Below are 56,274 nucleotides of genomic sequence, written 5' to 3'. Positions count from 1 at the left end.
TGAGGCGGTGCAGAAGTTCACCGACGACGCCCTGACCGAGTGCCCCAACTGCGGTGGCCCCCTGAAGAAGGTGTTCTCCGCGGTCGGCATTGTTTTCAAGGGCTCCGGCTTCTACCGCAACGACTCCCGCGGCGCCTCGTCGAGCAGCAGCCCGGCGTCGAAGTCGTCCGGCTCGTCGTCGTCCGACTCGAAGTCGTCCTCGACCTCGTCGACGTCGTCCGCTTCGACGTCCTCGACGTCCTCGTCGAGTTCCGCCAGCAGCTCCGCGGCCTGAGTTCGCACGTCCGGGACCCTGCCGTCACGCGACGGCAGGGTCCTCGGCGTTCCCCGGCACCGGCTCCCCCGGTTTTTCGCGGCCAGCTAATGTGCTCGTCATGGCGAACGCAGACATCGGCGTGATCGGCGGCTCGGGCTTCTACTCGTTCCTCGAGGACGTGACCGAGGTCCAGGTGGACACCCCCTACGGACCGCCCAGCGACTCCCTCTTCCTCGGCGAGGTCGCCGGTCGGCGGGTCGCCTTCCTGCCCCGGCACGGCCGCGGCCACCACCTGCCCCCGCACCGCATCAACTACCGGGCCAACCTGTGGGCCCTGCGCTCGGTCGGCGTCCGGCAGGTCCTCGGTCCGTGCGCGGTGGGCGGACTGCGCCCCGAGTACGGCCCCGGCACCCTGCTCGTGCCGGACCAGTTCGTGGACCGTACGAAGTCCCGGGCACAGAGCTACTTCGACGGACTGCCGCTGCCCGACGGCACGGTGCCCAACGTGGTGCACGTGTCCATGGCCGACCCCTACTGCCCCGCCGGACGCGCCGCCGCGCTGAAGGCCGCCCACGGCCGGGACTGGGAGGCGGTGGACGGCGGCACCCTGGTCGTGGTCGAGGGACCGCGCTTCTCGACCCGCGCCGAATCGCTGTGGCACCAGGCGCAGGGCTGGTCGGTGGTGGGCATGACCGGCCACCCCGAGGCGGCGCTCGCCCGCGAACTGGAGCTCTGCTACACCTCCCTGACCCTGGTCACCGACCTCGACGCCGGCGCCGAGAGCGGCGAGGGCGTCTCGCACGACGAAGTTCTGCGGGTGTTCGCGGCCAACGTCGACCGGCTGCGCGGGGTGCTGTTCGACGCGGTCGCCGCGCTGCCGGAGACGGAGGCGCGGGACTGCCTGTGCGTGAACGCGCTCGGCGGGATGGACCCGGGGTTCGAGCTGCCGTGAGGTGAGGGCGGGGAGCGTGAGGTGAGGGCGGGGAGCGTGAGGTGAGCGCGGGGAAGGTGATCTGAGGGGCGGCGAAGCCGGCGGCCGAAGGGGGCGGGCGCGGGAGCGGCGGGCCGCGGAATTCCTCGTTCGGGTGGGCGAGTTGTCCACAACCGGCCGGTAGCCCACCGGCTCCGGCGGACTTCGGCGCGAGGCGTCATCGTGGCAGGGCAAGCCAAACCCTCGTCGCAGGTGGTGATCCCCATGCCCATGACCTCGTCGTCCCCCACCCCCCTTCCGCCCCCGGTCCGCCTCCCCCGCCCGCTGGGCACCGACGCGCCCGCGACCTGCGAGGTCCCGCACTTCCCGCCGGTGCGGGTGCGCGGCGGGCGCTATCAGCTCCAGCGGCTCGTGCGGCATCGCCGGCGGGCCCTCGCGGCCGGCCTCGCCGTCACCGCGGCCGCGCTCGTGGCGGCCGGTCCCCGGTCGGTGACCGAGCCGCACCATGCCGAGCGCCCCCGCGGGCACCCGGTCGCGGAGCCCGTACGACGGCACGGGCCGGCGGACATGGTCCGGGCGCCGGTGCGGATCTCCGACGCCGCCGCCGTCCGGCTGCTGCGCCCCGGCGACCGGGTTGACGTCATCGCTGCCGAGGATCCGTCCAGGGGAGGCGGCGCCCAAGTACTCGCGCGCGGGGTGCGGGTGGCCAGGCTGCCCGAGCCCCTGGACACCGGGGCTGACGGTGCGTCCGAGGCCGGAGCGCTGGTCGTGCTCTCGGTACCGCGTGCCACGGCGGCCCGGCTCGTCGGCGCGAGCGCGACCGCACGACTGGCGGTGACGCTGTGGTGACCCTCCTCGACCGCTTTCCAGCAGGCTTGCTGTCAAGTCCCTCGATCAAGCTACGGAATTCGACACAATGGCCGTGCGGTGCCGTAGGTTGCGGAGCGTTTCGTTCCACACCCTGCGCATGCGAGGAGAGTCCCCAAGGTGAGCGCGAAGAAGGAAGCGAGCGTCTGGCAGGGCTTCAAGGCCTTCCTGATGCGCGGCAACGTCATCGATCTGGCAGTCGCGGTGGTCATCGGTGCCGCCTTCACGAACATCGTCAACTCGGTGGTGAAGGGGATCATCAACCCGCTGGTCGGGGCGATCGGCACGCAGAACCTGGACCACTACAGCTCATGCCTGAAGGCCCCGTGTTCGGTGAGTCCGGACGGCACGGTCAAGAGCGGTGTGCCGATCCTGTGGGGCTCCGTCATCGGCGCCACGCTCACCTTCGTGATCACCGCCGCGGTCGTGTACTTCCTCATGGTCCTGCCCATGTCCAAGTACCTGGCCCGCCAGGAGACCCGGAAGAAAGCGAAGGAGGGCACGCGCGAGGTCATCGAGGTGACCGAGCTGGAGGTGCTCAAGGAGATACGCGACGCCCTGGTCGCCCAGCGCGGCGCGGGACACGACAGTTAGCGACGCCCCCGTGGGCGGCTCAGAGGTGGTGGGGCGGCTTCTCGTCGAGGAAGCGCTTGAGGTCGGCGGCGCTGTCGCCGTCCGGCCGGTCGCCCCACCCCCGGTCGGTGTCGTCCGAGGACTGCTGGTTCAACGGGTCGTCGAAGACGAGCGCGGCCTTCGGGTCGCGCGGCTCGGGTGCGGGGGCGGTGCTCATGCCTCCAGAGTACGGCCCCCACATCGCTTGTGATTCCGTTCACAAGAATTTGTCCACGATTTCTGATCTCCTGGGAAGCATGACGTCGAGTTCCGCTCCGGCGCCCGCTTCACCGGGTGCACCGCAGTCCCAGGGGCCCTTGCGGCGGCTCACCGCTCGCGCGGCGGACGAGGCGCACCGCGTCTCCTCCCCGCTGGAGCTGCTCTTCGACCTGTGTTTCGTCGTGGCCGTCGCGCAGGCGGGCGTGCAGCTGGTGCACGCCGTGGCCGGGGGGCACGCCGGCGAGGGCATCCTGTACTACGCGATGGTGTTCTTCGCCATCTGGTGGGCGTGGATGAACTTCACCTGGTTCGCCTCGGCGTACGACAACGACGACGTGCTCTACCGCGTCGTCACCCTCGTCCAGATCGCCGGCGTCCTGGTGCTGGCGGCCGGTGTCTCCCGGGCGTTCGAGCAGCACGACTTCCTGCTGGTGTGGGTCGGCTATGTGATCATGCGGCTCGCGATGGTCGTGGAGTGGCTGAGAGCGGCGAGATCCGCTTCGGGCGCCGAGCGAACCACGACCCTGCGGTACGCGGGTGGCGTCCTGTTGTGCCAGGTCGGCTGGCTGGGGCTGGTGGTCCTGCCCGAGCCGACGCGGCCCTGGGTGTACCTGGTGATGGTCGTCGCCGAACTGTGCGTGCCGCTGTACGCGGAGCGGAGCAACCCGACCCCCTGGCATCCGCACCACATCGCCGAGCGGTACGGCCTGTTCACGATCATCGTGCTCGGCGAGACGATCGCCGCGGCCACGGTCGCCGTGAAGTCGGGGGTGCAGGAGCACGGCGCGCTGGGCGAGGTGCTGCCGATCGCGGCGGGCGGCCTGCTGATCGTCTTCTCCGCGTGGTGGATCTACTTCGTGGTGCCGATCCACGGCCACCTGCGCTCCAACCGGCAGTCGTTCCTCTGGGGGTACGGGCACTACCTGATCTTCGCGTCGGCCGCCGCGGTCGGCGCCGGCCTGGAGGTGGCGGTGGAGCAGACGGTCGGCAAGGCGCACATATCGACGCTGTCCGCCTCGGCGGCCGTGACCCTGCCGACGGCCTTGTACCTGCTGACCGTCTGGCTGCTGCACGCACGGCACTTCAAGGTCGGCACCGCCCAGCAGTTGGTGCTTCCGGTCACGGCACTGCTGGTGATCTGCTGCACCTTCCTGGGCGACTGGGCGGTGTTCGCGGCGGGGATCGTGTCGGCCGCGGCGGTCGCGACCGGGGTGACGCTGACGGCGCGCATGGCGGCCCGCGAGCAGCGGGAGGCCGCCACGGCACCGGCTTCCTGAACTCCGGGGAAGCGTCGCGGAGGTGGGCCAGACTGGCCGCCATGACAGTTGACGCATTGACGGACGTCACCGGGCTGCGGGTGGGGCACGCCGCCCGCCGGGGGGACGGCTGGCTCACCGGCACCACGGTCGTGCTCGCCCCCGAGGGCGGCGCCACCGCCGCCGTGGACGTGCGCGGAGGGGGCCCGGGCACCAAGGAGACCGACGCCCTCGACCCGCGCAATCTGGTGCGGAAGGTGGACGCCGTCGTGCTGACGGGAGGCAGCGCGTACGGGCTCGACGCCGCGTCCGGGGTCATGGCCTGGCTGGAGGAACAGCGGCGCGGGGTGCCGGTCGGGAAGGATCCGGCGCAGGTCGTGCCGGTGGTCCCGGCCGCGTGCGTCTTCGACCTGGGGCGCGGCGGCGACTTCCGCGCCCGCCCGGACGCCGCGACGGGCCGCGCGGCGGTGGAGGCGGCCGCGGCGAGCGCGCCGGGGGCACGGGTGCCGGAGGGGTGCGTGGGCGCCGGCACGGGCGCCGTGGCCGGACGGCTCAAGGGCGGGGTGGGAACCGCGAGCACGGTCCTCGACTCGGGGATCACCGTGGCCGCGCTGGTGGTGGTGAACTCCGCGGGAGCGGTGGCGGATCCGGAGACGGGGGTGCTGTACGGGGAGTTGTTCCAGGGGCGCGTGGACTACCCGGACGAGCGGGTGCACGAGGCCGCGCGCCGGCGTCTCGCCGAGACGGGCGGCCCGGACACACCGCCGCCGCTCAACACGACGCTCGCGGTGGTCGCGACCGACGCCGACCTCACCAAGGCACAGGCGCAGAAGGTGGCGGGCACCGCACACGACGGCATCGCGCGCGCCGTGCGCCCGGTGCACCTGCTGCACGACGGCGACACGGTGTTCGCGCTGGCCACCGGGGCCCGCTCGCTGGACGCCGCGAACCCGCTGGCGCTCAACGACGTGCTCGCGGCCGGCGCGGACCTGGTGACGCGCGCGATCGTGCGCGCGGTGCGGGCGGCGGAGTCGGTGGCGGGGCCGGGCGGAGTGTGGCCGTCGTACGGGGAGTTGTACGGCGGGAAGTAGGACGGCCAGTGCCAGGGGCGTAAGTTGAGCGGGATCCGCCCACGTCGGCGCCCGGCGACGAGAGGCGGCGGCAGGGGAGGCCCCCACTCCCGGTCCGTTCCCTCTTTCTTCACCTGGTTCGGGCGAGGATGCCCCGGCGTTCACGCCAGGGAGGAATCACCTTCTGTTGCTACGGCTCCGAAGCGTCGCCGCCTGCGCGTTTCACCAGCGTGGAGCGCCCGCGCGGCCACGCGGCGGAGACGAAGAATGCGAACGACTGTCCCACTGGTCACCGTTCGGGGTGACCGCCGACTGAATGGCGGTCGTGTGTGCGGTTGTCGCACTACGGTCCGGTTTTGTGAGGTTGGTGGTGCAGGTGAAGCTGCTGCCGACGCTGGAACAGGCGTCGGCTCTCGAGGCGACCCTGCGCGCCTGCAACCGGGCCGCCACCTACGCCTCCCGTGTGGCCTTCGCCAACGATCTGAAGGACCGTAACGGCCTGCAGAAGGTGGTGTACACGGCCCTGAAGGCCACCTTCGGACTGTCCGCTCAGCCAGCGGTACGCGTGGTGAAGAAGGTCGCCGACGCCTACACGGCGCTGAAGGCGAACCTGCGGGCCGGGAGTCTGGGTTCGCCCACGACCAAGCGGTACCGCAAGGCCGTCGGCTCGCCAGTCGTCTTCCGTCCGGATGCGGCGCAGCCGTTCGACGACCGGTGCCTTTCGTGGCAGTACGACGCGCGGACCGTGTCGATCTGGACCGTGGACGGGCGGATGAAGGGGATCCGGTTCGCCTGCTCACCCGACCAGTTCAAGACTCTTGTGCAGTACCGCAAGGGCGAGAGCGACCTGGTGTGCCGGAGCGGGAAGTGGTTTCTGATCGCCACCTGCGACATCCCAGATCCCGACCCGTATGAGCCGGTCGACTGGATCGGCGTGGACCGGGGCATCGTGAACCTGGCCACCACCTCCGACAGCACCAACCACCAAGGGCGACGGCTCTCGCGCTACCGGCGCTGGCAGGCCCGCAAACGCGCCGAACTCCAGGCCAAACAGACCCGCTCGGCCACCCGGCGTCTCGCGCGTCGCGCGAAGAAGGAGAAGCGTCATGCCACGCAGGTGAACCATCGCATCAGCAAGGAGATCGTGTCCGTCGCGCAACGCACCGGTCGCGGGATCGCCATCGAGGCACTCGGCGGGATCCGTGAGCGGGTACGGCTACGCCGCGACCAGCGGGGCACTCTCTCCTCCTGGCCCTTTCACCAGCTCGGGCAGCACCTGGCCTACAAAGCACGCAAGGCCGGGGTGCCGTTCCTCGAGGTGGATCCGGCCTATACCTCGCAGTGCTGTCCGCGCTGCGGGCACACCGAGCGGGCCAACCGGCCCGACCGGGACCACTTCCGCTGTCGTCGGTGCGGGCTCGCTGGCCCTGCCGACGTCGTCGCCGGGGTCAATGTGCGCGACCGCGCACGCTCGGCGTGGGTGTTCGTCACCGCACCCGCACCCGCCCCCTGAAAGGGGTGGGTGGATGCGACCCGTGACCGTCCTGTCGTAGGGGGCAGTCGGGAGCGCGACGAGGTGTGAACGACCGAGTACACAAGCTCGGCCGTTCACGGCCGAGACGGTGACCTTCGACAAGTCCATCACCGAGAAGAAGGCCGTGCAGTCACACATCACGGTCAGCTCCAGCAGTAGTCAGCAGATGGTGGGGTGCCGGTTCGGCGACCGCCGGTTGGGCTTCCGGTCGCGAGACTACTGGAAGGCCGGCTCCAAGGTCACGATGAAGATCGACCTGGGAGGTACAGGGCGCGCAGGGCGCCACGTCGGCCAAGTGGTTCTACGACAACTCGCTCATCGGGGACGTCGTGATCGTGAAGAACTCCCCCGACACGACGGTGTCGCCGGACAACGGACTCAACGGCTGGAACATGGCGTGGAGCGCCTGGACCGCGGGAAGTGCCGCCTGAGCGGCGGATTCTGACACAACGTGAGGCCGCGCGGGGAACTCTTCGCGCGGCCCCGACGTTTTCCCTGCGTACGTTTTCTCGGTTCCCGGACATGATGTCCGACCGAGGGGCTACGGTATGCACCCACCAGGTGACATGCAGCAACGCCGGGAGAAACCTTGAGCGTTCCGTACGAGACGGCAGCGTACGAATCCGCCGAGTCGCCCGAGTCTCCGGAGGAGCACCTCGCGCGACTCCTCGGCCGTGCCCTGAACTCCTTCGAGCTGCCCGACGAGGTCATACGGCAGCTCGACTGCGCGCTGGCGCACGACGGCTCTCTGCACTCCGCGCACCACAGCGCGGGGCTGCACCGGGAGACGTACCGGCACACCTGGCTGCTCGCGGACGGTTCGGCGGTGACCCTGTGGGAGCTGGTCCACAACACCGCGCCGGGCGGTGAGACGCTCCACGAGGTGTATGTCGACGAGGAGGAGCTGGCCACCGCCACGGCCCGGCTCGCGCTGCCCCCGGACGAGCCGGACTTCGAACTGCCCCTGCCGGTCCAGCTGTCGGCCATCCCCGAGCCCCGGCACGTGTACACCCCCGACGACTCGGCGGACCACGCGCGCCGGCTGCTGCGCCGGGCGGAGAACCCGGACCGGCCGGGCGCGGAGACGGCAGCGCTCCTGGCGACGGCGGCCGCGCACCAGATCACCCAGGCGTTCGGGCGCCCCGGGCGGGCCGGCCGGGCGGGGCTGAGCTTCGCGCTGTACGAGCACGCGTTCCTGCTGCGGGACGGCCGGGAGGTCTCCCTGTGGGAGGTCGAGCACACGGCGACGCCCGACGGGCGGCACATGTGCGAGGTGTATCCGACGCAGGACGCGGCCCGGGACGCAATGGAGCGCCGCGCCGCCCGTCAGGGCTGACCTCGACGAGAACGGCACGAAGGACGCGGGCGCGAAGGGCGCGCCGGCCGGGCGACGATGCGGGCGCCGGGGCTTTGGCCGGCCCGGTCCGTCCCGTCAGCGGCCGCCGAGTTGCCGTACCAGGACCGCGAAGGCGTCCTGTTCGGCCGGGGTGAGTTCGACGGCCTCCAGCGAGGGGCCGAGCCGAGCCTGGGCCGGGAGGGCCGGCAGGATCCGGAGGGCGGCGGACGGACGCCATGCCGGGCGCCATCCGGCGGTCTCGACGCGGACGCGGCGCACCAGGCGCAGGAAGACGACGGTCCAGACGACGGCCGCCACGGCGAGGACGGCCACGCCGATCAGCTGGAAGGTCGAGACGTGGTCAGCCATGCCCCCCAGTACACACCACGGTCCGGGACTTTGGCCCCGGACCGTGATGTATCTCGCAGGTGGTGTGAACAACTCACAGCTCACCAAAGGGACAAGAGAGCAGCAAGGGAGGGACAGGAGGGCGACGAGGGAGGGACAGGGGGTGGCGGTCGGACATCAGGCGGCGACCGGCTGCTTCGTCTCCTTCGCGGCCGGGGCGGCGCCCGTGGCCGGGTCGGCGTCGGTGGTTCCCGGGGCCGGCGTGCGCAGGCCCTTGAGGACGACCACCAGGGCCGTGGTGACGCACACGCCTGCAGCGATGGCGAGCAGGTAGAGGAACGGGTTGCCGATCAGCGGAACCACGAAGACACCGCCGTGCGGGGCGCGCAGGGTGGCACCGAAAGCCATCGACAGGGCGCCGGTGACCGCGCCTCCGACCATCGAGGACGGGATGACCCGCAGCGGGTCCGCCGCCGCGAACGGGATCGCGCCCTCCGAGATGAAGGAGGCGCCCAGGACCCAGGCGGCCTTGCCGTTCTCGCGCTCGGTCTGTGTGAAGAGCTTGCCGCGCACGGTCGTGGCCAGGGCCATCGCGAGCGGCGGAACCATGCCGGCCGCCATCACGGCCGCCATGATCTTCATGGCCGAGTCGCTGGGGCTCGCGACCGCGATGCCCGCCGTGGCGAAGGTGTACGCGACCTTGTTGACGGGGCCGCCGAGGTCGAAGCACATCATCAGGCCGAGCAGGGCGCCCAGGAGGATGGCGTTGGCGCCGGTGAGGCCGTTCAGCCAGTCGGTCATCGCCCGCTGCGCGGAGGCGATGGGCTTGCCGATGACGACGAACATCAGGAATCCGACGATCGCCGAGGAGATCAGCGGGATCACGACCACCGGCATGATGCCGCGCAAGGCCGCCGGGATGCGCACCCGCTGGATCGCCATCACCACGCCACCGGCGATCAGACCGGCGGCCAGACCGCCGAGGAAGCCCGCGTTGATGGTCAGCGAGATCGCGCCGCCGACGAAGCCGGGCACGAGCCCCGGCCGGTCCGCCATGCCGTACGCGATGTACCCGGCCAGGACCGGGACCAGGAAGCCGAAGGCCACGACACCGATCTGGAAGGACAGCGCGCCCCAGCTGTCGGCCTGGGTCCAGATGAAGTGGTCCATGACCGACGGCGCCTTGTTGATCTTGTAGCCGCCGATCGCGAAGCCGAGGGCGATCAGCAGACCGCCCGCCGCGACGAACGGGACCATGTAACTGACGCCCGACATCAACCATTTGCGCAACCTGGTGCCGTAGCCCTCGGTGGAGTCGCCGGCGCGCTCGACCGGCGTGCCGTCCGGCCGGGCAGCCGCTGTCACCTCACCGCGGGCCGCCTTGTCGCGGACTTCGGCGATCAGTTCGCCGGGGCGGTTGATGCCCGCCTTCACGCCGACGTCCACGGTCGGCTTGCCGGCGAAGCGGTCCTTGTCGCGTACGGGGACGTCGTGGGCGAAGATCACGGCGTCCGCCGCCGCGATCACCGCCGGGTCGAGCCGGGTGAAGCCGGCCGACCCTTGTGTCTCGACGATCACCTCGACGCCGGCATCGCGGCCCGCGTTCTCCAGGGACTCGGCCGCCATGTAGGTGTGGGCTATGCCGGTCGGGCAGGAGGTGACGGCGACGACCCGGAAGGGACGCGCGTCCGGCCCGGAGCCGGAATCGGCGCCTGGGCCAGATCCGGAATCGGTGTGCGGGCCGGCTCCGGAACCGGTGCGCGGGCCGGTGCCTTCGGCGTTCGTCGTCGGTGCCGTACTGGCCGCCGCGGCGCCGGCGGAGGCCGCCACCGGCGCCGCAGCGGTGTCTTCGGGGGTGCCCGCCGCAGTCTCCGCACGGGTCGATACGTCCGCGCCCTCGGCCGCCTCCGCGGCGCCCGCGCCCGTCGCCTCCCGTGCGCCCTTCGCCGAGGGCGTCTCCTCGCCCCGGATCAGCGCCGCCGCCGCCCCGGGGTCGGCCGCGGCTCGCAGGGCGGTGGTGAACTCGTCGTTCATCAGCTGCCGGGCCAGGGAGGAGAGGATCGTCAGGTGGGCGTCGTCGGCGCCCGCCGGGGCGGCGATCAGGAAGATCAGGTCGGCCGGTCCGTCGGCGGCGCCGAAGTCGATACCGGCGGCGCTGCGGCCGAACGCGAGCGTCGGCTCGGTGACATGGGCGCTGCGGCAGTGCGGGATGCCGATTCCGCCGTCGAGGCCGGTCGGCATCTGGGCCTCGCGGGCGGCGACGTCGGCGAGGAAGCCCTCCAGGTCGGTCACCCGGCCCTGGCTCACCATGCGCTCGGCGAGGGCGCGCGCCGCCGCCTCCTTGGTGTCGGCGGACAGGTCGAGGTCGACCAGGTCCGCGGTGATCATGTCGCTCATCGCGGGCTCCTCTGCACGCGTATCGCCCAGGGAGTGGGGCGAGCGGGGGTGGGGACGGGAGTGGGGACGGAGGTGCCGTGGGGAGAGACGGCGGTCCGGGTCGAGGCGGGGCCGGGGAAGCCCCGCCTCCTGGGGGCGGCGGAGCGGCTCGGGGTGTCCGGCCGACGCACTGTCACGGTGAGTGGCGGGGAGCCTCGCCGCTCCGGGGCCGGCCGACTGGGCACGTCCGGGCGCGGGCTGGGCGCGTCCGGGCGGGGGCTGGGTGCCTCCGGGCGTGGGGGTGCGGGGCGTGCGCCCAGATGCCGGGTGCCAGGGCGTGTGCCGCGGAGCGTGAAGGAGTTCATGACACCGGCACCCCCAGGACCCGGTCGACGGGGATGTCGGCCGTGACCATGACCGCCGCCGGGTCCAGGTCGGCGGGGGACGGCATCACGCTGCCGGGGAGCCGGACGGCGGCGGCGCCATGGGCGACGGCGGAGGCCAGGGCCCCCGGGCCGCTGCCGCCCGCGATGAGGAACCCGGCGAGGGAGGAGTCGCCGGCGCCCACATTGCTGCGGACGGTGTCGACGCGGGCGCTGCCGAACCAGGCGCCCGCGTCCTCCACGAGCAGCTGGCCGTCGGCGCCCAGGCTCGCGAGCACGGCGCGCGCGCCCATCTCGCGCAACTCCTCGGCCGCCTTCACCGCGTCGCCCACGGTCGCCAGCGGGCGCCCGACGGCCTCGGCCAGTTCCTCGGCGTTCGGCTTCACCACGTCGGGCCGTGCGCGCAGCGCCTCCAGGAGCGCGGGCCCCGAGGTGTCCAGGGCGATGCGCGCGCCCCCGGCGTGCGCCTCGGTGACGACGTCGGCGTACCAGGAGGGCGCGAGCCCCCGGGGCAGGCTGCCGCAGCAGGCGATCCAGTCGGCGTCGCGGGAGTGCTCGCGGACGGTGACCAGGAGCAGGGCCTGCTCGGCCGCCGACAGCTCCGGACCCGGCGCGTTGATCTTCGTCAGGCGCCCGTCCTCCTCCGCGAGCGCGATGTTGGAACGGGTGGCCCCGGCGACCGGGACCGACGCGACCTCGATGCCCTGCGCGTCGAGCAGTTCGGCGACGAGGGCACCGGGCGCACCGCCCAGGGGCAGTACGGCGACCGTGCGCCTGCCGGCGGCGGCGACGGCGCGGGAGACGTTCACGCCCTTGCCGCCGGGGTCCATGCGCTCGGTGTCGGCACGGATGACCTCGCCGCGCTTCAGCGCCCGGACCTCGTAGGTGCGGTCGAGGGAGGGGTTGGGGGTGACGGTGAGGATCATGCGCGTACTACTTCCGTGCCGCCGCGCTCGATGGCGGCGGCGTCCTCGGGGCTCAGCCCGCTGTCGGTGATCAGCAGGTCCACGTCGCTCAGGTCGCCGAAGCGGGCGAAGTGCTCCTGGCCGTGCTTGGAGGAGTCGGCGAGCAGGACCACCCGGCGGGCGGCGGCGATGGCCGCGCGCTTCACCGCGGCCTCGGCGAGGTCGGGGGTGGTCAGACCGTGCTCGGCGGAGAAGCCGTTGGCGGCGACGAACAGGACGTCGGCGCGGATCTCGCCGTAGGCGCGCAGCGCCCAGGCGTCCACGGCGGCGCGCGTGCGGTGCCGTACGCGCCCTCCGACCAGGTGGAGCTGGATGCCCGGGTGGTCGGCGAGGCGGGCGGCTATGGGCAGGCTGTGGGTGACGACGGTGAGGGAGGACTCCAGCGGGATCGCGGCGGCCATCCGGGCCACGGTCGTACCGGCGTCGAGGACCACCGTGCCCTCGGCGGGCACCTCGGCGAGGGCCGCCTTGGCGATGCGGTCCTTCTCGTCGGCGGCGGTGGACTCGCGTTCGGCGAGGTCCGGTTCGAAGTCGAGGCGGCCGGCCGGGATGGCGCCGCCGTGCACGCGCCGCAGGAGGCCGGCGCGGTCGAGGGCCTTCAGGTCGCGGCGGATCGTCTCCGCCGTCACCTGGAACTCCTCGGCCAGCGAGAGCACGTCCACCCGGCCGCCGTCCCGGGCGAGCCGGAGGATCGCCTGCTGCCGCTCCGGTGCGTACATGTCCGTTTGCCTCCGCCTCGATGTCCGACCGCTTCCGGATCATGCCCGAACGTGTGGTTTCACCGCGAGGCTACGCCGGGATGTCCGAAAAGTAAACGGGTTCGGACTCCATTCGGGCATGAACGGACTTTCACACTGCCGGGCGGGGCGTCCGGGCAGCGGAAAGGCCCGGCACCAGATCGGTGCCGGGCCCCACCCCGAAGTCGTCGTCTCCGTATCCGCCCCGGAGTCGTCGTGACTGGTCAGGACGCCAGCACGGGCGCGGATTCCTTCCCCGCCTCGGGGAGTTCGGCGGCGTCCGCCCCCTCGCCGTCCGACCCCTCGCCGTCCGCGCCCTCCACGTGCTGCGCCGGACGCTTCGGCAGCGCGAACATCAGCAGGAAGATCACGCCCATCAACGCGGCCACCCACCACAGCGCGTGCTGGAAGGCATGCACGAAGGCGGGGCCGACCCGGTCCCGGGTCAGCCGGTCGTCGATCACCCCGAAGAACACCACCGACACCAGGCCGAGGCCGAGCGCGTTGCCCATCTGCTGCACGGTGTTGATCAGGCCGGACGCCGACCCGGCGTGCTCGCGCGGCACCTCCGAGAGCACCGCGTCCGTCAGCGGGGCGACGATCAGACCCATGCCCGCGCCCATCACGACCAGCGGGAGCGCCATCTGCCAGGAGGCGATGGCGAGGCCGTAGCGGTGCGCCTCCCAGATGTAGAGCAGCACGCCCACGCCCATCACCAGCGCGCCGGCCTGCAGCACCTTGCGCCCGAACCGCGGGACCAGCTTCCCCACCGACATGCCGGCCGCAATCGACACGGCGATCGAGAACGGCACACCGGTCAGGCCGGCCCGCAGCGGGCGCCAGCCCAGGCCGATCTGCATGTACAGCGTCCAGACCAGGAAGAAGACGCCGAGCGCGACACCGAAGACGGTCTGTACGGCGATGCCCGCGGCGAAGCTCTTCACCCGGAACAGGGACAGCTCGACCAGCGGGGAGCCGTCGCGGGCCGCCTTGCGCCGCTCGTACGCCACCAGCGCCGCGAAGACGCCGAGGGAGCCGGCCATCGAGACGTACCCCCACAGCGGCCAGCCCAGCTGGCGGCCGCGGGTGAGCGGGTAGAGCAGCATCAGCAGGCCCAGCGTGACCAGGGCGACGCCGACGAGGTCCAGCTTGAGGGCCTTCGGCGCGCGGGACTCGGTGATGTAGCGGCGGCCGAGGAAGAGGGCGACGACGCCGACCGGCAGGTTGATGAGGAAGATGGGCCGCCACTCCAGCCCGAACAGGTTCCACTCCGTGAGCAGGGCGCCGAGCAGCGGGCCGGAGACCGCGCCGAGGCCGACGATCGCGCCGAACAGGCCGAACACCTTGCCGCGTTCGTGGGCGGGGAAGGTGGCGTGCACGATCGACAGGACCTGCGGGACCATCATCGCCGCCATGCCGCCCTGCAGGATCCGGGAGGCGACCAGCATCTCCGGGTTCGCGGCGAAGCCGCACAGGGCGGAAGCGAGGGTGAACCCGCCGATGCCGATGAGGAACAGCCGCTTGCGACCGTGGATGTCGCCGAGCCGGCCGCCGGTGATCAGGCCCGCGGCGAAGGCGAGGGCGTAGCCGGCGGTTATCCACTGGATCTGGCTGAACGTGGCGTGGGCGGTCCGCTCGATGGACGGGATGGCGATGTTGACGATCGTCACGTCGACCAGGTCCATGAAGGCAGCGGTCATGACGATGGCCAGGGCCAGCCAGCGTGTTCGGTCGGGGGTCGGTGCGGAGAGCGCGGTGTTGTCGTCGCCGTAGGTCATGGCCTCAAGCTAGGACCCCATTAGGTCAGATCGTGTCCTAGTTCTGCGGCATCCTCGAAGATATGACGACGGACACTCCGGCCCGGCTCCTCCAGCTCCTCTCGCTGCTCCAGACCCCGCGCGAGTGGCCCGGCGGGGAGCTGGCCGAGCGGCTCGGAGTGTCCCGGCGTACGGTGCGGCGGGACATCGACCGGCTGCGGGAGCTGGGCTATCCGGTGCAGGCGACGAAGGGCGCGGACGGCGGATACCGGCTGGTCGCGGGCAAGGCGATGCCCCCGCTGGTGCTGGACGACGAGGAGGCGGTCGCCATCGCGGTGGGGCTGCGGGCCGGCGCCGGGCACGCGGTGGAGGGCGTGGAGGAGGCCTCCGTACGGGCCCTCGCGAAGCTGGAGCAGGTGCTGCCGGCCCGCCTGCGCCACCGCGTCTCCACGCTCCAGGCCGCCACCACCCTGCTGACCAGCGGGGACGGGGCGAGCATCGCGCCGGAGACGCTGACCGTGATGGCCTCGACGGTGGCGGGGCGGGAACGGCTGCGGTTCGCCTACCGGGACAAGGACGGCAGCGCGTCACGACGCCTGACCGAACCGCACCGGCTCGTCTCGACCGGGCGGCGCTGGTACCTCGTCGCGTACGACCTCGACCGCGACGACTGGCGGACGTTCCGCGTGGACCGCGTGAGCGATCCCTTCGCGACCGGGGTCCGCTTCGCACCGCGCGAGCTGCCCGATGGGGGTGCGGCGGAGTACCTGCGGCGCTCGATCCACCGGCGCCAGGACACGTACGCGTTCACCGTCCGCTTCACCGAACCCGCCGAGACGGTCGCCGCCCGGGTACCGGAGTGGATCGGCGTACCCGAACCGGACGGCGAGGACGCGTGCGTGCTGCGCGGGACGAGCAACGCCCCCATGGAGTCGCTGGCGACGAGGCTGGCGATGGTGGGGTGCGAGTTCACGGTTCGGGAGCCGGGTGAACTGGTGGATTGCGTGAGGGAGTTGGGCGCCCGCCTGATGCGGGCAGGGGGCACTGCGACTCCCTAGGAGCCCTCTTCCCGAGAACCTCTGGGAGCTCTCCTCCCTAGAAGGTCTCCCCCTAGAAGCTCTCCTCCCTGGGAGCCTCCTCCGCCCACCCGAAATCCCCCAGCGCCTCCAGATTCCGGAGAGCCAGGGCAGCGGGACCGTTCGGCCCCGTGGGCGGGGACATGGTCGCCGCCCAGGATTCGACGGCCACACGGACCGCCGCCCCGGTGACCGCCGCGGCGAAGCGCAGGTGAGGGGTGACGGGGGCGGGGTCGGCAACGTTGTCTTCAGCGGCCTCCGGTGTCGCTTCCTCGGCGGCCGCCGGCGTCGCGTCCGCCGACGCCAACCGGTCCGCCAGGACCTGCGCCAGCTCCTCCTCCGACGCCAGGCACACCTCGGCCCACACCTTGCGCAGGGCGGTGCTCGTGTGGGCCAGATGGATCAGCGTGCGGACCCATTCCCAGGACGCCGGCGAGACGCCGAAGCCGGGGGCGAGGGTGTGGGTGACGGCGTGGCGCAGTGCCGCGGGGATGGTCAGGGCGGCCGGGGCCGCACGGACCGCCTGGGTCCAGCGCTGGGCGCCGGCCGCGTAGAGCGGGGCCACCGCCTCCTCCTTGGAGGCGAAGTAGCGGTAGAACGTGCGCGGGGCGATGCCGGCAGCCTGGGCGATGTCCTCGGCCCGGGTGGCCTTCAGGCCCTGGCGGACGAAGAGGGCGGCCGCCGCGCGGGCGATCTCCATCCGGGTCTCGGCCTTACGGCGCTCGGTGAGGGACGCCGGGGCCCCGGCCGGAAAAGACTGCTGGTCGGCGGTGGTGCGGGTGGTACGGGGGGTGCTCACCTCGGCAGGCTATGCCCATGTGGCAGAATCTGCCATCCGGCGGTCACCCCGGGGTTCAGGTACGGGGTGGCTGCCGTTCCAGCATGCCCGCCGGGCCGGTGAGACGCGCGAAAAAAGCCGGGCCCCGGCGCCTGGGGGGGGGTAGGCGCCGAAGCCCGGCTGGGAAGGTCCCGGCGCCGGGGGGGAGTGCGTCGGGACGTGGCTCATGCGTGGGTCGGACCAGCCGTGCTTACGCGTCGCCGCGGACCGGTGTGCTCGTGCGTCGCGGCGACCGGTGTGCGTGATCGTGCGTCAGGTCGTACCAGGTGTGGCGCGTGCGCGAGGTGTGGGCTTGCGGTGTCCGGGCTCAACTCCCGGGCCCTGAAGGGTTGTTCCCTCGGGCCCCGGGGTTGAAGCGACGGTACCGAGCCATGTTTGCGCCGTCTTTCGCCACCAGGCGTACGCCCCTCTCGTCACGCCGCCAGGGCGAAGCCGGTCAGGCCGCCGTGCCGAAGCCGGTCACGCCGCCGCGTCGAAGCCGGTGTCGCGGGCCAGCTTCTTCAGTTCGAGCAGCGCGTGCTTCTCGATCTGGCGGATGCGCTCGCGGGTCAGGCCGTGCTCCTTGCCGACCTCCGTCAGGGTGCGCTCCCGGCCGTCCTCGATGCCGTACCGCATCTTGATGATGGAGGCCGTGCGCTGGTCCAGGCGGCCGATCAGGTCGTCCAGCTCCTCGCTGCGCAGCAGCGTCATCACCGACTGCTCCGGGGAGACCGCCGACGTGTCCTCCAGCAGGTCGCCGAACTGGGTCTCGCCCTCGTCGTCCACCGACATGTTCAGCGAGACCGGGTCGCGGGCCCAGTCGAGGACGTCGCTCACGCGCTCCGGCGTCGAGCCCAGCTCGGCCGCGACCTCAGTGGGCTCCGGATCGCGGCCGTTCTCGCGGTTGAACTCGCGCTGCACGCGTCGGATGCGGCCCAGCTCCTCCACCAGGTGGACGGGGAGCCGGATCGTGCGGGACTGGTCGGCGATGGAGCGGGTGATGGCCTGGCGGATCCACCAGGTGGCGTACGTCGAGAACTTGAAGCCCTTGCGGTAGTCGAACTTCTCGACGGCGCGCACCAGGCCCGCGTTGCCCTCCTGGATCAGGTCGAGCAGGGGCAGGCCGCTGCGCGGGTAGCGCCGGGCCACGGCCACGACCAGGCGGAGGTTGGACCGGATGAAGACGTCCTTGGCCCGCTCACCCGCGGCGACCAGGGCCTCCAGCTCCTGGCGGGTGGCGTCCGTGTGGGACTCCTCCTCGCCGTCGAGAACCTGCTGCGCGAAGACACCCGCCTCGATGGTCTGGGACAGCTCGACCTCCTTGGCGGCGTCGAGCAGCGGTGTACGCGCGATCTCGTCGAGGTACATGCCGACCAGATCACGGTCGGCGATCTCGCCGGCGTGAACGCGAACACTGCTTGCCGAGTCGGCCGTCTCGCCGGTGGCGGACTGACGACGGGCGACGGCACGGGTTGCCATGCGTGCTCCCTTGCGATGGTGGGCTGGCGGGTGGTCCTGTGAACGGTCGGGCACTCCGGGAACTGTCTCTGGGACTCTCCTGGAGTGCCCTGCATTCGTGTGGAACAACGGCTGGAATCCGGACAGAATTCCCAACCCGCCCCTCAATTTTTATGATCATGCAGTACCCTGTTCGGCCACCAGGGAGGCGTGATGTTGTCCGGACGTGAAGAGGTGCAGGTCAGGCCGGGAGTCGAGGCGGATCTCACCGCGCTCACAGCCCTCTACAACCACTACGTACGCGAGACGCCCATCACCTTCGACCTGGAGGCCTTCACTCCGGAGGAGCGTCGTCCTTGGCTGCTCTCCCACCCGGAAGACGGCCCCCACCGCCTGATGGTTGCCACGGACGCGGACTCTCAGCAGATTCTGGGGTACGCCACATCCAGCCCTCACCGGCCGAAGGCCGCGTACGCCACCTCCGTGGAGACCTCGGTGTACGTCCTCCCGGACGCCGGCCGCCGCGGCATCGGCAGCCTGCTCTACGACGCCCTCTTCAAGGCCCTCGCCGACGAGGACGTGCACCGCGCCTACGCCGGGATCACCCAGCCGAACGAGGCCTCCACGCGGCTGCACGAGCGCTTCGGCTTCCAGTACGTCGGCACGTACAGCGAGGTGGGCCGCAAGTTCGGCCGCTACTGGGACGTGGCCTGGTACGAGAAAGAGCTGTGACCTGCCCAGGGCAGTCGTAGGACAGCCCTGGGCAGTCGATGGACTCAGCCGAACTGCACCGATCGCTTCGCCAGCCCCATCCAGAACCCGTCGATCACCGACCTCTGCGCGACCGGCTCGCCGCCCGCCTCCGCCACGCCCATGGTGACGAAGAGCGGGGCGAAGTGTTCGGTGCGCGGATGGGCGTAGCGGCCGGCCGGGGCCTTGTTCAGGAAGTCGAGCAGGGCGTCCCAGTCGTGGGTCTCCAGGGCCCGCCGGCCCCAGTCGTCGAACTCGGCGGACCAACTGGGCACGCCGCCGGCGTGGCGCAGGGCGGCCAGGTTGTGGGTGAAGAATCCGGAGCCGACGATCAGCACGCCCTCGTCGCGCAGGGGGGCGAGCCTGCGGCCGATGTCCATGAGGCGGACCGGGTCGAGGGTGGGCATGGAGATCTGCAGAACGGGGATGTCGGCGGCCGGGAACATCTCGACGAGGGGGACGTAGGCGCCGTGGTCGAGGCCGCGGTCGGGGATGTCCTGGACCGGGGTGCCGGGGGCGCGCAGCAGCTTGCGGACGGACTCGGCGAGCTCCGGGGCGCCGGGGGCGGCGTACTGGACCTGGTAGTAGTGCTCGGGGAAGCCCCAGAAGTCGTAGACGAGGGGGACGGTCTCGGTGGCGCCGAGGGCGAGGGGGGCCTCCTCCCAGTGGGCGGAGACCATGAGGATCGCCTTGGGACGGGGCAGGCCGGCGGACCAGGCGGCGAGCTGGCCGGGCCAGACCGGGTCGTCGGCGAGCGGCGGGGCGCCGTGGCTGAGGTAGAGGACGGGCATGCGCGCACCCTCGGCGGCGGACGGCTGCTGCGTGGCGGCGGACATGACGGCGGCTCCCTCTGATCCTCGGTCGAAGCTCCATTGCTTTAACTCTCAAGCTTTCCGGTGACAGCCTACGCGCCAGTTGTTCAAACTTCAAGGAGATGGCTCGTACAGTGGGATCCATGAACTCGGACTCCGCCGCCCGGCACCGCTGGCTCACCGACGAGGAGCAGCGCGTCTGGCGCGCCTATCTGCACGCCACCACCCTGCTGGAGGACCACCTCGACCGGCAGCTGCAGCGTGACGCGGGCATGCCGCACATCTACTACGGCCTCCTCGTCACGCTCGCCGAGGCGCCGCGCCGCCGGCTGCGGATGACCGAGCTGGCGATGAAGGCGAAGATCACCCGCTCCCGGCTGTCGCACGCGATCGCGCGGCTGGAGAAGAACGGCTGGGTCCGCCGCGAGGACTGCTCCTCCGACAAGCGCGGCCAGTTCGCGGTGCTCACCGAAAAGGGCGTCGAGGTGCTGAGCCGGACCGCGCCGGGCCATGTGACCGCCGTACGGCAGGCGCTGTTCGAGCGGCTGAGCCCCGAACAGCAGAAGACCCTCGGCGAGATCATGGAGATCGTCGCCGAGGGTCTTCAGCCCGACGAAGCGGGTGCGGACCTCCCGTGGCTCCGCTAAAGCCCCGAGTGCATCACCGTACGGACGGTACCGGCGGTACCGGTGGCGCGGGCGGTACGGGCGGTCAGTGGGCGACCACCGGCACCGGCACCTCGTCCTCGACGCCCTCGCCCGAGGCCACCACCGGGCTGCTGTCCGGGCTGCCCGCGTTGACCAGGGTCAGGACGATCACCGCGGCGAGCACCAGCATGCCGACGGCGAGCCAGATCGCGTTGGTGTAGCCGTGCACCATGCCCTGCAGCTGGACCAGCTGCTGCTGCGGCTTCGTCGTGGCGCCGGCGATGTGGTCCTTGATGTACGCGGTCGTCGCGGAGGCGGCGATCGTGTTCAGCAGGGCCGTACCGATCGCGCCGCCCACCTGCTGCGAGGTGTTGACCATCGCGGAGGCGACACCGGCGTCCCGGGGCTCGACTCCCAGGGTGGCCAGGGACATTGCGGGCATGAACGCCGTACCCATGCCGAGACCGAGCAGCACCATCGCGGGCAGGATGGTGGAGGCGTACGACGAGCCGATCTCCAGCTGCGCCAGCAGGAACATGCCGGCCGCGGCCACCAGGAAGCCGGGACCCATCAGGAACCGGGCCGGAACCCGGGTCATCAGGCGCGTGCCGATCTGGGTCGAGCCGACCATCATGCCCGCGACCATCGGCAGGAAGGCGAAGCCGCTCTCGATCGGCGAGTAGTTCTTCACGACCTGCAGGTAGTAGGTCAGGAACAGGAACGTGCCGAACATCGCGATGATCGCGATACCGAGGGAGAGGTAGACGCCGCCGCGGTTGCGGTCGGTGACCACGCGCAGGGGCAGCAGCGGGGCCTTGACCTTGGCCTCGGTGACGACGAAGGCGAGCAGCAGGACCGCCGACGCGACGAACAGGGAGACGGTCACGGTGTCGCCCCAGCCGTCGGACTCGGCACGGGTGAAGCCGTAGACGAGCGCGACCAGACCGAGGGTGGACAGCAGCACGCCCGGGATGTCGAGCGGGTTGCGGTTGCGGCCGCCCTCCGGCTCACGGATGACGAAGTACGCGCCCAGCGCGGCGACGATGGCGAACGGGATGTTGACGAAGAACGTCCAGCGCCAGTCCAGGTACTCGGTCAGCACGCCGCCGAGGATGAAGCCGACGGCGCCGCCGCCACCGGCGATCGCGCCGTAGATGCCGAACGCCTTGGCCCGCTCCTTGGCGTCCGTGAACATCACGGCGAGCAGCGAGAGCGCGGCGGGCGCGAGCATGGCGCCGAAGACACCCTGGAGGGCGCGGGCGCCGAACATCATGGCGCCGGTCGTGGCCGCGCCGCCGAGCGCGGAGGCCGCGGCGAAGCCGGTCAGGCCGATGACGAAGGCGCGCTTACGGCCCCACAGGTCGGCGACCCGGCCGCCGAACAGCAGCAGACCGCCGAAGGCGAGGGCGTAGGCCGTGACGACCCACTGCCGGTTGCCGTCGGATATGCCCAGGTCGTGCTGGGCGGAGGGCAGCGCGATGTTCACGATGGTCGCGTCGAGCACGACCATCAGCTGGGCGAGCGCGATGAAGACGAGCGCCTTCCAGCGGTTGGCGTCGCCGCCGCTCTGCGCGACGGCGCGGGGAGCCTTTGCGGCTGTTTCAGACATGGGGGTACCCACTCCGGGACTTTCGTAGGAAAAAAGGCGTGCTGATTCGGCCCGCGTCAGCTGCGGTCGGTCGGGCTGGACCGGGACGGGCCGGGATCGGCTGCGGTCGGCTGACGTCGGCTGGGTTCGTTCGGCTTGGTTCGTCTGGCTTGGTTCGGCTTGCGGCTGAGGAAATCGGTCGCGAGGGCAGACCGTGGCACGGCGCCGGACTCATCGGTCGGGCGGCGCCCAGTCCGGCGTCCTCGATCAGGGGTCCTCGGTGATCAGGGGTCCTCGATCAGGCGGCGTTCGGTCCGGCGGTGGTGCTCGGTCAGGGCTGGCGCAGCTCCTCCATGGTCACGGGCTTGCCCGGCAGGGCGGAGCGGGCCGGGGCCCGCAGACCGTCCAGGAACAGCTGGAGATGACGGTGGACGAAGCGGTCGACGCTGAAGCAGTCCGTGCCGGCCGGGGGCCGGCTGAGCTGCGCCACGGCGACGATCAGGTCACCGAGGCCGACGTCGGGCCGGAGCTGCCCGGCCGCCTTGGCGCGGTTCATGACCTCCTCGACGAGCTGCTCGAGCCGGTGCCCGGCGGCTTCCAGGTCGGGGTGGTGCTTGTCGAAGGTGCTGGAGACCATCGGGCACAGCGCGCTGATCCGCTCGTCGGCGGCGGTGTGCACGAAGTGCTCCAGGGCGGCGAAGGCGTCTCCGGTCTCGGCGAGAGCGTCCTCGGCCGCCTGGGCGGTTCGGTCCATCACGGAGCAGACGACCTCGCGGACGAGGGCGTCACGGTCCGGGAAGTTGCGGTACAGCGTGGCGTTGCCGACGCCGGCCCGGCGGGCGATCTCGTCGAGCGGCACGTGCGGACCGTGCTCGACGAACATCTCCTGGGCGGCGGTGACGATCCGCTCCCGGTTGCGCAGCGCGTCGGCACGCGGCCGGGGCGCCTTGCGGGTGAGGGGTGCGGTCTGCACGGCGTACTCCAAGTCGGAAGAGTCCGGATGGCTGGACGGACGGATGGCTGGACGGATGTGGCGATCCGGGGAAGCGATCCCCGTTTCGCGCGGACACAGGTCTAAACGGGGAGAGGATCCCCGGTTATTTCCCCCGCCCGGAAGAAACTTCTGTGACCCGCCTCACATTCACTCAGGCATCATGCGCACCTCACGCAACTCGCCCGCATGCAACTACTCACCGTGATTCACACCCCACCGCGCCGAAATCCCACGATCGGTCTCCTCCAGCGCGCACCCCCGCTCCCCGCGACACAGGGTGAGCGCAAGGGTGCAGCCGGAGACGGGCGGCTGCCGTGGAGCGGAGGTCCGTGCATGCAGCCGCAGTCGCCCCGCCGCCGCATACGCCAGGGCCGCATACGCCAGGGCCGGGGCCGTATACGCCCGCGCCGCCGCGTGGCCGCTCTCGCCGCGGTGACCCTGCTGACCTTCGTCGTCTGCACCGCGGCCGGGGCCGGACATCTGGCGGCGCCCACCACCGCCGGGCCCATCGCCCCGGCCCGCTCCTCCGCCCTCTCGCCCTGCATGATCCGCGGCACCCGGGAGGTGCAGATGACGGAGGGCTTCCCTACCTCGACCGGCTACTCCCGCTCCACCGGCACCGTCCACGCCCTGACCCTGATGGTCGACTTCCCCGACGCGCGCGGGGAGGGCAGCGCCCTCGACCGCTTCCACGAGTTCTTCCCGAAGACCCAGGAATGGTTCCACGCGGCGTCGTACGGCCGCCTGACCTACCGCCCGGAGACGCCCATCACCGACTGGCTCCGGATGCCCAAGACCTTCAAGGCGTACGGCATAGAGCGCGGCGCACCCTTCGACCCCGGCTACCGGGAGCTGGTGCAGGACATCGTGGCCGCCGCCGACCCCGAGGTGGACTTCCGCTCGTACGACCTCCTGAACGTACTGGTCACCCCGAACGCCGGCCCCTCCGCCCTGGACACCGTCCTCTCCGTGACCTTCGCCGGCAACGGCGAGGCCCCGGTCGCCGACGGGGTCCCCATCGCCAACGCGTCCTTCGTCTACTCCCGCCAGGACGACGGCTCCGGCACCTACGGGGCCACCGGCTACCGCGTCCTGCCCCACGAGAACGGCCACACCTTCGGCCTGCCCGACCTCTACACCCAGGAGGGCGGGGGCGCGGTCGGGCACTGGGACATCATGAGCGAGGACTGGGGCGCCAACAACGACCTGCTCGGCTGGCACAAGTGGAAACTGGGCTGGCTGGACGCGAGCCAGGTCGGCTGCGCGGCGGCCAAGAGCAGCGTCGAGTACACCCTGACCCCCCTCTACAAGGAGGGCGGCGGCAAGCTGATCCTCGTCCCCATCGACGCCCGCACCTCCTACGCGCTGGAACTGCGCGCACCGGGCGGCAACGACGAGGCCATCTGCAAGCCGGGCATCCTCATCTACAAGGTCGACGCCACCGTGGACACCGGCCGCGGCCCCGTCACCGTCTACGACGCCCACCGCGACAGCGGCGGCTGCACCCGCAGCCCCAACGTCCAGGCAGAACTCTCCGACGCCCCCTTCGCCCCCGGCGAGACCTTCAAGGACCCCCGCCACGGCATCACCGTCCACGTGACGAGCGCCGACCTCGACGGCAACTACAAGGTCCGCATCACCCGCACCTGACAGCCCCCTCGCCCATCCACACGGCCTCCCCCCTGATCCGGTACCCTGTCCACCGAGTACCGCGCCTTCGTAGCTCAGGGGATAGAGCACCGCTCTCCTAAAGCGGGTGTCGCAGGTTCGAATCCTGCCGGGGGCACAACGCATCACCGCTCTGACCTGGGGTTTCTCCCCCAGGGAAGGGTCTTATTCGGCCTCGGACGTCTCGTCCGGGGCCGTTTGCGTGAGCGGTGCGTGAGCGGACGGGGCGCAAGGCCCCGATATTTCTCCGGACGGATCAGCACCGTCCGGCACGTTCGCCTCCGCCGCCCCGGCTTCGGTCTGGTCTTCCGGAGCGTCGTTCTTGGTGGCGACGCGGGCTCGCGGTACGAGCCGGGCTGCGGCCTCGGCGATCGCAAGGTCCGCCTCGGGGAGCAGGCTCGTGTACGTGTCGGCCGTGATGGTGATCGAGGAGTGGCCGAGCATCTCCTGGATGTCTTTCAGGTCGGCCCCGGCCGCGTGGGCCAGCGTCGCGGCACCGTGGCGGAGGTCGTGAAGTCGCACAGGCGGGAGGCCGACCTCCTCGTACAGCTCGACGAACCGCCGTGTGACGTTGGCGGGGTGGAGCATCTCGCCGTTCTCCTTGGTGAAGACGCGGCCGGTCTCCACCCAGGCGCTCTCCCACTCCTTGCGGTCCTTGTCCTGCTGGGCACGGTGCCGCTTGAGGGCCTGGACAGTGTCGGAGTCGAGCGCGATGGTCCGCGCGCCGGCGTCGGTCTTTGGGTCGTCCTCGTACACCTCCCAGCCGTCCACGACGAGTTGCTTGGCGACGGTGATGAGGCCGGCGTCGAGGTGGGTGTCGGTCCACTTCTGCCCGCACGCCTCGCCTCGTCGCAGCCCTCGGAACGCGATCAGGTGGAACAGGGCGTACAGGCGGTCCTCCGCGATGTGGTCGAGGAAGAGGCCGGTGTGCTCCGGCGTCCAGACCATCACGGGTGAGGGCTTCTCGCCGGTGCGCTTCCAGTGGAGGATGCGCTCGTCCGTCCACACCAGCGCCTTGGGTCGCTTGCCCGCCTCCAACTCGACGTGGGCCGCCGGGTTGAAGGTGATGAGCTGCTGAGCGATCGCGGCATTCAGGGCGGCACGCAGGGTGGAGCGGACGCGGTGGCGGGTAGCCGGGCCCACGATGCGGCGGTAGGGCTCCATCTCCTCGATCGCCGCCTTCATCACCTTGCGTCGGGCGCGATGCTCCCGGCCCTTCCAGGGGATCTGGGCCAGGTCCTCGAACGCCTTGCGCCGTGCGGCGTTGCCTTCGGCGATCTCGACGTTGGCCTCGGCGATAGCCTCGAACATCTCTGTGAGGTGGGTGACCCGGAGGCGGTCGAGCCGCAGGTGCCCGATCCGCGGTTTGAGGTGCACCCTGATGTTGCTCTCGTCGCGGCTGATGGCGCTCTGCCGCCCTTTCTTGCCCGCCAGCCACATGTCCAGCCAATCACCGACGGTGAGACGGCTGGTCAGGTCCAGGCCGTGGCTGAGGCGCCTGCGGGTCGCCTCGATGTCCGGCAGCGGCGCCTTCTCCTCAGCCACCTTCTCCAGCAGCTCCGCGATCTGGGCCAAGCCCTCGGCGTCGTCAGAGTCGGCGAGGCCAAGCAGGGCACGGACGTGGTCGAGGTCCGCCTGGGCGGCCTTGAGGCTGTCGTAGCCGGCGCGGCTGAAGGAGCGGCGGGTGCCGTCCTCGCGGAGCGGGAGTTCCTGGCGTATGGAGTAAGAGCCGTGCTTGCGGCTCGTGAGCTTGGGGCACTTCTTGCCGAGCGGCTTACTCGTGTGGGGGTCGCGGCAGTAGCAGCGGCGGTGGGTGGAGCCCTTCAAAGGCGTTCCTCCGGGGTGGTTTCGGTATCGGGTTCGGGCGGGTCTACGTCGCCCAGTGCAGGTGGCAGATGGGGTGGTGTGGCCCCCTCCTCGCGGAGGTCGCGGCGGAGGTAGCGGAGCCTGTACTTGGTGGAGATGGCCTGGTCGGCGTACTTGGCCCGCTGGCGCTCGGCTTCTTCCTTCTCTGCGCGGCTGGTGGCCGTCTTGGCCGCGAACCGGGCCTGTTCTTCCTCTTCGAGCGCGGCAAGGGCGGTGCGGACGAGGCTGGCGTGCAGTTCGAAGTCGGGGACCAGGCCCGCGTCGTAGCCAGGTACGTCCTCCTCGCCGGTGAAGCGACGCAGGGCGTCCCAGGTGGGCACGAGGTGCTGGAAAGGCAGTTCCTGGGTCTTCTCGACGTAGCCGACCGGGAAGATCAGGCAGACCGGGTACGTCTCCAGGGCGGCAGCCAGGACCATCACGTCCACGAGGGGAAGGTTGGCTCGGCGGCCGGACTCCATGTTGGCGATCACGTTGCGCGGGATGGGGTGCCCGAGCTCCTCGCACCGGTCCGCCAACTCCTGCGCACTCCATCCCATCTCCTTCCTTCTGCGCCGCACTTCGCCGGCCACGTTGGCCTTGATCCGGTCCGCCCACTCAGGGACGTCGTCCTCGTCACTTCCATCATCGAAACCACGTTGTGTCATGAAGACACATTAGCTTGGCCATCCTGGTTCGTAGACGCCTGGAGCCGGACGTGATGACCACGTTCGCCGAGGGCTGTATGGAAGGGAGCGCACTACATGCGCTACGACGCGATGGCCGGAGACCCGAAGGGCTCGAAGGGGATGAGCCGGGAGGAGGTACTCGCCCTCCCTGTGGCGGTTGACCTGGACACGAGTAATCGAGCCCTCGGGCTCGGCCGGAGCAAGGGCTATGAGTTGGCTAAGCGAGGCGCCTACCCGTGCAAGGTGCTGCGGCTGGGCAATGCCTACCGGGTGGTGACCGCGGACTTGTGGGAGCTGCTGGGTCTGGCGGCGTGAAGGCAGGGGAGCGTAGCAGGCTGTTCTGCGTTGAGCTGACACAGAAACGCTGGACTGTTGCCGGGGGCGGACGTACTGTCCGTGTTCCCTCGGGGAACCGAGCGAGTGTCCCGACTCGGGACACAGCGCGTGTTCAGTCTCTGAACGCAGCGAGCCTCCGGCGAGGCAACGCCGGAGGCTCGGGAATCCCCGCCGCCCGAATCCAACGAACGATCCGCGCCGCTGGGCCTGCATGCCCGGCGGCGCAGAAGAGGAGCCACCTGGTGCAACCTGAGAACCCCTCGCCCTATTCCACCCCCGTACCCCCTGCCACCGCATGGCCGCCGGCCGCGGTGCCGGGCAAGCCCGACCAGGGCGAACCCGAGCCGACTGCGCCGGTCGAGGCGATCGAGACCCCGGCACCGGATCCGAAGCCGACCGTCGGCTCGGCGCTGCTGGACGAACTACGTGCGCAGATAGTGAAGTTCGTGATCCTTCCCTCACCGGAGGCGCTGGACGCCGTGACGCTGTGGGTGGCGGCGACGCATCTGCAGCCCGCCTGGCAGCACGCGCCGCGTCTGGCAGTGGTGGGGCCAGCGAAGCGGTGCGGCAAGTCGCGTTTGCTGGACGTGCTGACCGAGACGGTCCACGAGCCGATGCTCACCATCAACACCACACCGGCGGCGGTCTTCCGGTCGATCACCGAGGAGCCGCCCACGCTCCTGGTGGACGAGGCGGACACCATCTTCGGCACGCCGAAGCAGGCGGAGAAGAACGAGGAGATGCGCGGCCTGCTCAACGCCGGCCATCAGCGCAACCGCTACGTCACCCGGGTCGTCGGCAACGACCACACCCCGCACAGGTTCGCCACCTTCGCCATGGCAGCCCTCGCGGGGATCGGTGACCTGCCCGACACGATCATGGATCGAGCTGTGGTGATCCGTATGCGCCGCCGGGCGGAGGGGGAGCGCGTCAAGCCCTTCCGCTCCCGACGCGACATCCCCGCCCTGCATGACCTGCGTGACCGGATCGCTGCATGGACAAGGCCGCTGCTGGATGAGGCGGCGGACCTGGAGCCGGACATGCCGGTGGAGGACCGGGCTGCGGACACCTGGGAGCCGTTGGTCATCATCGCGGACCTGGCCGCCGGATCCTGGCCCAGTCGCGCCCGAGAAGCGTGCGCACGGATGGTCGCCGCCGAGGTCGAGGCAGAGGAGGACCGGCCCGGCGGAGCCCGGATCCTCGCCGACATCCGCAGGGTGTTCGTAGCCCAGCGCGAGCCCGACAGCCTTACCACGGACGAACTCCTCCACCAGCTCCGCCAGGATGCCGAGAGCCCCTGGGCGGAGTGGGGACGCAACGGGCTGAACGCCAAGGACCTGGCAGCGATGCTCCGGGAGTTCGACATCAGGCCCGGCAACGTCCGCCTCCCCGACGGAACCCAGCGCAAGGGCTACATGCGCAACAAGTTCCTCGACGCCTGGCGGCGCTACTGCCCCACCGTTCACTCAGTGAACGGCGATCCTGCCGCCCGCGCCGCGGACTGAGCCCCACGCCCCCGGTGGCCGTCCCTGCCGTCCCTGCCGTGATCCCGCAGGTCAAATGGCATGCAGACAAGACGGCAACCGGGGACAAGACGGCAACACGATCATGCTGATCGCTGCCGCCGGGAGGACCCCGACCGAAGCCGTCTTCTGCCGTCCCACGTGTCTTCGCCGTATCACCGCAGGTGAAAGCCCCACCGGTCAGGACGGCACAACGTGACAGTGCCGTCCTGACTGGCAGGGGACACGCCGAGACGCCGCCGGTCGGCCGCCCGCCTTAGAAGACGCCCCAACACCCCCGGTACGGCACATCAACGCCCCTGCCGTATCGGCCCTGACCTGCGCTTGCAACGGCCAAGACGGCAAGACGGATCACACCGCCAAACCCCAGGAGCACCCCGCTTGACCCTCACCACCCTCACACTGACATCCACTCGTCGGGGACACCGTCCCGACGAAGGACGGCTGCCGATGACGAAGAAGGACATCGAGCGGTACACGCTCGGTGCGGCCGGGGTCGTCATAGTCGCCCTCACCATCAGCGGATTCTGGTTGTCGTACGCACATCTCGCCGAGGTCGCCGGCCATCACGGGCTACGCAGCTCTCCCACTCGCCGCTGGGCCTGGCCGGCGACCCTGGACGCCTTCATCGTCGCGGGCGAACTGCTTATGCTCCGCGCGGGCCTGCGCAGGGTGACCGACAGGTGGGCGATCGCCCTTACGGCCACCGGATCGGTCGGCTCCATCGCGCTCAACGTGGCCGGGGTCAACGGCACGCGCAGCGCGGGCACCGTGCCACTGCTCGACTACGTGGTCGCCGCGGTCCCCCCGACCGCAGCCCTGCTGGCCTTCGGCGTCCTGATGCGGCAGATCCACCAGCTCGTCGACCAGCCCGCGGGCCATCCGGAACCCGGACAGGCTCTGGCGCCGGAATCACCGGTCACCGCCCCCGCCACGCTCGCCGAGGCATCGGTCGAGCCCGCCCAGCCCATGCCGCCGACCGCCGTGCCCGGCCAGCCGACGGAACCGCCGTCCGAGGTTGCGGAGAGCAGGCCGCGGGGTGGCCGTCGGCCCGGCGCCACGCTTGAGGAACTCTTGGAGATCGGCCGGATCGCCCTCGCCGAGCACGGCACGCTCACCCGGTCACTGCTCCGGAATGCCGTCAAGGCCAAGGGCCTGACGATCAGCAGCGAGCGGCAGACCGAAGTGATGACCACCCTCCGGCCAGAGATCGAAGCTGCCGCCGAGACCGGTCCGGACAGCGACTGACCGGAATCTCCCCAGGGTGACCGGAACCCTTCCGGTCACCCCGGCCAATCGGGCCACCCGTCTCACTCGCCGCCTGCTTATCCACATCTGTGGACGAGGCAGTGACCGCCCCCAGTCCGCCGCCACCTCCTGCGGAACTATCCGCGTTCCCGCCCCTCCCGGAGACCGACCGTGACGCACGACGCGCACCACCCTCAAGACACCCCAGACGAGCCGATACCGCCGACGAAGTCCCCTACGCTGATGAACCGTCTGCGGCGGGCGTTCGGACGGGCTGCCCCTGGCGGAGCCAGTAGTACCCCGAGTCCGACTCAAGGCCGGACTTCGGGGACCTCCGCCCCGGGGGTGGCGGAGGAGGTCCGGCGCCAGGGGGCGCCAGGCCAGGAGGCCCTTGCCGAGGACGGCCCCGACCTGGACACACTCCACGCCGTCCAGCGCGAGATCCTCCGTCCCGTACGTGAAGACGCTGCCACCGCCGGCGAGCCCCCTGTGAAGCGCGTCCAGCCGACGATCCGCCGCTTCACCGGCGACAAACGCGATGACCGCGTCGGCCCCCTGCGCTTCACCGACGAAGAGCGCACTCGCCTCAAGGAGGCCGCCGCCGATCACGGCTACAAGGGCGACTCCGGGTTCGCCGCCGACGTGGTCATGGCCTTCATCACCGGACGGTTCACCGCCAACCTCCCCCTGTCCGAGGACCGCCGCCGCACCCACCACTTCCGCGTCCAGGTCCTGCGCCAGCTCAACCGGATCGGCGTCAACGTCAACCAGATCGCCCGCGCCCTCAACAGTGACCTCGCCCCACCCGACATCCGCCAGCGCCTGACCGAACTCCACCAGCTGCTGGAGCTGATCGCGGAGGCCCTGCGCCAGCCCGCCGAGTTGGCCGAGCCGGAGGAAGAGGAACTGTCCGCGTGATTGCCGCCATCAAACGGGCCGGGTCCAACACCCGCGGCCTGCTCGCCTACCTCTACGGCCCTGGCCGTCAGGACGAGCACCTCGACCCGCACATCGTGGCTGGGTTCGCCATGCTCGGCATGCCCGACCCCGGCCGCGACGAGAACGCCACCCTCACCGAACTCGCCCGCTACCTCGACGAACCCGTCCGGCTGCGCAACAACGAGTTCGGACGGAAGATCACCGACCACGTCTGGCACTGCCCCGTCCGCGCCGCGCCCGAGGACCGCTACCTCTCCGACGCCGAGTGGGCCGAGATCGCCCAGCGCATCGTCCAGGCCGCCGGCATCGCCCCCGCCGACGACGACCTGGCCTGCCGCTGGATCGCCGTACGCCACGCCGACGACCACATCCACATCCTCGCCACCACCGTCCGCGAAGACGGCCGCCGCCCCAAACTCCACGACAGCGGCCTCCGCATCGGCGACGCCTGCCGCGAGATCGAGAAGGACTACGGGCTGCGCCGGCTGAAGAAGGGCGATCGCACCGGTACCCGCCGCCCCACCCAGGCCGAAATGCACAAGGCCGAACGCCTCGGCTGGGAACAGACCAGCCCCGAATGGCTCCAGGACCGCATCCGCGCCGCCATCCCCCACGTGACAGGCGCCGAGGAATTCATCGCCTACCTCGAAGCCGACGGCATCGAGGTCAAGGCCCGCCGCGGCCCGTCAGGAGACCTCCTCGGCTACGCCGTCGGCCGCCCCGGCGACCTCAACGAGAACGGCGAACAGATCTTCCACTCCGGGGGCAGGATCGCCCCCGACCTCCCCCTGCCCAAAATCAAGGCACGCCTCGAATCCGGCCGGCCCGAAGAGCACCCCACCGCCCGACGCAACCGCCCCCGTACCCCTTGGCACCAGGCCACCGACGCGCTCGACACCCTCCACGCCGACCTCGCCGACGACACCCGCGCCCAGGCCCACATCGCAGCCCTCGGCGAGCTGCTCGAAGCCACCGCCCAGAAGGCACCTGACAACCTGCGCTCCGAACTTCAAGCGGCATCCAAGGCGTTCGCCCGAGCCCAGCGCTCCCAGATCCGCGCCGAAGACCGCGCCGCCCAGGCCCTACGCAGCGCGGCACGCGACATCGTCCACACCGCCACCGGCCCCGACGGCAGCGCGCTGGCCGCCCTGCTCGCAGCCCTCGTCTGGTCTGCCATCGTCGCCCGGCGCTGGCACGAAGCGAAAAACCACGCCCACCAGGCCGAAGCAGCCCGACAGGCTGCCCAGCACCTCCAGACAGCCGTAGACCGTGCCCTCGCCCCGACGCTCGCCGAACTCACAGTCCGGCCGCCCAGGGAGCAAGCCCGCGGCGATCTCGCCAACGACGTACGAGCAGCAGTCCCCGACCACGCCGAACGGATCCTCGCCGACCCGGCCTGGCCTGCGCTCGCCACCGTCCTCGCCGACGCCGAAGCCCGCGGTCACCCACCGCACCAGCTCCTCAAGGAGGCCGCCACCCAACGCGAACTGACCACCGCCCGCCAACCCGCCCGCGTCCTGATCACCCGCATCCAGCACACCGGCCGAAACCCAGCACCCAACCGCCGCGCCGAAGCCGCCCGCCGACGCTCGACCATCGGAGCCTCGACGCCCACCCAGCCGAACGGGAGCCCCCAGCTCTCAGTGGTGGCCATCCCCACCGAACAACAGCTTCGAAAGCACCGGTAGGCGCCGCGTGGTTTCGCCGTGCGCCCCGCAGCTTCTGCGACGGAGAGTTGGTGCGTTCAAGCCAACGTCACACCGAACCGACCCCGTGCCCTTGACGGCCCTCGCCTCCTTCGGAAGCGTCGCACGCAAGAACGCGCAACCGACTTGATCTGGGAGGGCATCGTGGACCTACAGTTCATCGGGATCGACCCCAACACCGGGGGCGAGGGGTCGCCGACGGTGTGGGTGGAAGAGGAGACGGCTGACCTGGTCCTCCAGGGCGTCAAGGCCGAGGAAGCGCTGGAGGCACTGGTCAGTGGTACGGAGTGGGTCGCCGGTCACGCGGTGGGAATCCCCGCCCACGAGACGGTGATCCGCATTCCGGCCCGCATGGTGCCGATTCTGAGGGAGGCGTGCGATGTCGCAGAGCGGCGTACCGAGCTTCGCTGAGCTGCTGGCCGGTACGCGCCGCAGCGCGGTGCATCTGGAGATGCGCGACGTGTACGGCGTCGGTGACGAGGCGGAGGAGTTCGAGCAGTTCAAGCGCACCGGCCACGTCGATCTCGATCCGACGGCGCGGTGGTGGCCCGGCTGGCTGGGCATGGTGCGGGAGGCCGTCGGCCGTGGCGTGGTGATGCGTCGGGCCAGGATCGTTTCCGAGCCCGTGACGGACTACATCCGCTGGGAGCACGCCGCCACCCCGATGAACGTCGAGGCGGGTGAACTGGTGCGCTGGCTGCCTCGCCGGCGGGCCGTGGACATCGCCCTGCCGGGAGCCGACTTCTGGCTGTTCGATGACCGCCTGGTGCAGTTCAACGTCTTCACCGGGGACGGAGATTGGGCGGACCCGCCCAAGGAATTCAGCGAGGACCCCGCCGTGGTCAAGCTGTGCTCGGATGCGTTCGAGGCCGTGTGGGAGCGTGCCTTCGACCACGAGAAGTACACCGTCTAAGCCCCGCTCCGCCCCATGCCCGCCTCTCCCTCGTCCAGCGCGCAGGCAGCCCGTGAAGCCCTCGCCGTGCGCCTGACGCACCTGCGCAAGGACGCCGGCCTCACCGGGAAGGAACTCTCCGCCCGGTGCGGCTGGCACCCTGCGAAAACCACCCGCATCCAAAAGGCCGAGGTACAGCCCACCGACGTGGACATCCGCGCCTGGTGCACTGCCTGTGGGGCCGCCGACCAGGCCGACGACCTGATCGCCACGGCCCGCGCCGTCGACTCGATGTACGTGGAGTGGCGCAGGAGCCACCGGATGGGCATGCGCAAGACCCAGGAGGACTTCTACGACCTCTACGCGCAGACCGGCGTCACACGCGCGTACGTCTCCAACGTGGTGCCCGGTTTCTTCCAGACACCCGCCTACGCCACGGCCCTGATGGAGGCCATCACCGACTTCCAGGGGACCCCCAACGACGTCTCGGAGGCCGTCGCGGCTCGTGTCGCCCGGAGTCGGTTCCTGTACGAGGGCGGACACCGGTTCATCGTGCTCATGGAGGAGTGCGTCCTGCGCTACCGCGTGGGCGACGCTGAGACGATGGCCGGACAGCTGAGGCATCTGCTGGCGGTGATGCCGCTCCCTTCCGTCTCCCTGGGCGTCATTCCCTTCACCGCCCGCAGGACGATGTGGCCGCTGGAGGCGTTCTACCTCCATGACGGCACACGCAGCGTCGTGGAAACCCTCACGGCCGAGGTCAACGTGGTGCAACCCCGTGAACTCGCCGACTACCGCAAAGCGTTCGGTGAGCTGACGAAGATGGCCGTCCACGGCAACGCCGCCCGCGCTTTGATCAACACGGCGATCGACTCCCTCGGATGACATTGCGCAATTCCCCGCAATTTCGTTGAGGCAAAACTCCGGCTCTCCGTACGGTCGTTGGCGTCGCCGGGCAGGCCAGGCTCCCCTCGGCGGCACTGGAGGAGAGTCCCGCTCGCACCCCCCGTTGCGAGCGGGACGTTCCCAGCCCCGAGGAGACGACCCCGTGAGCGTCATGACGAGACCCACCACAGTCGGACCGGCCGGTTACACCGAAACCCTCCCCTGCGAGCCCGAGACGGCCCGCCGTGCCCGGCGACTCGTGTCGGCCGCGCTGAACACCTGGGGCATAGGCGAGATGGCCGATGCCGGCACGCTGATCGTCTCCGAGCTGGTGGGCAACGCCGTCCGACACACCCCATGCCGTCTGATTCGGGTGTCCGTCCGGCGAGTCACGGACGATCTCGTGCGGATCGGTGTCACCGACAAATCCCATGCCCTGCCGGAAATGGGTCCGGTCGCCGGCGGCGATGAGACTGGGCGCGGCCTCGTATTGATCGACGCGCTGTCACACCGGTGGGGCTACGACCGAATGCGCTGGGGCAAGACCGTCTGGGCGGAGCTGGTGGTCCCGTCGTGCTGACCTTGCGGCTGCTGCCCGAAGACGAGCTGGCGTGCGTCGCCGATCCGGAGCGATGTGTGGAGCTGGCCGTACCCCGCCGCGCGGAGGGCAGGATCACCGTCCGCACCCTGCGCCTGACACCCGCCGATCTCGTACGACTGCGCACGGAAACCGATCTGGCGCTGGCAGATATGCGCACCGAAGTGATGCGCGCCGAGGCCGCGTGGCGCGAACGACTCGCGCAGTGGCACGCCGACGGGCGAGCCGCCGCCGAGGCCACCGAGCTGGACACGGCGCTGCTCTCACTCGTCCTGGAGGGCCTGCGGGCCTCCCTGTAGCACCCACAGACCCCGCCCGGTGTACCGAGGACAGCCCCGGGCGGTACGGCGTCCCCTCGTCTCCCCCAGGTGGGCGGGCGCCGCCCCAGACCCGCTGGCTGTATCCGACACAGCGGATCTGCCCAAGACCTCTCGCTCTGGCTGAGCGGGAGGAAGCCGAGAGAACAGGAGTGCACGATGCCCGAGAACGTCGTCATGCAGCCCGCCGAGGACGCTCTGATCGTCTCCCGGAAGTCCATCGCCGCCGCCCGCTCCCGTGCCGAGCAGCCCTCCGATGGCGGCTCGACCGGTGTCTCCGACACCAACGACTGAGCGGAGCCGACAGAAGTGACCGCCTTCTCGAAGGTGGTCGAACGCCTCGGTGGGGACTTCCCCACCGGGGCCTTCGGCCGCACCTACCGCATCTGGCGCGACGTCGCCGACTTCTCCTCCGTCCTGACGTGGGTCGACCTCAACACCGTCATCGGCCGGGGCCGCCTGGAACCGCCTCGCCTCCGCCTTCACCGCGCCGGGGAGCTCATCCCGTGGCAGCACTACGCCACCGCTGTCCCCACCCGCAGGAACGTGGTGTGGCAACGCATCCAGCCCTCGCGGCTGCACGGCCAGCTCCGCGACGGGGCCTCGCTGGTCCTGGACGCCGTGGATGAACTCCACGAGCCCGCCGAACGCCTGGCACAGGCCCTCGAAACGGCCTTCCGGGGCCGCGTCCAGATCAACGTGTACGCCTCCTGGACCGCGACGGAGGGCTTCGGCACCCACTGGGACGATCACGACGTCATCGTGGTCCAACTCGAAGGGGCCAAGCGGTGGCACCTGTACGGGCCGACCCGGATCAACCCGCTGCACCGTGACACCGAAGCCCCGGAACCTCCGGCAGACGAGCCCGTCGAAGAGATCGTCCTGCGTGCCGGCGACATGCTCTACCTGCCCCGAGGCTGGTGGCACGCGGTGGCGGCCACCGAAGGCCGGTCCCTGCACCTGACGTGCGGACTCCAGACCACCACCGGCGCGGACCTGCTGGGCTGGCTCTCGGACCGGCTGCGGACCTCGGAAACCGTACGCGCGCACCTGCCCGTCTTCGCCCCGCCGCAGGAACAGGCCGCCTACCTCGAACTCCTCCGCAAGGAAGTCGCTGATGCCCTTAACGACGGCGCGATCGGAGACTTCCTCACCACACGCGATGGCATCGAACCGGGCCGCCCCATGCCGTCACTGCCCTTCCTCGAGGGCGTACCGGCGCGAGAGGACCTGCATGTCCGGCTCACCACCGCCCGAGCCCAGCTGACCAAGAACGGGCAGGGCCAGGTCGTGCTCCTCGCCGGCGGCGAAGAGTGGACGTTCGCCCCGCCCGTACGCTCTGTGCTGTCCCCACTCCTCGACGGCGCCTTGGTGCGGCTGGGGCACCTCGCGGAAACGAGTTGCCTCACGCTCGGACAGGTCGCCGGGCTCGTCACAGAACTGGTCAACGCAAACGTCGCAGCGGTGAGCGAGCCGTGAGCCCCGACCTCGCGCTGGGAACGTACCGGTGCCGGGACATCCCTCAGGCGGCCGTCCACGCGGTCGCCTGCGGGGCGTCGTGGGTCGACACCGCACCCAACTACCACCACGGCCGCGCCCAGACCCAGTTGCGGCCCGTGCTCGCCAGGGACCCGGATCTGCGTGTGTCGACGAAGGTCGGCTTCTTCACCCCCGACATTGCGGCAGCCGCCGGTCACGCGGGAGTCGTCACACCGGCCGAAGCCGCTTCAGGCCAATGCCTCACGTACCGCTATGTCGCTTGGCAGAGCCGTCGCAGCGTTGCAGAGCTGGGCCGTGTGCCGGACATCGTCTTCGTCCACAATCCGGAACGAGCCGACCGCCCTCACGACGCCATCACAAGCGCCTTCACCGCTCTCGAAGCCGAGGCCCGCGCCGGACGGATCGGAGGCTACGGCGTCGCTACCTGGACCGGCTTCGACGGCGCGTTCACCGTCGCTGACCTTCTCGAAATCGCCACCCACTGCGGAGGCCCCGGCCATCACCTGACCGCCATCCAACTGCCCGTATCGCTGGTCATGCTCAAACCGGTCGCCCAGGCCCTGGCGGGCACTGGCCCTCTGGCTGAGGCGACCGCGGCCGGCCTGGACACGTTCATTTCCGCACCCTTGCACGGCGGAGAACTCCCCGCCATGGTCACGGACGAACTCGCCCAACTCATTGACCCAGGCACCACCCCGGCCGAGGCCGCGCTGCGCGTCACCGCGTCCACCCCAGGGGTGAATCACGTCCTCTTGGGGTCCGGGCATGCGCAACACTGGGAGGCCGCTCATCGCGTCCTCGCTCTACCTCCGCTCCCGGACAAGTCCCTGCACGAGGTGATCGATGTTCTCGGCGCCTGACGACGCCACCGCCCAGCGCATGGGTACCGCCAGGGCCTTCGCGTGCGCCACTCTCATGCTGACCGACCTCGCCGAGGAACCCATCTGGGGCTACGCCGGCCGCACCCTCTCCGGCGCCGTAATCAGCGCGCAGGGCACCGGCTGGCTCCGCGTCGTCGCAGAGCGCCCTGACAAGGCGCACGGGAAACTCTGGGACGGCCCGAAGACTGCCCAGGAGCTGCTTCCTCCCGCGATCCCCCGTCCTGCCCTCCACGACATCCACGACTGGCAGGCCGCCGGCTGGGCCTACCGGGCGGAGCTGTATCAGCACACGGACGCCACCGTGGTCTCCCGCTCACCGGTCCTCGCGCAGGATCCCGCCCTCCCCGACGCATGGTGGGCGAAGCTGCGGACCGCACTCGACTACCTGGCCGAAGCCCCCACCGAACGCATCGCCGTACGCGAGGAGTACATCCGCCGAGCTGTTCCGGAATACACAGGCTGCGACGTCGGTCAGATCGAGTGGTCCACCGCCCATGGCGATTTCCACTGGTCCAATCTCGGCGGCCCCGAGCTCACCATCCTCGACTGGGAGGGATGGGGGCTAGCTCCGGTCGCCTTCGACGCCGCCCAGCTCCACCTCTACTCCCTCCACACCCCCGCCACGGCCGCCCGCGTCCGCCAGACCCTCGGTCACATCCTCGACACCCCGGCCGCACGCGTGGCAGAACTGACCATCTGCGCCCAGATTCTCCAGGCAGCCGACCGCACGCCGTTCTACAAGGAACTGGTGGAACCGGTGAAGGAGTACCTGGGGACGACAATGGAGAGGACGGCCTGAGAGTGGCTCAGCGGACAACCGACGACCAGCCCAAAGCCCTCAGGCCCGCCCCCGAATCCATGACCCTGCTGGTCGCCGCCGTCATCGTCCACGACAAGGCGCAGCCGAAGCCAGGTCGGCTGGTGTGGCTGGACCCGGTAGCGGTACGTCGGTGTCAGAGGCCGCGGTCGTAGCCGACGAGGAGGTGGTTAGTGTCCCGGCCGAGGACGGCCGGGACACACTCGACGTCCTCGTCTCTGATGGCCGCGTGGGGTGGACTCATGCAGGGTGCCGTCAGCTGCTCAGGGCGGCCTCGGCCTCGGCGACGGTGGCAAAGACCCGCAGGACCTGATCGGCTCCGGTGATCTCCAGGACCCGGTGCAACTTGTCCGGGACGCACGCCAGGCCCATCACCACGGCTGCCCTCTCTGCCTCACGGCGAGCTCCCAGCAGCACGTTCAGCCCTGCTGAGTCGCAGAACGACACATCCGCCAGGTCCAGCACGACGGCCCGCTCCGCGCGATCGATCACCTGTGTCAGCTGCCCGCGCAGCTCAAGCTGCGTGACATAGTCCATGACCCCGCGCACCTTCGCGACCAGGCAGGGGCCCGACACGGTCGCCTCAACCGAGGGAAGATCATTCACAAACTTGCCCAACCGTCTCGCCCGGGATCTGAAGAGATGCCGTCAAGGCTATCCGCTGAGTGGTCGTGCCTGTGGCGGGGTTGTGGGGGTACGTGCTGTAAGGCGGCGGGGTCAGTGTGAGGCGGCAGGATGGACGAGGCGGCGGAAGGCGACGGCAGAGAGTCGCTGGTCGACAGGCCGGCATCGGTGGCTGCGGCGTTCGAGGGCAGTGAGGAGATCGCCGAAGCCCGTGACCTGGCCCGGTCGTTCCTCGTGAACCTGCAGGCCGTTCATGGGCTGCCGGTTTCCGGCCGGGCGATGGGCATGGTGCAGCTGGTGGTGAGCGAGCTGGTGACCAATGCCCGCAAGTACGCGCCCGGCCCCTGCCTGCTGACGCTGAAGATCGAAGAGGGAACCGTCGAGGTCAGTGTGTGGGACAGCAGCACGATGCTGCCGTCGGTGCTGGCGGCGGACCCCGAGCGGATCGGTCAGCACGGTTTGGAGATTGTCATGGCGGTGTGCCGGAGCTTCGCTGTCCACCGCGAACCGGTGGGCAAGCGGATCACGGCGGCTGTCGTCCTCGCCGATGATCCCGGCGGAGACCCTGGCGGCCACCAGGTGCTGTGAGTCAGGCCCGCCGGATCCAGGGCAGTGCGTGCCTGCTTCGAAAGACAAGCTGGAGCGCTGGGGGACCACACATAGCCTCCTTCGCCGCACTGGCCGGCAGACTTGTCGCGATCGCCAGCTTGCGACTGAAAGTGACCGGGTCGTCACGATGCGCGTATCCGGCTGAGAGACGGGGAAGGAATGCGGCCAGGCCGGCTGCGCTCCCCGAGGCACGGTCGGCCCCACGGCTGCCCATACTGACCTGGCACTTGACCAAGTCATCTGCCGACCAGCCGCGCCACGCCTCGGGTCTCGGCCAGGATGAGGGCGGCCGTGATCCGTTTGCCACCGGTGCGCAGTGAACAGGGAAGCTCCGGCACACGGCCGTCGCGATCTCCAGCACCGTCCCGGTCAGGGCGGTCGGGTCGTTGCGTCCAGGCGGACGACGACCATGGCGATGTCGTCCGTTGCGCCGCTGGCGAGGCCCAGGCCAGCCAGGAGGGCATCGGCGAGGTGTTCCGGGCCGAACCCGGTGCAGGTGGCGAGCATGGCGGTCAGGCGGGTCAGGCCGGCGTCGATGTCTTCACCGCGGCGTTCGATCAGGCCGTCGGTGTAGAGGACGAGAGTGTCGCCCGGGGTGTAGGTCGTGGTGGCCTGGGGGCGGGGGACGTGTTCGGGGCGGGCGCCCAGTGGTGGGTCGGTGGCCTGGTCGAGCAGGTCGCAGGTGCCGTCCGGGTGCAGCAGGACGGGCGGAGGGTGGCCGGCGCTGCTGTAGATGAGCAGGTGGCTGTGGCAGTCGACGAGGACCTGGACGGCGGTGGCGGCCAGGGCTCCCTCGACCGAGCGTGCGTACAGTCCGAGGACCTCCAGGGCTTGGGCGGGGCCGTGGACGGTGCGGGTGGCGGCGCTCAGTGCGCTGCGCAGCCTGCCCCATGACGGTGGCGGCCATCAGACCGTGGCCGACCACGTCGCCGACCGCGACGGCGAAGCGACCTGCGGGCAGGTCGACCGTGTCGTACCAGTCGCCGCACACGTTCAGCGCTCCGACCGCGGGCAGGTAGCGCACGGCGATGTCCGGGTGCCGGCCCAGGTCCGGGGTATGGAGCATGGTTTCCTGCAGGGCGACGGCGATACGCCGTTCACGGGCGTGCGCCTGTAGCAGTTCCTCGTTCAACTGCTGCAGTTGCCGTGCTCGGGCGTACAGCTCGGCTTCCATGGCCGCTTCCCGGCCGGGACTGACCGACGGCAGGAGCGCGGTGCGGCGGGCGCGGACGACCTCGGTCATGTCCTCGGACCGGTGGAGGACCCAGACGACCTTGCCGTCCGGGCCGAGGACGGGCACGTTGATCGCGGTCAACCACCGCTCCTTGAACACCTCGGGGTTGCCGACGACCGGGATGTCGTACCTCTGCAGCGCCATGTGATCGGTCTGGCCCGAGGCCAGAACCCGGTGCAGGGAAGCTTTCAGCGTCTCCATCCCGTCGGTTTCCGGGTCGGCGGGGTTGTCCGGGAAGACGTCGAAGAGGTACTGCCCGACCAGCTCGGCCCGGCTGCGTCCGGCCACCTCGCAGAAGGCCGGATTGGCAGCGGCGATCACCAGGTCCGTGCCCAGCATCAGGCACGGGCTCGGAAGGACGGCGAACACCGCCGTGTAGTCGATCTCCGGTGCCGTCACACGTAGGTCCCTGCGAGTTGCTCCCTCTTCAATCTACGAAAGGCCCAGCTGCCGCGCCCGCCGAGCTCCCCATGGGCAGCCGGGGTGGCGGCTGCGTACCCCGATCCGGCTGTCTGCCCTGGCCGGGACCCTCTCGCTGTGTGGTGTCCCCGGTCGGCCTGCCGTTCTGGGCGGAGCAGCTGCCAGCGCACCGAGGAGGCCCACCGAGAGCGACACCGCCTGGTGTCCGGGAGTGCGGCCCGCGGAGGGAGCGCAGGCCGCCATCCGTGGACCCGGCCGCGCGACTTAGCGGGGTCGGCCGTAGCCTTCCGCCATGACTGAGACCCTGACACCGACTCCCGATGATGCCTTCGAGATGCTGCTGGCAGGCAACCACCGGTTCGTCACCGGCTCGCCCGAGCACCCCAACCAGGACGCCGCACGCCGCGCCGAGACCGCACCCGCTCAGAATCCCTTCGCGGTGCTGTTCGGCTGCTCCGATTCCCGGCTGGCCGCCGAGATCATCTTTGACCAGGGGCTCGGGGATCTGTTCGTGGTGCGCAACGCCGGGCACGTCGTCGGCGCGGAGGCGCTCGGAAGTATCGAGTACGGCGTGAGTGTGTTGGACTGCCCGCTGGTCGTGGTGCTGGGCCATGACTCGTGCGGAGCCATCGCAGCTGCCCGGGCCGCCGCCGACGGCGGCCGGGTGCCCGCCGGCTTCGTCCGTGACGTTGTCGAACGTGTGACCCCGAGTGTGCTGGCGGCCCGCGCCGCCGGACGCGAGCAGCCCGAAGAGATCCTGGCCGAGCACATAAGGCTCACCGTCGACCTGCTGCTGGAACGCTCCCGCGTGCTGGCCGAGCGCGTGGCCGCCGGCCGACTTGCCGTGGTGGGCCTGTCCTACCGCCTGGCCGACGGCAGTGCACAACTGGTCGCCTCCCACGGCCTGAGCAGGGCTGCCGCCCCCACACGGTGAAACCCGCCGCCGGCCAGCCCGGTGTTCAGTGCTGCTGGAGGCCGGGGACCGAGGAGGGCCGGGGCCCCGCGGCGCGGCGGAGCCGGTTGGCGATCGCCAGTCCCAGCCCTTCCTCCGCCGGCAGGGACGCGACGATGAGGTCGCACCCCTGCTGGTCGAGTTCGCGCAGGAACCCGTACAGGCCGCGCGCGTAGGCGGCCATCGCAGCGGGGACCGTCACCACGGCGTGCGCCTTCACCGGGGCGTCGGTGAAGGCGAGGGGAAGAAGAACGCCCACCTGGTGCCCCTGCTCCTGGGCGAGCTCCGCTTCGGCGACGACCTTCTCGGGCTCGACGAGGACGACCCGTGCACGCGGCGCGTAATGGGACGGATGCTGGCCCGGCACCCGGACGCGGCTCGTGGAAGGGACGGCAAGAGGGTGCCCCAGCACCGCTTCGAGGTCCTCGCGTGTCACTCCGCCGGGCCGGAGGATGCTCGGAATCTCGCCCGTGACGTCGACGATGGTCGACTCGACACCGACCTCGCATGGGCCGCCGTCCAGCACGAAGTCGACCGCCTCGCCGAGCTCCGCACGGACGTGGTCGGCGGTGGTGGGGCTGACCGAGCCGAAGCGGTTGGCGGACGGGGCCGTGACACCGCCACCGAAGGCCGACAGCAGCGCGAGTGCCACTGGGTGGTCGGGCACGCGCACGGCCACCGTCTCCAAGCCACCCGTCGCTTCGAGGGGCACTCGGGGACCGCGCCTCAACACCAGCGTGAGGGGACCCGGCCAGAAGTGTTCGGCCAGCAGGCGTGCCGCCTGGGGCACGTTCTCGACCCAGTCGTCCAGCTGCTCCGCGCCGCCGATGTGGACGATCAGCGGGTGGGAGGGCGGACGTCCCTTGACCTGGAAGATGCGCGCGACGGCGGCGGGGTCCTCGGCGTTGGCGCCCAGACCGTAGACGGTCTCGGTCGGGAGGCCCACCAGGCCGCCGGCGCGAAGTACCTCGGCCGCCTTCTCGATGTCACTGGTTCTTGCCGTCACGCCGGCAATACTCCCACTGTTCCGCTTCCCCCATTTCCGTGGAGACCGCTCCACGCTCATGGAGCGACCACCCATCGGGCGGCATCACGGGCAACGCGAGCGGCGGCGTAGTGCGTTCCGGCGACGAAGCGCATCATGGGGCCGAACGTCGGGGCGGCCAGCGAACCAGCGACGTACAGGCCAGGCACAGATGTTTCGAGCGTCCTGGTCAGCTGAGGGGCCTTGGAGCCGGGCACGCAGACGACGCGCCGCCGTAGCGTAGGGGGGAGAAAAGCAAGCGCGTCGATGTCGAGGCGGTAGCCGGTGGCGGCCAGCACGTGGTCGACAGCCAGACCCTCCGAACCGCCCGGCCCGGTGATCTCCAGCCGGGCCGTGGAGCCGGATGCCTCGGCGCGGGTGACGCGGCACGAGGTGCGCACCGGCACGACATCCTCGACCCGGTCGCGCAGCCACCAGCCGCCGGAGGGCCCCAGCGCCCGGCGGAACAACATCAGCCGGGCGGCAGCGGGGAGCCGCCGCACCCCGCCTGGTGCCCGGCAGACAGCGGCGAGTGTCCAGCCCGTCCCCAGGGGTGAAGCGGGCTGCGCGAGCCGCTGTGGCCAAGGCCGACTCGGCTGCGGAACCGACCCCCACAGAACGCGCCGCTCGCGCACCAGCACCTGCACGTGGGCTCCGGCCTCATGCAGCAGCGCGGCGCTCTCCAGCGCGGACTGGCCTCCCCCGACGACCGCGATCCGCTGTCCGGCATACCGCGACAGGTCGCTGTGGTGGCTGGTGTGTGACACCAGGGCCCCGGCTCCCGGCCCGTCCGGCGCGAGGCACAGCAACTCCTTCGATATGTACGCCAGTCCGTTCAATCCGGTCGCCACCACGACGGCTGCCGCCGTCAGCTGCCGGCCGTCGTCGAGTCTTACGACGAACCCGGAAGAGCTCGGGCCGCGGTCGATGCAGGCGACCCTGGCCGGTTCTACGTCACCGACGTACCGCTTCTGGAACCACTGCCCGTAGCGCACGAACACGTCGCACGGGATCGGCGTCAGTTCCGTCAGCTCCGACTCACCGTGCACCCTGCGGAAGTCCGCCAGCCGTCCGCCCGGCTCGGGTGCGGACAGGTCGGTGGCGTCCGGGGTCGACTTCAGGAACATCCCCGTGGCCATGGCATGCCGCCAACTGCCCATCACCTCCCCGAAGATCCGCACTGGAACCCCGGCGACCCGCAGATGAGCGGCCACCGACAAGCCGTACGGGCCGGCGCCGACCACCACCACTGGGAGCCCTCCGCGCCCGCCAACCGCCCGCTCGTGAGCAGGGCGCCGCCCCGGAAGCGACTGCGTCACACATCCCCCCACCGATCAGCCCACCGCCCTCCCCAGGGCAGCGCGACACCTCGGAACGCCCCGGCGGCCAACGGGCCACCGCACGCGATCCCCCTCCCACGAATGAGTGTGGCCCCTCAACCGCAGCCCGCCCAGGATTTCAGCACACCTTGACTGAACCTAGTCAAAGCACCCGACATCTCAGGCAACACAATGATCGCGGACTTACACCCGCTCATCGTCGTCTACCGGCCTCGATGGTTGAACGCAGTGCAGCCTCACCAAGATCGGCCTCACGTTCGTCGGCCGCCTGTAGTGCTTTCTCCAAAGCCGGTCTGCGCCTATGGTCATGTCCCTTCCACGCGTGCCCCGATGCGGGAGCGGACGGCCCGGCACGAGGCGTCACGCGCAGGCGGCACGCCGCAGGGCGCAGTTCAGGCAGAACAGCACCCCGCAGCGGCGTCGAGCAGTACCCGGCAAGGAGTCGATCTCATCCTCGCGCGCATCAACCGCCTGACCGGCAGCCACGGCACGTTCGCCATCGAAGCCGCCTCGCAGTCCGGGTAGTGATCCGGGACGCTCGAGTTGCATGCCGCGTGACTTACCTGCCGCCGGAGCGTTGATCCGGTGGATAGATGCACCTGTTCCCTGAACCGGCACTCGTGCTGGCGGCCCCCGGTTCCTGCCCGGCGCCGGGGGCCGCCGTGTATGGCAAGGGCTGTTCGCCCCCTCGCAGGGCGACGCGGTACGCCGCCACGCCCTCATCGCTGCCGGCTGGCCGCACGGAGCCCAGGTCAGCGACAACACCCTCGACTCCTATGTGCGCCGGCTGCGGGCCAAGCTCGGTCCGCTGGGTGTGGCCGAGCGTCTGGCAACCGTCCGCGGCGTGGGCTACCGATGGCAGTGACGGGATTCCGTAAGCGGGTCGTCGCACTCACCGTGCGGATCGCCACCGCCGTGGTCGCGATCCTGGTCGTGGTCTCGCACGTGCTGCTGAGCCGGGTGACCGACGCCGACGCGCACGATCTGGCACGTACCCGCGCCGAGGCGGTCGCGGCGAACGTCACCGCCAAAGGCGGCCGCGTCGTTCTGACGGAGAACGGCAGCGAGGCGCTGGACGAGGTCGCCTGGGTGTATGCCGACGGCCGCCTGATCGACGGAAACGTCCCGCCGAGCCTGCTCGATCGCGTCGAGGAGCTCGCGGACTCCGGGCGACCGCAGACCGCGACGGTCGACGATTACCTCCTGTACGCGCGGCAGGTCCCGATCCACGGCCACCACGTCATGGTGATCGTCCGGGTGGACCTCACGCCCTACGAGACGTCCGAGCAGCGCAGCCTGACGTTGTCCCTGATACTGGGCGGACTCACGATCCTCCTCGCCGGCGGTGTCGCACACCTCGTGGTGCGCCGCGCGCTGCGGGTCGTGCACGAGATGGCCGCCCTCGCCGACGACTGGGGCCGGCACGAACCCGGGCGCCGCTTCAACCTCGGAGTCCCCCGCGACGAGTTCGGGGAACTGGGGCGGACCCTGGACCACCTCCTGGAGCGCGTCGACAACGCGCTGGCGGACGAGCGCCGGCTCACCGACGAGATCGCCCACGAGCTGCGGACACCGCTCACGGTCCTGCGGGCCGAGGCGCAGCTGGCGCAGCTGTCCGGCGAGCCGGTGCCGACGGAGGCGGTGCTGAGCGAGGTCGACCGCCTCGATACGGCGATCACGACGATTCTGCGCGCCGCGCGCGCACGGACGGACAAGGGAACCCGGTGCGATCTGCGCTCCGCCGCACGGCAGGCGATCGCCGGCCGCGCGGTCGAGGTCGCCTTCCCCGAGAAGGTTTAGGTCGCCGTGGCGGCCGACGTCGCCGTGTCGCTGCTGTCACCCCTGCTGGACAACGGCCTGCGGCATGCGAAGTCCCGGGTGTGGATCACCGCCCGCGACCAGGGCGAGGCCATCGTGGTCGATGTCCTGGACGACGGCCCCGGATTCGATCCCGCGGACGTCGACCGGGTTTTCGAAGCGGGGGTGACCGGCGGCGACGGGTACGGGCTGGGGCTGCCGGTGGTCCGGCGCATCGCCGCCTCGGCCGGTGTGGAGGTCCGCGCGATCGCGGACGGCCGCGGTCACGTCGCGGTGACACTCCCGGCCGCCCGTGCAACCGCGTAGTCAGGTTACGTGCAGATTCCCCGCGTAAACCTCCACGCATGACGACGACAACGGAAGCACGCACGCGCAGCGGGCGTCTCATGCTCAACAAGGTCCCCGAGGTCACCATCTGGTTCTGGGTGATCAAGATCCTGTGCACGACCGTCGGTGAGAGCTTCGCCGACTGGATCAACATGAAGCTGGGCGTCGGCCTGGTGAACACGGCCTGGATCTTCACCGCGGTGTTCGTGGTGGTCCTGGCCGTCCAGCTGCGGCTGAAGCGGTACGTCCCGTTCCCTTACTGGCTGACCGTCGTCGTTGTCAGCGTCACGGGCACCCTGTACACCGACATCCTCACCGACCAGCTCAACGTGCCGCTGTGGATCAGCTCCGCGGTCTTCTCCGTGCTGCTCGCGGCGGTCTTCGGCGTGTGGTGGGCGCGTGAGCGCACCCTGTCGATCCACTCGGTCACGACGCTGCCCCGTGAGTCGTTCTACTGGCTCGCCGTTCTCGTCACCTTCGCGCTCGGCACCGCGACCGGCGACTGGACCCTGGAGCTGACCGGCTGGAGCCCGGGCGCCTCGGTGTTGCTCCCGCTCGGCCTCATCGCGGCGATCACGGCACTGTGGAAGTTCGGCGCCAACCCCGTGCTGTCCTTCTGGCTCGCCTACATCCTGACCCGCCCGCTGGGCGCCAACATCGGCGACTGGCTCGCCTCCCCCAAGGTCGCCCAGCCGGGCGAACCGACCGGTCTCGACCTGGGTACGTTCACCACCAGCCTGATCTTCCTCGGCCTGATCCTGGCGACGGTGGTCTACCTGACGGTGACGCGCTCGGACGTGACCGAGACCCACGAGGCGACCCACGCCGCATCGGCCACCAGCAACCCGCGCAAGGAGCGCGTCGCGCTGGCCGGCTTCGGACTGCTGGCCGTCGCCACCGCGGGCCTGCTGGTCTGGGCGCACGGCCAGCCGCACGTCGGCCCGGCGGCGGAGGAGGACAACACCTCCGCCGTCCAGATGGCTCCCGGCCAGGCGGTGAAGAAGTTCCCGCCCGCCAAGGTCGCCGCGCTGAAGACCCTCGCCTCCACCTCGCTCAAGGACGCACGCTCGGGGGACGCGGCCGGAGCCCATGCGGCAGCCCAGAAGCTGCGTGACCTGTGGGACGCCGACCAGGCGTCGCTGCAGCCGCTGGACAACACCGGCTGGACCTCCATCGACGCCCAGATGGACAAGGTGCTGGGGACCTTCGGCATCGACCACTCGAACCCGCCGATGCCGGCTGCCCAGCAGGAGAAGGAACTGAACGCCCTCCTGACGGACATGGGCTGACAGACCGCACACTGAGCCTGCCCGGCCCACCCGGCCGGGCAGGCTCAGTGTGCCGCAGAATCCCATGGGACTGGCGCTGACCAGGGCCAGTCAACTCTTCGTCCAGGCCCACCGCTCTAGCAGCACTCAAGGCGGTAACCATGTCCCCTGAGCGTGCTGATGTGAGGCAACCGGCAAGCGCGGGCGGACTCCTCGGCGGCCTGGGTGAGACGTCGGCGCAGGCCGGCCATGGTGACGTCCAGGGTCTTGGTGGGGCCGAACCAGTTCTCGTCCCACACTTGTGCCATCAGCGTTTCTCGCGAGACAGCGATGCCGGGGTTCCTGGCGAGCAGGGCGAGCAGGTCGAACTCCTTCGGCCGCAAGGCGATCTCCGTGTCGTGAAGGGTGCAGCGGCGGGACGTGGTGTCGATGACCAGGTCGCCGAGCCGTAGTGGGGGCTGCGGCTGCGACGTGCTGGTCTGTCGGCGCAGGTGGGCGCGGAGGCGGGCCAGCAGAACGGTGAGGCTAAAGGGCTTGACCAGGTAGTCGTCGGCGCCTGCGTCCAGGCCGGCGATGACGTCGATGTCGTCGGTACGGGCGGTGAGGATCACGATCAGCAGGTCGGGGAAGCGGGCGCGCAGGGTGCGTGCGAGGTCCAGTCCGTCGAGGTCCGGCAGGCCGAGGTCCAGGAGAACGGCGTCGTAGGCGGTGCCGTCCGTCTCCGCCAGGGCCGAGGCGCCGGTGCGGCTCCACGCGGAGGCGTAGCCGTTGACACGCAGGCCGGTTTCCAGGTGGCGTCCGATGGTGTCGTCGTCCTCGACGACCAGGATGTGCAGACGGCTGCGGTCCGGTGCGGCAGGCGTGCCCATGGCAACAGAGTAGGCAGGTCGCTTCCCTGCAGGCGGGCTCACAGGTCGCGGAGTTCCTCCACCGCGGGGCGCCGGGCACCGCGGATGCCGTTCAGGGCTGCGGCCAGTACGGCGATCAAGGCGGCCAGTCCGGTCAGGGTCAGGTAGACGCCGGGCACCGCCAGGGCGGCGGGCGGCGGGTCGAACACGCCGGTGAGTACCTTGACCAGCATCTCCGACAGCGCCCATCCGATGACGGCACCCCCGGCCAGGCCGCCTGCGGCCAGCAGAAGGGCCTCGGTGAGGACCATGCCGCGCAGCTGGCGTGTGCGTGCGCCGAGGACGGTGGCGATGGCGAAGGTCCGGCGGCGTTCGGCGAGCCCGAGGGCGAGGACGAGTCCTCCGGCTCCGGCGGCCAGCAGGACGGCGAAGGCGAGCTCGATGCGGGTGAGTCCGGCCAGGTCGACGGAGGTCAGGCTGGTGCCGACAGTGCCGCGGGTCTGGGTGAGGTCGCTGACGGTGGCGCTGGTGCCGAGCTGCGAGCGCAGGCGCGTGGCGATCTGGTTCTGGTGGGTGCCGCCGGTGTCGAGGAGGAAGGCGCCGACCGCGTCGCTGCCGGTCGCCTTGGCGATGTAGGCGGCGTTGGCGACGAAGAAGCTGTCCTTCGGTGCCGTGGGGAACTCCTTGGCGATGCCCGCGTAGTGGAAGGGGACCGTGCGCAGGGCCTTGGTGCGGGCGTCCTGGATGCGCAGGTTGACGGTGTCGCCGGGCGCGAGCTGGAAGTCGTTGACGGTCTCGACGCTGACCAGCAGGTTGTCCGGGCGCTGGGCCAGCTTGCGCATGAGCTGCTGGGCGGTGCCGCCGGCGAAGTAGGCGTCCTGGAGTGAGGTGGCCCGGGCGATGGTGTCGGGGCGGACGCCGTAGAGGTCCTGCAGGTCGGAGCCGACGTAGGCGAAGCGATGCTGGAGGGGCTCGACGTGCCGTACGCCGGAGACCTTCAGGGCGGATCCGGCACCGGGTGGGACACGGGCGCCGGGTGGTTCGGTGACGGTGACGTCGGCGCCGTTGGTCAGGCGGGCGTCGACCTCGGCCTGCTGGCGGTAGGTGGCGTTGAAGACGGCGGTGGAGAGCGCGAAGCACACGGCGAGGGCGAGCAGCACCACCGAGCGGGCCAGGGGGCGGCGGCGCCGGGACAGGGTGGCGGCGGTGGTGCCGGCGAGGGTCGCGGTCAGCGGGCGGGCCAGCCGGGCCAGGGCGGGGCGGCCGTGGGTGAGGGCGAGGAGGGTGAGCCGCCACAGCAGCAGGGCGGCGCCGATCCACAGCAGGGCGGGGCCGAGGAAGGCCCAGTAAGACACCGAGATGCTGGGCACGCCTTCCGGGGCGAGGACCAACGCGTACTGGTTGCCGGAGGAGGCGCGGAAGACCAGCCAGGAGCCGATCAGGAGGGCAAAGTCCAGGCCGTACCGCATCCACCACGGGTTCCTGGTGCTGCGGGCACCGGACTCCTTGCGGGTCTCGGCGACGGTCACCGTACGCAGGTCACGCAGGGCGGGGACGAGGACGGCTCCGGCAGCTACGGCGGCACCCAGCACGAAGGCGGTGCCGTACCAGGCCCAGGTGCCCGCGCCCGCTCCGAAGGAGGCGGCACCGAAGGCGAGGCGGCCGGTCAGTGCGGCGACGCCCAGTCCGGCCAGCCCGCCGGCCAGACCGATCAGCGCCGCTTCCAGCCCGGCGAGGGCGGTGATCTGGCGGGGGCGCAGGCCGCGCAGCCGCAGCAGGCCCTGCTCCTGCCGGCGCCGCTCGCCGCCGGCGGAGGCGACCGCGGCGGTCAGGGCGGCGGCCAGGACCGCGCCGGGGACGCCGAGGAAGAGGAAGAGGATCTGGGCGTACAGCGCGTCCTGGCGGGCGGAGTCGAGGGCGGCGCCGATGTTGTTGCCGACCAGTGCGGCGCCCGCGGAGCGGGCCTCCAGGTTGTGGGCGGCGCCGGTGACGGCGGTGAAGGCGGCAGCCGGATCGGAGGGCAGGCGGGCGTCGTCGCGCGCCACGTGGATCTGGGTGGTGACCGCAGAGGCGCCCCGAATCAGCGCGGCGAACCTGGCGGCGGGCAGCAGGACGACGTTGTCCGGCGGTGCGGTCGGCTGGGACTGGCTGGGTGCGCCGACGGTCTGGAAGAGCGAGTCGGCCTGGGGCAGGTCGACCACGCCGTCCACCTTCACCTGTCGCACTCCGATGCCGGGAAACCGGACGCCGATGGTGTCGCCGGGGGCGGCGTGCAGGTTGGAGGCGGTCTGCTGGGCCAGCAGGACGCCGGTCGGGGAGCCGGACAGAGTGCGGATCGCGTCGGGGAAGAGGGCGCGATAGCCGTCGGGCAGGCCGAGGGCCATGCCGGGGCCTGTGGTCTGGGTGCTGCCCTGGACGCGCGCGGTGAAGCCGGTGGTGTGGGCGAAACCGACGGGCAGGGCGGCGCGGGTTCCCGGCGCCTTGCGGACCAGGGACATCACCGCACCGGGGTCGGCGCCTGGCTGTACCTGGACCTGCCAGTCGACGGCGACCGAGCGCACGGCACGCTGGGTCATGGTCGCCTTCGACGCCGTGAGGAATGAGCCCAGCGCGGCGACCAGGGTGACCGCGAGGGCGATGCCGGCCAATGCGGCCAGCAGACGTCCGGTGCGGTGGCGGGCCAGGCCGACCGTCCATGAGCCGATCATGGCACCTCCTCGGGTGCGAGCAGTCGGCCGTCGCGCATGGCGCGCCGGGTGGTGAGGCTGGCGGCGACGGCGGGATCGTGGGTGGTGACGACGAGGGCCGCGCCGGTGTGGTCGGCGGCGGTGAGGAGGGCGTCGAGGACACGGCCGCCGGTGGCGTGGTCGAGGCGGCCGGTGGGCTCGTCGGCGAGGATCAGGCGCGGGGACTGGGCCAGCACGCGGGCGACGGCCACCCGCTGGGCCTGGCCACCGGAGATCTCCTCGGGCAGCCGGTCCGCCAGGTCGGCCGCGTCCACCAGCGCGAGCGCCGCGAGGGCCGCCTGCCGGGCCTCGCCTTCCGGGCGGTAGGCGAGGACCAGGGGCAGAGCCGTGTTCTCGGCCACGTTCAGGGCTGGGATCAGGCTGTCGCCCTGGAAGACCAAGCCGATGTCGTATGGCCCGAGGGAGGCGGCGCGGGTCACCGTTCCGCTGGTGGGCTGTTCCAGCCCGGCCAGCAGGTGCAGCAACGAGCTCTTCCCCGACCCGGAGGGGCCGACGACTGCGAGCCGATCGCCGGCCCCGATCTCCAGGTTGGCACCGTGCACGGCCACGACGGCCTGCGTGCCCCGACCGAAGGTGAGAGCCGCGTCGGTGCAGGTCACGAGTGCCTCATCCGGTGGCATCGGGGACCCCCTGCGGCGCGGGACGGGCGGTTTGGGCCGAGGCGTCGGTGGCCCTGCCGTCCTCCAGTGCGATCACCCGGTCCGCGCTCCTGACGACGTCGGTGCTGTGCGTCACGATCAGCACCGCGCATCCCTGCGCTGCCCGCTCCCGCAGCATCGCGAGGACCATCTGCTCGGTCTCCCCGTCCAATTCGCCGGTCGGCTCGTCCGCCAGGAGGAGAGCGGGAGAGTTGGCCAGCGCGACGGCCAGCCCTGCCCGCGCCAGCTCCCCTCCGGACAGCTGCCGGGGCAGCGCGTGCATCCGTTCACCGAGGCCCACCTGGGTCAGCAGCTCCCTGGCCGAGGCGGCCGGCTTACGGCCCGCGGCGCGCTGCGGCAGGCGGACGTTGTCCCGCACGCTCAGATGGGGCAGCAGATTGCGGGTCTGCAGCAGCACGCCGATGTGCCGGGCGCGCAGCCGTGCCCGCTCGGTTTCGGGCCGGTGACTGATGCGCACGCCGTCCACGCGGACCTCCCCGCCGGAAGGCTCGTCGAGCCCGGCCAGACACGCCAGCAGGGTGGACTTGCCGGATCCCGAGGGACCCACGACCGCCACCGTCTCGCCCCGCCCGACCCGCAGCGACACCCCGCGCAACGCGAGCGTCTCCTCCTCGCCGGCCCGGTAGAAGCGGTACAGCTCACGAGCAGCCAGCACCGGCTCGGACGCCATGATGCTCACCGCCAGGCGAAGGAGTCGCTGATGATGCGCCACGGGTCGACGTTGTCGGCGTTGACCGGGCCGGACAGGGTCAGATCCACCTCGTGGCCCGACCTGTAGAAGGCGTACCGCTCGAACCCGTCACGCACCACCTTGCCGGTGACCGGGTCCTTCGCCGAGTCGCCCTGATAGGTCAGCCGGACGACACGGCCGGCGTGCCGGGACACCTCCGACACCTTCGGCGCGGCGAACTTCGGCACCTGGGAGCGCAGCTTGGGGACAACCGTCTTGGTGACCGAGTCGACCGTGGGCGCGGTGGACGCGGAGACCGCCGTGATCCTCACGGTGTTCAACTTGTCGGTGAACACCGTGCTGCCGCCCTGCTCGGTACGGGCCCAGCCCTCAGGCACCTTCACCGTGAAACCGGAGAAGGATCCGCCTGTCGGCCGGTAGACGACGTACACCTGGTTGTCGGGGATGTCACCGGGTGGATTGGACTCGGTGGGAGCGGGTGTCGGTTTGTTCTGCCCGTTTCCGACGCGCTCCGAGGAGGCCGGCGGCGTCGACGTCGTCGAACCGGAACCGGAGTGCGAGCCGGAACCGGAACAACCCGCGGTCACCGCCGCGACGATCACCAGCCCGACTGCCGCGGACGTCCGTGCATGTGCTGCCATCACCACTGCCCTCCAAGGAATCCCCCGGACCGGACGGTCATGGCACCCACGCTAGGAAGCGGCCGGTTAACGCCCTGCTCGCCGAGGGTTAGACGACGGCAAAAGCATGAGCCCAGCCCAGCGCGCCCCGCCGAACCGCCGCATGATGAGGGCATGAGACAGCGCGTGGTGCGAGTCGCCCTCACCGCCGCGTTGGTCGCCGTGGTCCTGCTCGCCGTCCCCCTGGCCCTGGCCATCAGGTCCTCCCTGTACGCCGGGCAGCGGGACACCCTGGAACGCGCGGCCCTCGCCGCGGCCGTACGGGTGAGCCCGGACTATACGACCGGTGACCCGGTGGAACTGCCCAGGGCGCCGGCAGGGGGGAATCTGGGCCTGTACGACCCGCAGCAGGCCAAGCGGGCGGGCAGCGGCCCCGGGCTGGCGGACGCTCCGGTCCACCGCGCCTTTGGCGGAGAGGTGGTCCGGGGGCGGTCGGGCGGCGATCTGGTCGCCGCGGTACCCGTCTCCCACGCCGAGCAGGTGATCGGCGTGGTCCGCGCGTCCTCCCCCGCCGGCGCCGTACGCGACCGGGTCCTGGCCGCGTGGGGCGTACTACTCGGCGTGACCGTGGTCGCGCTGACCATCGCGGTACTGGTCGCCCGCCGGCAGGCTCGGGCGCTGGCCGCCCCGCTGGAGGACCTCTCCCGCCACTGCCGGGCCGTCGCCGATGGGGACCTGAACGCGCGGGCGGCGCCCAGCAGCATCGCCGAGATCGATCAGGTGGCCCGCACCCACAATGCGATGCTTCGCAGCCTGTCCGAACTTCTACGCCGTGAACGCGACTTCGCCGCCAACGCCTCCCACCAGCTGCGCACCCCGCTCACCGGCCTGCAACTCACCCTGGAGGCGGGCCTCGCCCAGGACGACGACGCCCGGCTACGCCCCGCCCTGACCGAGGCGCTGGACACCACCCATCGCCTCCACCACACCGTGGAGGAAGTGCTGCGCCTATCCCGCTCCGCGGACCGGCCCCGCCCGGCCGCCGGGGACATTGCGGTGGCACACCTCCTTCAGGAGACGCAGGAGCACTGGCACGGCCTGTTCGCCGCCGACGGCAGACGCCTGGAGTGCGGCACACATGACGCACCCGCGGATGTCCTGGTCCCCAACGGCCCCGTTTCGGAGGTCCTCGGCGTCCTGCTGGACAACGCACGGGTGCACGGACGCGGAACCGTGCGACTGGTGGTGCGGGACCTGAACGACGCCCTCGCCTTCGACGTGAGCGACGAGGGAGCCGCGGAGGGCGAGCCGGCGCAGCTGTTCGACCGGGGACACACCGGCGGCGGCCACGGGACGGGCATCGGCCTCGCCCTCGCTTCCGAACTGGCCCACTCCATCGGCGGCCGACTCTCCCTCACCAGAAGGGCTCCGGCCACGTTCACCCTCCTCGTCCCGGTCCGCGGGGCCGATCCTCAAGACAACGCACCGGCCTCCAGATGAATGCCTCTCTCCGACATGCTCGGCTCCGGGATGTGGCTTGTTCGCCTGCCCTGGTGTCGAGCCGGCCCGATGGGCCCAGATCCACGACGGCCACCCGCACAGAGGGTGGACCTGCGATACCGCCGGGCGTCACAGTCCCGCAGCCGTGCCCTCGCCGGAGCGGGCCTTCCCGATGGGGAGGCCCGCTCCGACATTGCCGACTGATGCCGACGTGCGTGCGCGATGCGTGAGCGGACTGTCCGACACAGGCCACCATGAGCCGGATGAAGCACCCAGCCGCGTGACGCTGACCAGGCGAGACAGCATCACGCAGCAGCACCTTGCACGACCCGGCAAGGATTCGATCCCACTCCTAAAGCGGGTGTCGCAGGTTCGAATCCTGCCGGGGGCACCAGGCAAAGCGGCCCGGACCGATCATGGTTCGGGCCGTTTTCACGGCAGCATTTGACGGCAGTCGCCTCTCAGACGGTCGGCCGACGGCGCTTGAGCCGGTCCATGTGGCTGATCGCCTCACGTTGGGTGTCATGCACGACGTGCGTGTACACGTCCATCGTGATGCTGATCTGACTGTGTCCAAGGATCTACACGTCGACCTGCGGGCACCAGTGCTCTGCATCCGGTGTTGCATATGACAGGTGTCATGCCGGAGCCGACGCCGAACCTGAGTGGAACGCGGCGGGCGTTCCGGACCGAAGCGGCAGCAACCGGCCCCCTCCAGCAGATGGGCCTGGGTGACGGGGAACGGTCACATCGCGAACATGGCCCGAGCAGCTCCCACGTTCCCTCAAGAGTCGGTGGGTACCCACTGACGCACACCGTGGTCGTTCGTGCCGTACCAGTAGTGGGGCAGGCCCTTGATGCTGCTGGTGCGAAACGGGTGGCCGTGGTCGTCGATGCGGACCGTGCCGGTGCGGCCCTGGGATGACCAGTCGAGTTCCAGGTACCAGTTGCAGTCGTAGGCCT

Annotated in this window: 54 protein-coding genes, 1 tRNA gene and 5 pseudogenes (2 of these 60 running past the window's edge); 36 read left to right on the top strand and 24 right to left on the bottom strand. The window is 70.8% G+C overall.

Translation table 11 applies throughout. The annotated features are described in order from the left end of the window. From ABZ865_RS20250 to mscL, 4 genes are all read left to right on the top strand, one after another. Positions 1–274 carry the 3' portion of an FmdB family zinc ribbon protein gene (locus ABZ865_RS20250; RefSeq protein WP_361231828.1) on the top strand. It extends 44 nt beyond the left edge of the window, so the window shows 274 of its 318 coding nt (coding positions 45–318); its start codon lies off the left edge, out of view; its stop codon occupies positions 272–274. Between the two features lie 100 nt (positions 275–374). Beyond that, positions 375–1,208, top strand: a complete 834-nt coding sequence (locus ABZ865_RS20245; RefSeq protein ID WP_361231826.1) for an S-methyl-5'-thioadenosine phosphorylase — start codon at positions 375–377, stop codon at positions 1,206–1,208. A 243-nt stretch (positions 1,209–1,451) separates the two neighbouring features. Further along, on the top strand, positions 1,452–2,036 hold the full coding sequence (locus ABZ865_RS20240) for an RcpC/CpaB family pilus assembly protein (RefSeq protein ID WP_361231824.1): 585 nt from the start codon (positions 1,452–1,454) through the stop codon (positions 2,034–2,036). A 138-nt stretch (positions 2,037–2,174) separates the two neighbouring features. Further along, positions 2,175–2,648, top strand: a complete 474-nt coding sequence (gene mscL / locus ABZ865_RS20235; RefSeq protein WP_361231822.1) for a large conductance mechanosensitive channel protein MscL — start codon at positions 2,175–2,177, stop codon at positions 2,646–2,648. A gap of 19 nt (positions 2,649–2,667) precedes the next feature. Here the strand turns inward: mscL and ABZ865_RS20230 are convergent, their stop codons facing one another. Continuing rightward, positions 2,668–2,844 carry a hypothetical protein gene (locus ABZ865_RS20230; RefSeq protein ID WP_199842862.1) on the bottom strand — a complete coding sequence of 59 codons (177 nt, stop codon included), beginning with the start codon at positions 2,842–2,844 and terminating at the stop codon, positions 2,668–2,670. A gap of 79 nt (positions 2,845–2,923) precedes the next feature. Here ABZ865_RS20230 and ABZ865_RS20225 point away from each other — a divergent pair, with 79 nt between their 5' ends. The 5 genes and pseudogenes from ABZ865_RS20225 to ABZ865_RS20205 all read left to right on the top strand — a co-directional run bounded on the left by ABZ865_RS20225 (position 2,924) and on the right by ABZ865_RS20205 (position 8,081). Beyond that, complete coding sequence (locus ABZ865_RS20225; protein ID WP_361231819.1) at positions 2,924–4,162, top strand: low temperature requirement protein A; 1,239 nt, start codon at positions 2,924–2,926, stop codon at positions 4,160–4,162. A 41-nt stretch (positions 4,163–4,203) separates the two neighbouring features. Beyond that, the gene (locus tag ABZ865_RS20220; protein ID WP_361231817.1) at positions 4,204–5,232 is read left to right on the top strand and encodes a P1 family peptidase; all 1,029 of its coding nucleotides are present in this window, start codon (positions 4,204–4,206) and stop codon (positions 5,230–5,232) included. A 337-nt stretch (positions 5,233–5,569) separates the two neighbouring features. After that, positions 5,570–6,724 carry a transposase gene (locus ABZ865_RS20215; RefSeq protein ID WP_361231815.1) on the top strand — a complete coding sequence of 385 codons (1,155 nt, stop codon included), beginning with the start codon at positions 5,570–5,572 and terminating at the stop codon, positions 6,722–6,724. A 112-nt stretch (positions 6,725–6,836) separates the two neighbouring features. Beyond that, positions 6,837–7,176: pseudogene (locus ABZ865_RS20210) on the top strand (Ig-like domain-containing protein); the annotation flags it as partial. 158 nt (positions 7,177–7,334) lie between these two features. Then, positions 7,335–8,081, top strand: coding sequence for a DUF6227 family protein (locus ABZ865_RS20205; RefSeq protein WP_361231813.1), 747 nt, complete (start codon positions 7,335–7,337; stop codon positions 8,079–8,081). A 96-nt stretch (positions 8,082–8,177) separates the two neighbouring features. Here ABZ865_RS20205 and ABZ865_RS20200 read toward each other — a convergent pair whose 3' ends face one another. From ABZ865_RS20200 to ABZ865_RS20180, 5 genes are all read right to left on the bottom strand, one after another. Then, entirely contained in the window at positions 8,178–8,450 is a 273-nt protein-coding gene (locus ABZ865_RS20200; RefSeq protein ID WP_361231811.1) for a hypothetical protein, read from the bottom strand. Positions 8,451–8,606: 156 nt separating this feature from the next. After that, the gene (locus tag ABZ865_RS20195; protein WP_361231809.1) at positions 8,607–10,826 is read right to left on the bottom strand and encodes a fructose-specific PTS transporter subunit EIIC; all 2,220 of its coding nucleotides are present in this window, start codon (positions 10,824–10,826) and stop codon (positions 8,607–8,609) included. Positions 10,827–11,166: 340 nt separating this feature from the next. Continuing rightward, on the bottom strand, positions 11,167–12,114 hold the full coding sequence (pfkB, locus tag ABZ865_RS20190) for a 1-phosphofructokinase (RefSeq protein ID WP_361231807.1): 948 nt from the start codon (positions 12,112–12,114) through the stop codon (positions 11,167–11,169). After that, the gene (locus tag ABZ865_RS20185; RefSeq protein ID WP_361231805.1) at positions 12,111–12,872 is read right to left on the bottom strand and encodes a DeoR/GlpR family DNA-binding transcription regulator; all 762 of its coding nucleotides are present in this window, start codon (positions 12,870–12,872) and stop codon (positions 12,111–12,113) included. The genes pfkB and ABZ865_RS20185 overlap by 4 nt, the downstream gene beginning before the upstream one ends. 242 nt (positions 12,873–13,114) lie before the next feature. Then, a complete protein-coding gene (locus tag ABZ865_RS20180) occupies positions 13,115–14,668 on the bottom strand; it encodes an MFS transporter (RefSeq protein WP_361231803.1) in 1,554 nt (517 codons plus the stop codon). Between the two features lie 62 nt (positions 14,669–14,730). Here ABZ865_RS20180 and ABZ865_RS20175 point away from each other — a divergent pair, with 62 nt between their 5' ends. After that, a complete protein-coding gene (locus tag ABZ865_RS20175; RefSeq protein WP_361231801.1) occupies positions 14,731–15,705 on the top strand; it encodes a YafY family protein in 975 nt (324 codons plus the stop codon). 52 nt (positions 15,706–15,757) lie between these two features. On the opposite strand, the gene ABZ865_RS20170 is transcribed toward ABZ865_RS20175, so the two are convergent. Together ABZ865_RS20170 and ABZ865_RS20165 are read right to left on the bottom strand one after the other, a co-directional pair. Next, positions 15,758–16,423, bottom strand: a complete 666-nt coding sequence (locus tag ABZ865_RS20170; RefSeq protein WP_361232279.1) for a TetR family transcriptional regulator — start codon at positions 16,421–16,423, stop codon at positions 15,758–15,760. 597 nt (positions 16,424–17,020) lie between these two features. Further along, complete coding sequence (locus tag ABZ865_RS20165) at positions 17,021–18,019, bottom strand: sigma-70 family RNA polymerase sigma factor (RefSeq protein ID WP_361231799.1); 999 nt, start codon at positions 18,017–18,019, stop codon at positions 17,021–17,023. A 192-nt stretch (positions 18,020–18,211) separates the two neighbouring features. Between ABZ865_RS20165 and ABZ865_RS20160 the strand changes: the two genes are divergently transcribed. Further along, positions 18,212–18,730, top strand: coding sequence for an N-acetyltransferase family protein (locus ABZ865_RS20160; RefSeq protein ID WP_361231797.1), 519 nt, complete (start codon positions 18,212–18,214; stop codon positions 18,728–18,730). Positions 18,731–18,774: 44 nt separating this feature from the next. On the opposite strand, the gene ABZ865_RS20155 is transcribed toward ABZ865_RS20160, so the two are convergent. Continuing rightward, positions 18,775–19,584 carry a class III extradiol ring-cleavage dioxygenase gene (locus tag ABZ865_RS20155; protein WP_361231795.1) on the bottom strand — a complete coding sequence of 270 codons (810 nt, stop codon included), beginning with the start codon at positions 19,582–19,584 and terminating at the stop codon, positions 18,775–18,777. 119 nt (positions 19,585–19,703) lie between these two features. Here ABZ865_RS20155 and ABZ865_RS20150 point away from each other — a divergent pair, with 119 nt between their 5' ends. Next, positions 19,704–20,207, top strand: a complete 504-nt coding sequence (locus ABZ865_RS20150; RefSeq protein WP_361231793.1) for a MarR family transcriptional regulator — start codon at positions 19,704–19,706, stop codon at positions 20,205–20,207. Between the two features lie 64 nt (positions 20,208–20,271). On the opposite strand, the gene ABZ865_RS20145 is transcribed toward ABZ865_RS20150, so the two are convergent. Both ABZ865_RS20145 and ABZ865_RS20140 read right to left on the bottom strand, forming a co-directional pair. Beyond that, entirely contained in the window at positions 20,272–21,816 is a 1,545-nt protein-coding gene (locus ABZ865_RS20145; RefSeq protein WP_361231791.1) for an MFS transporter, read from the bottom strand. 310 nt (positions 21,817–22,126) lie between these two features. Further along, positions 22,127–22,768 (bottom strand): TetR/AcrR family transcriptional regulator, encoded by a 642-nt coding sequence (locus tag ABZ865_RS20140; protein WP_361231789.1) that lies wholly within the window; start codon positions 22,766–22,768, stop codon positions 22,127–22,129. A gap of 354 nt (positions 22,769–23,122) precedes the next feature. Between ABZ865_RS20140 and ABZ865_RS20135 the strand changes: the two genes are divergently transcribed. After that, entirely contained in the window at positions 23,123–24,439 is a 1,317-nt protein-coding gene (locus tag ABZ865_RS20135) for a M6 family metalloprotease domain-containing protein (RefSeq protein ID WP_361231787.1), read from the top strand. 63 nt (positions 24,440–24,502) lie between these two features. After that, positions 24,503–24,575, top strand: a tRNA-Arg gene (locus ABZ865_RS20130). Positions 24,576–24,622: 47 nt separating this feature from the next. Here the strand turns inward: ABZ865_RS20130 and ABZ865_RS20125 are convergent. Continuing rightward, a complete protein-coding gene (locus tag ABZ865_RS20125) occupies positions 24,623–26,284 on the bottom strand; it encodes a site-specific integrase (RefSeq protein ID WP_361231785.1) in 1,662 nt (553 codons plus the stop codon). Next, complete coding sequence (locus tag ABZ865_RS20120; RefSeq protein WP_361231783.1) at positions 26,281–26,967, bottom strand: helix-turn-helix transcriptional regulator; 687 nt, start codon at positions 26,965–26,967, stop codon at positions 26,281–26,283. The genes ABZ865_RS20125 and ABZ865_RS20120 overlap by 4 nt, the downstream gene beginning before the upstream one ends. 96 nt (positions 26,968–27,063) lie before the next feature. Between ABZ865_RS20120 and ABZ865_RS20115 the strand changes: the two genes are divergently transcribed. From ABZ865_RS20115 to ABZ865_RS20045, 15 genes and pseudogenes are all read left to right on the top strand, one after another. Continuing rightward, complete coding sequence (locus ABZ865_RS20115) at positions 27,064–27,303, top strand: hypothetical protein (protein ID WP_361231781.1); 240 nt, start codon at positions 27,064–27,066, stop codon at positions 27,301–27,303. 263 nt (positions 27,304–27,566) lie between these two features. Further along, positions 27,567–28,829 (top strand): DUF3631 domain-containing protein, encoded by a 1,263-nt coding sequence (locus ABZ865_RS20110; RefSeq protein WP_361231779.1) that lies wholly within the window; start codon positions 27,567–27,569, stop codon positions 28,827–28,829. Between the two features lie 468 nt (positions 28,830–29,297). Then, entirely contained in the window at positions 29,298–30,095 is a 798-nt protein-coding gene (locus tag ABZ865_RS20105; RefSeq protein WP_361231777.1) for a DUF2637 domain-containing protein, read from the top strand. Between the two features lie 345 nt (positions 30,096–30,440). Continuing rightward, entirely contained in the window at positions 30,441–31,013 is a 573-nt protein-coding gene (locus tag ABZ865_RS20100; RefSeq protein ID WP_361231775.1) for a MobC family plasmid mobilization relaxosome protein, read from the top strand. Next, positions 31,010–32,722 (top strand): relaxase/mobilization nuclease domain-containing protein, encoded by a 1,713-nt coding sequence (locus tag ABZ865_RS20095; protein ID WP_361231773.1) that lies wholly within the window; start codon positions 31,010–31,012, stop codon positions 32,720–32,722. Before ABZ865_RS20100 ends, ABZ865_RS20095 begins: the two co-directional genes overlap by 4 nt. Positions 32,723–32,884: 162 nt before the next feature. Further along, a complete protein-coding gene (locus tag ABZ865_RS20090) occupies positions 32,885–33,151 on the top strand; it encodes a hypothetical protein (RefSeq protein ID WP_361231771.1) in 267 nt (88 codons plus the stop codon). After that, positions 33,120–33,653, top strand: coding sequence for a DUF6879 family protein (locus ABZ865_RS20085; protein ID WP_361231769.1), 534 nt, complete (start codon positions 33,120–33,122; stop codon positions 33,651–33,653). The genes ABZ865_RS20090 and ABZ865_RS20085 overlap by 32 nt, the downstream gene beginning before the upstream one ends. A gap of 15 nt (positions 33,654–33,668) precedes the next feature. Then, positions 33,669–34,517, top strand: coding sequence for a helix-turn-helix transcriptional regulator (locus ABZ865_RS20080; protein ID WP_361231767.1), 849 nt, complete (start codon positions 33,669–33,671; stop codon positions 34,515–34,517). 172 nt (positions 34,518–34,689) lie between these two features. After that, entirely contained in the window at positions 34,690–35,097 is a 408-nt protein-coding gene (locus ABZ865_RS20075) for an ATP-binding protein (RefSeq protein WP_361232276.1), read from the top strand. Next, positions 35,091–35,414: a hypothetical protein gene (locus ABZ865_RS20070; protein ID WP_361231765.1), complete on the top strand. Its 324-nt coding sequence runs from the start codon at positions 35,091–35,093 to the stop codon at positions 35,412–35,414. Before ABZ865_RS20075 ends, ABZ865_RS20070 begins: the two co-directional genes overlap by 7 nt. Before the next feature lie 177 nt (positions 35,415–35,591). Further along, the gene (locus ABZ865_RS20065) at positions 35,592–35,726 is read left to right on the top strand and encodes a hypothetical protein (protein ID WP_361231763.1); all 135 of its coding nucleotides are present in this window, start codon (positions 35,592–35,594) and stop codon (positions 35,724–35,726) included. A 15-nt stretch (positions 35,727–35,741) separates the two neighbouring features. After that, positions 35,742–36,911: a cupin domain-containing protein gene (locus tag ABZ865_RS20060; RefSeq protein WP_361231761.1), complete on the top strand. Its 1,170-nt coding sequence runs from the start codon at positions 35,742–35,744 to the stop codon at positions 36,909–36,911. After that, a complete protein-coding gene (locus ABZ865_RS20055) occupies positions 36,908–37,792 on the top strand; it encodes an aldo/keto reductase (protein ID WP_361231759.1) in 885 nt (294 codons plus the stop codon). The genes ABZ865_RS20060 and ABZ865_RS20055 overlap by 4 nt, the downstream gene beginning before the upstream one ends. After that, positions 37,776–38,612, top strand: coding sequence for a hypothetical protein (locus ABZ865_RS20050; RefSeq protein WP_361231757.1), 837 nt, complete (start codon positions 37,776–37,778; stop codon positions 38,610–38,612). The genes ABZ865_RS20055 and ABZ865_RS20050 overlap by 17 nt, the downstream gene beginning before the upstream one ends. A gap of 2 nt (positions 38,613–38,614) precedes the next feature. Continuing rightward, positions 38,615–38,713, top strand: a pseudogene (locus ABZ865_RS20045) (DNA mismatch repair protein MutT); the annotation flags it as partial. Between the two features lie 172 nt (positions 38,714–38,885). Here ABZ865_RS20045 and ABZ865_RS20040 read toward each other — a convergent pair. Continuing rightward, positions 38,886–39,206 (bottom strand): STAS domain-containing protein, encoded by a 321-nt coding sequence (locus tag ABZ865_RS20040; RefSeq protein ID WP_361232273.1) that lies wholly within the window; start codon positions 39,204–39,206, stop codon positions 38,886–38,888. 159 nt (positions 39,207–39,365) lie between these two features. Between ABZ865_RS20040 and ABZ865_RS20035 the strand changes: the two genes are divergently transcribed. Then, complete coding sequence (locus tag ABZ865_RS20035; protein WP_361231755.1) at positions 39,366–39,842, top strand: ATP-binding protein; 477 nt, start codon at positions 39,366–39,368, stop codon at positions 39,840–39,842. A gap of 390 nt (positions 39,843–40,232) precedes the next feature. Here the strand turns inward: ABZ865_RS20035 and ABZ865_RS20030 are convergent. Then, a pseudogene (locus ABZ865_RS20030) lies at positions 40,233–41,436 on the bottom strand (SpoIIE family protein phosphatase). A gap of 373 nt (positions 41,437–41,809) precedes the next feature. Between ABZ865_RS20030 and ABZ865_RS20025 the strand changes: the two are divergent. Beyond that, a complete protein-coding gene (locus tag ABZ865_RS20025; protein WP_361231753.1) occupies positions 41,810–42,451 on the top strand; it encodes a carbonic anhydrase in 642 nt (213 codons plus the stop codon). 25 nt (positions 42,452–42,476) lie between these two features. Here ABZ865_RS20025 and ABZ865_RS20020 read toward each other — a convergent pair whose 3' ends face one another. Together ABZ865_RS20020 and ABZ865_RS20015 are read right to left on the bottom strand one after the other, a co-directional pair. Beyond that, positions 42,477–43,475, bottom strand: coding sequence for an L-threonylcarbamoyladenylate synthase (locus ABZ865_RS20020; RefSeq protein ID WP_361231751.1), 999 nt, complete (start codon positions 43,473–43,475; stop codon positions 42,477–42,479). Between the two features lie 56 nt (positions 43,476–43,531). Further along, a complete protein-coding gene (locus ABZ865_RS20015) occupies positions 43,532–44,743 on the bottom strand; it encodes an FAD-dependent oxidoreductase (protein WP_361231749.1) in 1,212 nt (403 codons plus the stop codon). 778 nt (positions 44,744–45,521) lie between these two features. Between ABZ865_RS20015 and ABZ865_RS20010 the strand changes: the two are divergent. The 4 genes and pseudogenes from ABZ865_RS20010 to ABZ865_RS19995 form a co-directional block, all read left to right on the top strand. Then, positions 45,522–45,698, top strand: a pseudogene (locus ABZ865_RS20010) (helix-turn-helix domain-containing protein); the annotation flags it as partial. After that, positions 45,689–46,633 (top strand): histidine kinase dimerization/phospho-acceptor domain-containing protein, encoded by a 945-nt coding sequence (locus ABZ865_RS20005; RefSeq protein ID WP_361231747.1) that lies wholly within the window; start codon positions 45,689–45,691, stop codon positions 46,631–46,633. The pseudogene ABZ865_RS20010 and the gene ABZ865_RS20005, both read left to right, overlap by 10 nt. A 6-nt stretch (positions 46,634–46,639) precedes the next feature. Beyond that, positions 46,640–46,957, top strand: coding sequence for an ATP-binding protein (locus ABZ865_RS20000; RefSeq protein WP_361231745.1), 318 nt, complete (start codon positions 46,640–46,642; stop codon positions 46,955–46,957). A gap of 38 nt (positions 46,958–46,995) precedes the next feature. Further along, a complete protein-coding gene (locus tag ABZ865_RS19995) occupies positions 46,996–48,267 on the top strand; it encodes a hypothetical protein (protein ID WP_361231743.1) in 1,272 nt (423 codons plus the stop codon). A gap of 116 nt (positions 48,268–48,383) precedes the next feature. Here ABZ865_RS19995 and ABZ865_RS19990 read toward each other — a convergent pair whose 3' ends face one another. The 5 genes from ABZ865_RS19990 to ABZ865_RS19970 are packed head-to-tail and all read right to left on the bottom strand — an operon-like array spanning position 48,384 to position 53,832. Next, the gene (locus ABZ865_RS19990; protein WP_361231741.1) at positions 48,384–49,115 is read right to left on the bottom strand and encodes a response regulator transcription factor; all 732 of its coding nucleotides are present in this window, start codon (positions 49,113–49,115) and stop codon (positions 48,384–48,386) included. Positions 49,116–49,153: 38 nt separating this feature from the next. Then, complete coding sequence (locus ABZ865_RS19985) at positions 49,154–51,802, bottom strand: FtsX-like permease family protein (RefSeq protein WP_361231739.1); 2,649 nt, start codon at positions 51,800–51,802, stop codon at positions 49,154–49,156. Then, entirely contained in the window at positions 51,799–52,461 is a 663-nt protein-coding gene (locus ABZ865_RS19980) for an ABC transporter ATP-binding protein (protein ID WP_361231737.1), read from the bottom strand. The genes ABZ865_RS19985 and ABZ865_RS19980 overlap by 4 nt, the downstream gene beginning before the upstream one ends. After that, positions 52,448–53,170: an ABC transporter ATP-binding protein gene (locus ABZ865_RS19975; RefSeq protein ID WP_361231735.1), complete on the bottom strand. Its 723-nt coding sequence runs from the start codon at positions 53,168–53,170 to the stop codon at positions 52,448–52,450. The genes ABZ865_RS19980 and ABZ865_RS19975 overlap by 14 nt, the downstream gene beginning before the upstream one ends. A 5-nt stretch (positions 53,171–53,175) precedes the next feature. Continuing rightward, positions 53,176–53,832 (bottom strand): hypothetical protein, encoded by a 657-nt coding sequence (locus tag ABZ865_RS19970; protein WP_361231732.1) that lies wholly within the window; start codon positions 53,830–53,832, stop codon positions 53,176–53,178. A gap of 153 nt (positions 53,833–53,985) precedes the next feature. Here ABZ865_RS19970 and ABZ865_RS19965 point away from each other — a divergent pair, with 153 nt between their 5' ends. Beyond that, complete coding sequence (locus ABZ865_RS19965) at positions 53,986–55,311, top strand: HAMP domain-containing sensor histidine kinase (RefSeq protein WP_361231730.1); 1,326 nt, start codon at positions 53,986–53,988, stop codon at positions 55,309–55,311. Between the two features lie 461 nt (positions 55,312–55,772). Here the strand turns inward: ABZ865_RS19965 and ABZ865_RS19960 are convergent. Together ABZ865_RS19960 and ABZ865_RS19955 are read right to left on the bottom strand one after the other, a co-directional pair. Continuing rightward, positions 55,773–55,910: pseudogene (locus ABZ865_RS19960) on the bottom strand (site-specific integrase); the annotation flags it as partial. A gap of 185 nt (positions 55,911–56,095) precedes the next feature. After that, a protein-coding gene (locus ABZ865_RS19955) for a helix-turn-helix transcriptional regulator (RefSeq protein ID WP_361231728.1) crosses the window boundary here: on the bottom strand, positions 56,096–56,274 show its final stretch. 1,297 nt of this gene lie beyond the right edge of the window; only the last 179 of its 1,476 coding nucleotides appear in the window; its start codon lies beyond the right edge, outside the window; the stop codon is at positions 56,096–56,098.

Origin of the sequence: Streptomyces sp. NPDC047085 (assembly GCF_040643735.1) — a bacterium.
GTDB lineage: Bacteria > Actinomycetota > Actinomycetes > Streptomycetales > Streptomycetaceae > Streptomyces.
This window is presented reverse-complemented; position numbering and strand designations above follow the sequence as displayed.

Coding starts and splice junctions, on each gene's coding strand:
- ABZ865_RS20245 (WP_361231826.1), top strand. CDS start 375: ATGGCGAACGCAGACATCGGCGTGATCGGCGGCTCGGGCTTCTACTCG.
- ABZ865_RS20240 (WP_361231824.1), top strand. CDS start 1,452: ATGCCCATGACCTCGTCGTCCCCCACCCCCCTTCCGCCCCCGGTCCGC.
- ABZ865_RS20230 (WP_199842862.1), bottom strand. CDS start 2,844: ATGAGCACCGCCCCCGCACCCGAGCCGCGCGACCCGAAGGCCGCGCTC.
- ABZ865_RS20225 (WP_361231819.1), top strand. CDS start 2,924: ATGACGTCGAGTTCCGCTCCGGCGCCCGCTTCACCGGGTGCACCGCAG.
- ABZ865_RS20220 (WP_361231817.1), top strand. CDS start 4,204: ATGACAGTTGACGCATTGACGGACGTCACCGGGCTGCGGGTGGGGCAC.
- ABZ865_RS20200 (WP_361231811.1), bottom strand. CDS start 8,450: ATGGCTGACCACGTCTCGACCTTCCAGCTGATCGGCGTGGCCGTCCTC.
- ABZ865_RS20195 (WP_361231809.1), bottom strand. CDS start 10,826: ATGAGCGACATGATCACCGCGGACCTGGTCGACCTCGACCTGTCCGCC.
- pfkB (WP_361231807.1), bottom strand. CDS start 12,114: ATGATCCTCACCGTCACCCCCAACCCCTCCCTCGACCGCACCTACGAG.
- ABZ865_RS20185 (WP_361231805.1), bottom strand. CDS start 12,872: ATGTACGCACCGGAGCGGCAGCAGGCGATCCTCCGGCTCGCCCGGGAC.
- ABZ865_RS20180 (WP_361231803.1), bottom strand. CDS start 14,668: ATGACCTACGGCGACGACAACACCGCGCTCTCCGCACCGACCCCCGAC.
- ABZ865_RS20175 (WP_361231801.1), top strand. CDS start 14,731: ATGACGACGGACACTCCGGCCCGGCTCCTCCAGCTCCTCTCGCTGCTC.
- ABZ865_RS20170 (WP_361232279.1), bottom strand. CDS start 16,423: ATGGAGATCGCCCGCGCGGCGGCCGCCCTCTTCGTCCGCCAGGGCCTG.
- ABZ865_RS20165 (WP_361231799.1), bottom strand. CDS start 18,019: ATGGCAACCCGTGCCGTCGCCCGTCGTCAGTCCGCCACCGGCGAGACG.
- ABZ865_RS20160 (WP_361231797.1), top strand. CDS start 18,212: ATGTTGTCCGGACGTGAAGAGGTGCAGGTCAGGCCGGGAGTCGAGGCG.
- ABZ865_RS20155 (WP_361231795.1), bottom strand. CDS start 19,584: ATGTCCGCCGCCACGCAGCAGCCGTCCGCCGCCGAGGGTGCGCGCATG.
- ABZ865_RS20150 (WP_361231793.1), top strand. CDS start 19,704: ATGAACTCGGACTCCGCCGCCCGGCACCGCTGGCTCACCGACGAGGAG.
- ABZ865_RS20145 (WP_361231791.1), bottom strand. CDS start 21,816: ATGTCTGAAACAGCCGCAAAGGCTCCCCGCGCCGTCGCGCAGAGCGGC.
- ABZ865_RS20135 (WP_361231787.1), top strand. CDS start 23,123: ATGCAGCCGCAGTCGCCCCGCCGCCGCATACGCCAGGGCCGCATACGC.
- ABZ865_RS20120 (WP_361231783.1), bottom strand. CDS start 26,967: ATGACACAACGTGGTTTCGATGATGGAAGTGACGAGGACGACGTCCCT.
- ABZ865_RS20115 (WP_361231781.1), top strand. CDS start 27,064: ATGCGCTACGACGCGATGGCCGGAGACCCGAAGGGCTCGAAGGGGATG.
- ABZ865_RS20105 (WP_361231777.1), top strand. CDS start 29,298: ATGACGAAGAAGGACATCGAGCGGTACACGCTCGGTGCGGCCGGGGTC.
- ABZ865_RS20085 (WP_361231769.1), top strand. CDS start 33,120: ATGTCGCAGAGCGGCGTACCGAGCTTCGCTGAGCTGCTGGCCGGTACG.
- ABZ865_RS20080 (WP_361231767.1), top strand. CDS start 33,669: ATGCCCGCCTCTCCCTCGTCCAGCGCGCAGGCAGCCCGTGAAGCCCTC.
- ABZ865_RS20075 (WP_361232276.1), top strand. CDS start 34,690: ATGACGAGACCCACCACAGTCGGACCGGCCGGTTACACCGAAACCCTC.
- ABZ865_RS20065 (WP_361231763.1), top strand. CDS start 35,592: ATGCCCGAGAACGTCGTCATGCAGCCCGCCGAGGACGCTCTGATCGTC.
- ABZ865_RS20050 (WP_361231757.1), top strand. CDS start 37,776: ATGTTCTCGGCGCCTGACGACGCCACCGCCCAGCGCATGGGTACCGCC.
- ABZ865_RS20035 (WP_361231755.1), top strand. CDS start 39,366: ATGGACGAGGCGGCGGAAGGCGACGGCAGAGAGTCGCTGGTCGACAGG.
- ABZ865_RS20025 (WP_361231753.1), top strand. CDS start 41,810: ATGACTGAGACCCTGACACCGACTCCCGATGATGCCTTCGAGATGCTG.
- ABZ865_RS20005 (WP_361231747.1), top strand. CDS start 45,689: ATGGCAGTGACGGGATTCCGTAAGCGGGTCGTCGCACTCACCGTGCGG.
- ABZ865_RS19995 (WP_361231743.1), top strand. CDS start 46,996: ATGACGACGACAACGGAAGCACGCACGCGCAGCGGGCGTCTCATGCTC.
- ABZ865_RS19990 (WP_361231741.1), bottom strand. CDS start 49,115: ATGGGCACGCCTGCCGCACCGGACCGCAGCCGTCTGCACATCCTGGTC.
- ABZ865_RS19985 (WP_361231739.1), bottom strand. CDS start 51,802: ATGATCGGCTCATGGACGGTCGGCCTGGCCCGCCACCGCACCGGACGT.
- ABZ865_RS19980 (WP_361231737.1), bottom strand. CDS start 52,461: ATGCCACCGGATGAGGCACTCGTGACCTGCACCGACGCGGCTCTCACC.
- ABZ865_RS19975 (WP_361231735.1), bottom strand. CDS start 53,170: ATGGCGTCCGAGCCGGTGCTGGCTGCTCGTGAGCTGTACCGCTTCTAC.
- ABZ865_RS19970 (WP_361231732.1), bottom strand. CDS start 53,832: ATGGCAGCACATGCACGGACGTCCGCGGCAGTCGGGCTGGTGATCGTC.
- ABZ865_RS19965 (WP_361231730.1), top strand. CDS start 53,986: ATGAGACAGCGCGTGGTGCGAGTCGCCCTCACCGCCGCGTTGGTCGCC.